The sequence below is a fragment of the Marinobacter sp. NP-4(2019) genome (assembly GCF_003994855.1).
Lineage (GTDB): Bacteria > Pseudomonadota > Gammaproteobacteria > Pseudomonadales > Oleiphilaceae > Marinobacter.
Genome location: NZ_CP034142.1, coordinates 1844805 through 1902475, shown reverse-complemented (window position 1 = coordinate 1902475; position 57671 = coordinate 1844805). Strand labels below are relative to the sequence as shown.

Sequence of the window (57671 nt, the reverse complement as noted above, 5' to 3'; positions counted from 1 at the left end):
GGATTCTCGCCGGCTGGATTGCACATGCTGAAGGAGAACCTGAGCGCGCCGTCGAACTGATGCGTTCCGCCGGTAAACTGGAAGCCACTGTCGAAAAGCATCCGGTCACCCCGGGCGCCCTGCAGCCGCCCTACGAAGCCCTTGGCGACTTGCTGCTTGCCCTGGATCGCCCGGCCGAGGCTCTGGCCGCTTACCAGCAGTCCAATCGCATCTGGCCGCAACGACACAATACTCTGGAAGGGGCAGCCCGTGCGACCAAAGCATCCGGAGACACCGAGTCCGCTGCGGGAACCGAGCGTGACTCGATCAATCTAACAGAAGTACTGGCAGGAAGGTCTTAGATCCCTGGGAATGAGAGGAGACATCCCATGAGTCATTTAAGCGATCGGGAACTTGAAAAAGTGGCGGAGGCTTACGAGCAATTGCTGGGCCCCGCATTGTTTGAACCCTGGGCGGACCGGTTGGCGGATGCCGCTGAGATTCAGCCCGGCCACCGTGTGCTGGACGTTGCCTGTGGCACGGGCATTCTGACCCGAGCGGTTGCCTCACGGGTTGCCGACACTGGCGCCGTCTCGGGTGTCGACATCAACCCCGGCATGCTGGCTGTCGCCAGGCGTCACTCGCCGGGAATCGAGCTGCACCAAGGCCCTGCTGAGGCGTTACCCTTCGACAATGACCAGTTCGATGCCGTGGTCAGTCAGTTCGGGCTGACGTTCTTCTCAGAACCGGACACCGCACTCCGCGAGATGAAGCGTGTGCTAAAACCCGGCGGTCACCTGGCGTTGGCGGTTTTTGATTCTCTCGACAAACTGCCGGCCTACGCGACCCTGGCAAGCATCTATGAGCGCCTTATCGACCCGGGGGTGGGCAAGGCACTTCAGCGCCCCTTCTCGATGGGCGATACCGACCGACTTGCCTTGCTGCTGCACGAGGCGGATATCCCTGCCCCGGTGATCCTGACCCATGAAGGCACGGCACATTTTGATAGCATCAGGAACATGGTGCTTGCGGATGTCAGGGGCTGGTTCCCCTTCGCAGGCATTGAACTGGGCGAGAGCGCAATTGAAGCCGTGGTGCATGAAGCAAGCAAGGAATTGGCGGCATTTCAGACCTCGCACGGAGGTGTGGAATTTAAGGTGCCCGTTCATTTTATCACTGCAACGAAAGCCTGAGCCGCCGGGTGGAACATAGGACCTGCCGGTGCCGGTGGGTCTTATGTTCCCGGAAGTCCTGTGATCGTCTTTTAAGGGAGTAAAAGCAATGTACGATCGAGCGAAGAAGCTTGTGCGTAGCTTCGAGAAAATTCCTGCCGTCAATAATGCACTGAACCGACGTTATGCTAAAGAGTTCGCTACTGCCACGAATGTAAACTGGTTTAAGGGCGTTTACCCCGATTTTGCAACTGCGAGTGCGGATGCACCCGCCAGTAAGCCGCTTGGTTACGACAACGAAGCCCCCGCCTCTGCTGAAATGTATCGGTTTCGTATGCAGGCGATTTCCCCCTGTGATTATCCGGTCGCGTTCTGGCTTAACAGGTTGATGCAACCCAATCAGAAGCTGATTGACTTCGGCGGCCACGTTGGGGTGTTGTATTACGCCCTCACCAGGTATCTCACCTTCCCGGAGCCATTCGAATGGGAGATATACGATGTTCCGGCCGTCATCAGGGAAGCCCGGAAATTTGCCGCTACCAACGGCAATTCCGCCCAGTTGAGGTTTTCTGAAGATTTAACCCTGTCAGCTCCAAGTGACTGGGTGTTGTTCTCCGGCTCACTGCAATACGTAGAAGATTCGTTAAGTTCGATTATCGGTCAGTTACGGGCCAGGCCAACCTACGTATTGATTAACATGCTGCCCGTCCATCCGGAAAAAAGCTACGTTACACTGCAAAACATCAGCACTGCGATATGCCCCTACAAAATCCACAGCGCAAGTGAACTGTTAGAGGAGATCGAGAAGCTCGACGGTGAAGTGATTGACCAGTGGAAGAATGCGGACAAGGCATGCCAGATTCCATACCACCCAGACCATTCTCTGGATTATTACTACGGTATGTTGGTACGACTAAACCGGGCACAATAATGTAAGGGCTCACAACTCAGGGGCCGCTCAAGTCACAACTAACCAGGCCCCAACGGCAATGAGCACCATGCCAAGACCATAGTCCAGCCAGTTGCCGGCGGGGATGGTTTTCTCGATCAGGACATAGACCGCCAGCCCAGCGATCCAGTAAAGGTTCATTACTCCGCCAAAGAACAACAGCAGCATCAGCACCCAGCAGCAACCCAGGCAAAAAATGCCGTGTTGCAGGCCCATGATGAACGCCCCAAGGGTGCCCGGTCGCCAGTGAGTAGCTATGTACATGGCCGGCATTCGGCAATGCCGAAGGCAGGCCTGTTTAAGGGGAGTGAGTTGATAAATCCCGGCAGCCATCAATATCCCGGCGCCCAGAAGCTGGCTGGTTAACGCCATGTCCGCCAGCAAGCCGGCCTGTTTTATTCCCCAGTGCAATATCGTCGCCAGCAAACTGAATCCGGCCCAGGCCAGCAGGTAGCTTGCCGTGAACAATGTCGTCGGCACGTAAGGGTTGCCACTTTTGCGCTGCTTACGGTTAACAGCGGCGAACAGAAGGATCATCGGGGTCGCGCCCGGCAGCATCATCGCGATCATCATAATCCACCACATGAGGAACATGATCACAGCGTAGCCGGGTGACCAGTCGGTTGACGCCATGGCAGACATATCCATACCTGCGCCGGCTAGCAGATAGCTCCAACTGGCCACAATTACAGCAGTGAGTAACGCCAGCACGACCCAGCGGTCTTTGTGAAGCAGGCGCTCTATGCCTGGATCAGATTTAACATGAATTTCCATTACAGGCTTGTAACTCCGATCTGGAACACTATTCTTAAGTATAGGTAGTAACCGAGGTATACAACGTTTTGCCTTTCGATTCGTCAAACACTTGCGAGGAATTCACTCCGTACTCCCCCAATCCCTACAAGCAAGGAGGAGCAATCATGCGAACGCTAAAATCAGCCGCATTGCTTTGCGCACTATCCGTCCCCGCATTCGCCCAGGCGGACTGTGGGGAAGTATCCATCACTGAGATGAACTGGGCTTCCAATACAGTGGTGACCAGCGTTGCCAAGTTCATTATGGAACAGGGTTATGGCTGCGATGTGACGGTCGTCCCCTCTGACACCATACCTGCAGTGACGTCGGTAGCCGAAAACGGCGAGCCAGACATCGTCACCGAGCTCTGGCTGAACTCTGCCGGTGAGGCCTACCTGAAGCTCGAAGAACAGGGCAAGGTAGAGCGTCTCGGTAAAGTGCTGGACCCGGGTGGCGTCGAGGGTTGGTGGATTCCCACCTACCTGGCGGAAAAATACCCGGAACTGACCACCATCGAAGGCGTCATGGCAAACCCTGAACTGGTAGGCAACCGCTTTAATAACTGCCCGAGCGGCTGGGGCTGCCGTGTGGTCAGTGACAACCTGATCCGCGCACTTGACCTGGAAGCCTCCGGTATTGAGGTGTTCAATCACGGTTCCGGCGAGACCCTGGCCTCTTCCATGGCATCTGCCGTGCAGGACGAGGAACCCTGGTTCGGCTACTACTGGGGCCCCACCGTTCCGCTCGGTAAGTTCGACATGACCCGAGTCAAGCTGGGTGACTACGATCCGGAAATCCACACCCGCAATCAGACTCCGGATGTCGATAATCCCGGTGTATCCGAGTTTCCGGCGGCGCCGGTGCTGACGTCCGTCACCACCAGCTTCAAGGAGCGTGAACCGGAAGTGGCCGAGATGCTCAGTAAGCTGACATTCAAGACCGACACCATGAGTGCGCTGCTGGCGTGGATGGATAAAAGCAACGCCTCCGCGGAAGAAGCGGCGGTTTACTTCCTGAACAACAACAGTGACGAATGGTCCGGTTGGCTGAATGAATCCGCGAGGGAACGCCTTGCTGCTGTACTGGAATAATAACCGGACCTGGCGGACAGAGCCGGAACGCCGGCTTTGTCCGTTCCGGCAGCCCGGTGCAGCACCACAATCCTGACTACTCAGGGGAAACTGAACCCAGATGGCTACCTACGATTTTCTGTTTTCATCGCTGGGACTTGAAGAGTGGTGCGCAGAAGATACAAGCGATACCCCCTTATCCATGGCGGATTTGCTGAGAAAAACCCAAGGTACGGAGGCTGAACCTGACTCCCTCTGGGAGCTGCCCTTCCCTTCAATGGACGCGTTCCATGAGTCCTGCGCTTCCTTTCCACAATCAAGGGACCTGACCAAGGGGCTAGAGCAAGGCTTTCTGGACATCAAGGACAACCTGAGCGTCGTGCTGGACCCGCTGACGCAACCCCTGAGCTGGTTCCTCGACGGCGCCCTTTACGCCATACTCAACACCCCCTGGTGGATAGTCATACCGCTACTGCTGGCGGTGGTGTTTGTGGTTTCCAAGTCCTGGAAGCTGGTGGTCTTTGTCGGTATCAGTCTGGCTCTGCTGGCGTTTATCGACTATTACGAATACGCGATGCAGACACTGGCCATTATTTTTGTCTGCGCCTTCCTGTGCGTACTGTTCGGTGTGCCCATCGGCATCGCCATGTCCCGCAGTGACATGATGCAGCGGCTGACCATTCCCGTGCTGGACATGCTGCAGACGCTGCCACCCTTTGTGTACCTGATTCCGCTGATCTTCCTGTTCAGCGTGACCGAATCCAAACTGTACGGAATTGCCATCATTCTTTACGCCATAGTGCCGGTGATTCGTCTCACTAATCTCGGCATCCGCCTGGTGGACAAAGATGTGATTGAGGCCGCTGATGCCTTTGGCATGACGAGCCGGCAGAAACTCTACAAGGTCCAGATCCCGCTGGCATTACCCAATATTATGGCAGGCGTGAACCAGACCATCATGATGAGCCTGGCGATGGTGGTCATCGCCTCCCTGGTATCGGCTCCCGGCCTCGGCGTACTGGTACTGCAGGGCATCCGCAACCTCGAGCTTGGTGTCGGGCTTGTGGCAGGCCTCGGTATCGTGATACTGGCAGTGATCCTTGATCGGGTGACCAAGGCATCGCTGGCACGCATTAACGCTGCACAGAAACAGTAAGGGAGCGAATTGTGGATCGGGATATCAAAATTTCCATCCGGAACCTGTACAAAATTTTCGGTCCCACGCCCGATATCGCTCTGGCCCATGTTCGCCGAGGCATGGGAAAGGCCGAACTGCTGGAAAAGCACAATCATGTGCTTGGCCTCCAGGATATCAATGTCGATATCCACGAGGGTGAGATTACCGTCATTATGGGCTTGTCCGGTTCCGGAAAATCCACCCTGATTCGCCATCTCAACCGGCTGATCGAACCAACCGCTGGAGAAATCGAGATCGACGGCGAAGACGTGCTGCAGTTCGATGAAAACAAGCTGCGTAAGCTCCGACGGGAACGGATGTCGATGGTGTTCCAGAAGTTTGCCCTGCTTCCCCACAAGACTGTGCTGGAGAATGCCGGCATGGCCCTTCTGGTTCGCGGCTACTCCGTGCAGGATTTTGAGGCGGAGGCCAAAAAGTGGCTCACCCGTGTGGGCCTGGAAGGCAACGAGAACCAGTACCCGCACCAGTTGTCCGGGGGCATGCAGCAACGTGTGGGCATCGCCCGTGCCCTGGCGTCGAATTCACCAATCATGCTGATGGACGAAGCGTTCTCCGCCCTGGACCCGTTGATCCGCTCCGACATGCAGGACCTGCTACTGGAGTTGCAGGGTGAACTGGAAAAGACGATTGTTTTTATCACCCACGATCTGGATGAAGCCCTTAAACTCGCAGACCATCTGGTGATTCTCAAGGACGGCTACGTCGTCCAGCAGGGCGAGCCCCAGGATATTCTGATGCACCCTAACGATCCTTATATTATCGACTTTATCAGCGACATTAATCGTGCCCGGGTGCTCAGGGTTCGTTCGGTCATGGAGAAAACAACCGAAGCCCCGAGAGACTGCGCCGGCGACATTTCCGAACGGGATAACCTGGAATCAGTGATTGCCAGGTCCGAAGGCGACACCGCGCGGATCTATCGGGTAATGCGTGACGAGAAGCAAGTGGGCATTCTCGATATGAAAGAGTTGGTAAAGGCATTGGTGCCCACTGCTGCCTCGGAGAGCAATGACCGGGCCCGCTACTGACCAACGGGCAGGCCAGTGAAGTCTCATCTCCGCCTCAAAATCGAATCAAAATATTCAACCTAATGGTTGACTTTCATAAACAGCACCCCTATATTCAACCATATGGTTGAATTAAATGCGCAACAACTAAATGCTATTTTCCACGCCCTTGGTGACACCACCCGTCGACGGATTTTATATGAGCTGTCTGGCGGAGAGCGCTCGGTCAGCCAGCTTGCGGAGCCCTTCGAGATGTCGCTGGCGGCTGCCTCGAAGCACATCAAGGTGCTGGAAAACGCTGGGCTGATCCGCCGGGAAGTGCGTGGCCGCACCCACGTCTGCCACTTGGAACCCGGGCCGTTGGCCAGCGCACACCAATGGCTGAATTTCTACCAGGGCTTCTGGAACGATCGCCTGGATGTACTGGAACAACTGCTTCACCAGGAGGAGGCAGCTGACACCACACCCGACAAGGAGAGGACTCATGACGGATTATCAAAACCCCGGTGATTATGGCGTACTGACCGAACCAACCACGCTAAAAATTCAGCGCCTGCTTCCCGGCCCTATTGAGCGTGTCTGGTCGTATCTCACCGACAGCGAGCTTCGCAGCCAGTGGCTGGCGGCAGGCAAAATGGAAATGAAAGTCGACACCGCTTTCGAGTTTGTCTGGCGTAATGATGAGCTGACCAACCCGCCCGGCCAACGACCACCCGAGTATTCCGAGGAGCACAGGCTGGAAAGCCGGATCATTGAACTGGACCCGCCCCGTAAGCTGGCCATTGCCTGGGGCAGCACCGGTGGTGTTTCCTTCGATCTGGAACCCATGGGGAACCAGGTCATGCTGACGGTGACCCACCACCGCATACCGGACCAGTCCACCCTGCTCTCCGTCAGTTCCGGCTGGCACGCTCACCTGGATATTCTGGTGGCCCGGCTTGAAGGCAGCGATCCTGAACCGTTCTGGGATAGCATTGCCAGGCTGAAAGAGGAATATGGTCGTCGGCTGTCTGCCTGATGAAACCAACGGGGTTGCGCTCCGCCTGAGGTAAACGGGCGGAACGCAACTCATTTCAGCAGCGGCAACAACACGCCCTGCCACAACGACTCACGATAACGTTCGCGGAACCAGCCCAAATGGCCAATCTGTCTTTCCCCTACATCAGCGGGGGCAATCCTCTGCATGGTCACCGGGGCATTGCAGTAAAAGCTGTGAATGGATTCGGTGTTCCGTTCGGACATCATTTCGTCGTCGGTAAAGGAAACGGCGGTAATCGGCACCCGGACATTGGCAAACTGTTCACGCAGACTCTCCCCTTCCACGCCCACAGCGTAATCCCTGTGGAGGCACCAGCGCCGCCACTGGCGCATAACATTGGGAGGCAGATCACCAACCAGCCGGAGACGGCTCCCGGGGTAATAGCCAACCAGACGAAGGCTCACCGGTGCCACGAAGTACCACAGTATCCATGCGATGCGTTTAGTGGGCGGTGAGTTCTCCCGCCAGTAGCCACTACCGACGGCCACGGTGATGGCGTTATCCAACCGGTTGACGTTGGGGGTCATGCCCAGGAGCTGCCCACCGACACTGTGCCCAACCCACTGCAAACGCTGGCCCGGATACTGTCGGCGGGCAAACTCAATCACGGCATGGCAGTCCTCATTCCCCCAGTCTGTCACGCTGGTGGGGCAATCCCGCAGATGGGTTTGCAGCGATGCACCGGTTCCGAAGTAGTCAAACGTAAGAACGGTATGGCCCTCGGTGCACAGGAAGCGTGCAAACTTCTCATAGCAGTTCTGACTGACTCCCATCGCGCCAGCAATAATCACCACCGACCGGGACGGCTCCGCCGAAAAAATGCGAAGGCTGATCCGGTGGCCGCCGTCCGTGGTCAGAGGCATTTCCCGCGGGCTAACAACGTCCAGTACGGATTCGTGGGCACTCATATCCGGGCTCCCTCTTTTATCAGTATCAGAAATCGTTCACGAGGCGGTTCAGAAACCGCAGGATGACGTTCACTTCGTCCTCAGTGAACCCTTCGGTCATGCGCTCATTCAGTTCGGTGATCAGGGGCTTGGCGCTGTCAATCTTGCGGCGCCCCAGATCAGTGAGGTAAAGGCGGGAGGCGCGCCCATCCTGTTCGCAGGGACGCCGTTCAATTAATCCTTTTTGTTCCATGCGGCCAGCCAGACCGGTGAGTGCGGAGTTGTTCAGGTTCAGGGTCCGGGCCAGGTCTTTCAGCAGGCAGCCTTCGTCGCCGGCTACCAGTAACAATGCGCCGACCTGGGTGACTGAAATGCCAAGGGCTTCTTCACTGAGCTGGTCAGCGTGTTTGAATACCCGATGACGGGCGATGTTGAGCAGGTAGAAAAGCCGTTTATCCATGGTCTCGCCAGTTACTTCACATGTAAACCAAATATACTACGCATGTGTAATAAATGACAAGCACCCACCTGTCGGTTAATTGAGGTATCTCAGGTATTCTCAGAGTTTATCTATTTATTGTCTGCCACCAACTCTCTGACTCGCTCGAAGTCGTCTTCACCAAATACCCCATTAACCCCCGAGATAGCTGCCAATTTCATTCCGTGTTTGAGACCAAGTTTGTAAATTTCCCTGACTTTTTCCCATTCAATGTTACGGCCCAGGGTGAAGTTCTCGAATCGCGCTTCCAGCGCCAACACAATGGTCTCCGCCAGGCAGGCATAAACCACCCCATCGGACAGACCGATGTCCTTCATTCGCACTTCTCCAGGCAACTGTATTTGACCGGATTCGATCACTAGCACATCTGGACGTTTGGCGACATCTTCCGCTGGAATATCCAGTGGTCGGGCAACGTCGGTAATAACACAGCCGGGTTTGACCTTCATGATGTCCAGAATGCGTTTGCCTGCTCCTGATGTGGCCGTAACAATCATGTCCATGTCCGCCAGGTCTCGTTCAGCAGAGCCAGCCACATGCACAATGGCCCCTGGCGTTTCTTGTTCAACACTTTCCTTCAGAGCCAACAGCTTCGCCGGTTCCGGGGCAGCGAGATACACTTCGTCAACCGCTTTGGCCAGCAATCGCGCACAGACCGAGCCGATCGCGCCAGTGGCACCCACCACCATCGCTTTACCGGCAGCCTTGCCACTGGGTCCAATACTCACCCGCCCGATTTTCTTCATGGCGTCATGGGCCGCCCAAAGTGCGCCAGAAGCGCTGTAGCTGTTACCAGTCGTAATCGGCAATGGCGCCCGTTTGGCCACTGTAATGCCCGCATCCCCCACCACTTTGGTAAAGGCGCCAAGACCCATGATCTGAGCCCCCAGTTTTTTGGCGAGTTTCGCCGCCTGCAGCAGCCTCCCGTATGTAAACTCCGGTCCGTGGGCCATGATTTCGCGGGGGTACCACCCACAGTAATCAACCAGCCTTCTGCCTCATCGCCGGTAGGCGATCGAATGCCCGAAACCTTCGAGTAGACAAACGGCGGTGTATAGGCCACAGCCTTCTCAACCAGGTTCATGACGACCGGAGGCGATACGCTGGCGATCCAGTCCAGTGGCGGCGTCTTGGTGAGGTACTGCTGCGACAGTGGGTGGATCACAAAAGCAAAACGGTTCACACGCCGATACCCGTTCGGGTACAGAATTCTGGGCTCTATGCCCAGTCTCTGGATCACATCCAGATAATCATCCGGCCCCAATTGCTTCGGAGTCCGTGAAAGAGCGGTACTGATCATGGCATCCAGAACGTTGACGCCTACTGGCCGTCCTTCCAGCCAGGGGCTGTAATCCACCACCATGGCTACGCGACGGGATCGCATCCAGTCCAGGACAGCATCTGTCACGCGTGAGGTGATCACGGTTTTACCGTCCAACTCATTCCGGCTGAAAAGTTCCAGGTCGCCGATAGAGGCGACAATGACATGGACATCGGACGCAGCCTGCCGCAGCGACCCCTGAACCAGGCCCTCACCGAGCCGAAGAAGTGGCCTGAGCAGGATGCTTTCGACGGCTTTTACCGCCGCCGGCCGAAACACAATGGATGTCGTCAGTGAAGTATAGGTTTCCAGTTGTTTCAGGGACGTAAGTATCCGGGGCACGCAAAAATCGGTGTAAGGGTCTGCAAATAACAGGTTTTCAGTATGCTCGGACAACGCTTTGGCGATACGGTAGCCAGCCTGACCATTCAAAAACAGCACACGAGCATTATCGAAGAAATGCCCAAGCTCTGACTGTGTGTGTCGAACAGCCCACTCCTGCAAGATACCCCGCAGACCTGCACCGGTGGTTACCGGCTTGTCAGTAACCCACGCCTCCAGACGCGCCGTATCCGGATGTTCAATCCGCTCAGGACCGACCTCATAGTGGTCATGAACCATGCTCAGACCGATGGCGTCCGCCTGATCATGGACCGACTCCAATACTGCTTCGGCCTTCGAAAGATCACCGTCCGTTCCAATGCGGATAATACGGAAAGACTGTCCCAGAAATTCAGTTTCCAGGTGGTAGTCATACTCGGAAGCTCCCAGGCTGACACTGATGACGGTTTTCATTCAGGCCTACCCCTATTGCAGTCCCTGTTGTTTAGAGATTAATTCACTGCATTGCTTTTGGCCTTAGCCCAGATCAAGTTCGGATGCACTATTGACCGTCTACAATAAGAGAACAGCCCCAAACCACACTCTGACCGTTAATGGATTACCCAGGAGCTCGTCATGACTATTCAGGAAGAACTAAGTGCAACAGTTCGGGAACTGGTACAAGCCGGCAAGGGCATTCTCGCCGCAGATGAAAGCCACCCCACCATCGCCAAGCGCTTCAACGCGGTTGGCGTTGAGTCCAGTGAAGAGAAACGTCGTGAGTACCGTAGCCTCATCTTCTCAGCCTCCGGTCTGGGCGAGTACATCAGTGGAGTGATACTGTTTGAGGAGACTCTGGGCCAGACCAGTCTCGACAACCAGCCAATACCAGAGCTTCTTGCAAAGCAGGGAATGGTTCCTGGCATCAAGGTGGACAAAGGCAAAAAACCACTGATAAATGCCCCCGGTGACGAGATAACAGTGGGTTTGGATGGCCTCGAAGACCGGCTGGAACTCTACCGGAATCAGGGAGCCCGGTTCGCCAAGTGGCGCGATGTGTTTCATATCTCCGACACCCTTCCCTCGCGACAGGCCATGGAGGCTAATGCGGAAGTGCTGGCGCGCTATGCGGCGATATGCCAATCCATGGGAATTGTGCCCATCGTGGAGCCAGAAGTGTTGATTGATGGCAACCACACCATAGAGCGCTGCGCGGAAGTGAGCGAAGCCGTGCTCAGAGAGGTGTTCCATGCCCTTTACAGACACAAAGTGGCACTGGAGCAAATGATTCTGAAACCAAGCATGGTGACACCAGGGAAGGAGAACCCGAAGGCTTCACCTGAAGAGGTGGCAAAGGCAACAATCGATGTGTTTCGCCGGGCAGTACCCGCGGCCGTTCCGGGCATCTGCTTCTTGTCCGGGGGGCAGACACCCGAAGAGGCAACAGCCAATCTGAATGCCATGAACGCCATGGATCCCCAACCCTGGGAACTCAGCTTTTCTTATGGACGGGCGCTTCAGGAGCCGGCCCAGAAAGCATGGGCCGGCAATCGGGATAATGGCCCGGCTGCACAGGCAGCACTCCTGAAACGGGCCCGGCTGAATGGTGCAGCGCGGTCAGGCAATTACCGGCCCGACATGGAAGATTAAAGAGGACTCACGCTGCGCGGGAATCTGTCACCGGTACTGGTCGTTCAAGACAGGCCAGCATCGGTTCAACCAGGCGGATCTTGCGGGCTTCCGGCCAGAGGATGTCGGCTTCGCGGAAGCCTTGGCGGAGGTAATTGAGCCATTGCTTGATGCGGCCGGTGACAAACCGGTCTTCCAGACGCTGCTGCAAGGCAAAGGCGTATTCACGAACCAGGACTACGGCTTCCGGCCAGGTCATGTCCGTCACGGATTCGCCTTTCTGACTGGCGCGGATCTTACGGGCCAAATCCGGGCGGGCGATCAGCCCCCGCCCGATCATGACGTCTTCACAACCTGAAACTTCACGGCAACGCCAGTAGTCGTCCACGGTCCAGATTTCGCCATTGGCAATTACATGGGTGTTGACGGATTCCCGGACCCTGGCGATTTCTTCCCAGTAAGCGGGCGGCCTGTAGCCGTCCACCTTGCTGCGGGCATGAATAACGATCTCTTCAGCGCCTGCCGCTTCCAGCGCCTGGGCGCAGGCCACGCCCATGGAACGGTCATCATAGCCCAGGCGCATCTTGGCGGTGACCGGAATTCCGGCCGGTACCGCGTTACGGACAGCGGCGGTGATCTCATGCATCAGTTCCGGCTCACGCATCAGCACACAACCGCCCTTGTGTTTGTTGACAGTCTTGGCCGGGCAACCAAAATTGATGTCCACCTGCCCCGCACCCAGCTCGACCGCTTTCGCGCCGTGACGGCCCATCATTCCGGGGTTTGACCCCAGCAATTGGACGGCGACCGGTGTGCCGGCTTCGGTAAGAGCCCGGTTATGCAGCTCCGGGGCGTACTTGTAGAAAATTCTGGGCGGCAGCATGCCGTGGGTCACGCGAATGAACTCGGTGACGCACCGGTCAATACCGCCGACTTTCGTCAGGGTTTCACGAATGGGTGCGTCTACCAGCCCTTCCATCGGGGCAAGAATAATTCGCATGAAGGCTCCGGAAGATGAATGGAAAATCAGTCAGCAGCTGATCAAAAATCGGACGGAGCGGATTGTAAGGAATCTGGCGGGAAGTTGGTAGCCGGGCATCCCGAAATCAGGATGCCCGGCCTGTTGCTATCGACTTATTTCTTCACGTCGAAACGGTCGTTGTTCATGACCTTGGCCCAGGCGGCAACGAAGTCGTTCACAAACTTCTCGTCGTTGTCGTCTTGAGCATATACCTCCGAGTAGGCCCGGAGGATGGAGTTAGAGCCGAACACCAGGTCTACCCGGGTGGCGGTCCACTTCACCTGGTCAGTCTTGCGGTCACGAATCTCGTAGAGATTCTTGCCCGCCGGCTTCCAGCTGTAGGTCATGTCGGTCAGGTTGACGAAGAAGTCGTTCGTCAGCTGGCCCTCACGGTCCGTGAGCACACCGTGTTTGGTGCCACCAAAGTTGGTGCCGAGCACACGCATGCCACCGAGCAGGACGGTCATTTCCGGAGCCGTCAGGCCCAGCAGTTGGGCGCGGTCGAGCAGCAGCTCTTCCGGCTTGACCACATATTCCTTCTTCTGCCAGTTCCGGAAGCCATCGGCAACCGGCTCCAGCGGTTCGAAGGATTCTGCATCGGTCATCTCGTCGGTGGCGTCGCCACGGCCCTTCAGGAAGGGAACGTGTACGTCATAGCCGGCAGCTTTCGCGGCCTTTTCAACGCCCAGGTTGCCACCCAGCACGATAACATCTGCGATGCTCGCGCCGGTTTCAGCGGAGATCTTCTCATAGACTCCCAGCACCTTGGCCAGACGCTCCGGCTCGTTACCTTCCCAGTTTTTCTGTGGGGCCAGGCGGATACGGGCGCCGTTGGCGCCACCGCGCATGTCGGAGCCACGGAAGGTACGGGCGCTGTCCCAGGCGGTGCTGACCAGCTCGCTGATGCTCAGGCCGGCGTCGTCGATTTTCTCCTTGACCACTTCTTCGATGTAGTTGGTCTCGCCCTGTGGCACCGGGTCCTGCCAGATCAGATCTTCATCGGGCACTTCCGGGCCGATATAACGGCTCTTTGGCCCCATATCCCGATGGGTCAGCTTGAACCAGGCCCGGGCGAAGCAGTCCCGGAAGTATTCGGGATCTGCCATGAACTTCTCGCAGATGGCGCGGTACTTCGGATCCATCTTCATCGCCATATCCGCATCGGTCATCATCGGATTGTGGCGAATGGACGGGTCGCTCGCATCAACCGGTTTGTCTTCTTCCTTGATGTTGATGGGCTCCCACTGGTTGGCACCGGCCGGGCTCTTCTTGAGCTCCCACTCATAACCGAACAGCAAGTCGAAATAGCCCATGTCGAACTTGGTCGGGTTGGTTGTCCAGGCGCCTTCGAGACCAGAGGAAACGGCATTAGCGGCTTTCCCCTGCATGTTGGGGTTGAACCACCCCAGCCCCTGTTCATGAACGTCGGCGCCTTCCGGCTCGGGACCAAGAGCTTCGGCATCGCCATTACCGTGGGTCTTACCGACGGTATGGCCGCCGGCGGTCAGCGCTGCGGTTTCCTCATCATTCATGGCCATGCGGGCGAAGGTTTCCCGCACCTGCTCTGCGGTCTTGAGCGGATCAGGCTGACCGTTGACGCCTTCCGGGTTCACATAGATAAGACCCATCTGCACAGCGGCCAGTGGGTTCTCCATGGTGTCCGGCTTGTCCAGGTCCTCGAATCGGGTGTCGGGCGGGGCCAGCCATTCTTTCTCCGCGCCCCAATAGATGTCTTTTTCCGGGTGCCAGATGTCTTTACGACCGAAGGAAAAACCGAAGGTCTTCAGGCCCATCGATTCATAGGCCGCGTTGCCGGCCAGAATCATCAGATCCGCCCAGCTCAGCTTGTTGCCGTACTTCTTCTTGATCGGCCACAACAGACGGCGGGCCTTGTCGAGGCTAACGTTATCCGGCCAGGAACCGATCGGCGCAAAACGCTGGTTACCGGTACCACCGCCGCCACGACCATCGGCAAGACGATACGTACCTGCAGCGTGCCAGGCCATACGAATCATCAGACCACCATAATGGCCCCAATCCGCCGGCCACCAGTCCTGGCTGTCGTTCATCAATGCATACAGGTCTTGCTTCAGGGCGTCATAGTCCAGCTTTTTGACTTCCTCACGGTAATCAAAGGCCTCCCCCATCGGGTCGGATTTACGATCATGCTGGTGAAGAATGTCCAGGTTCAGGGCTTCGGGCCACCAGCTGGTGTTATTCTGGCCGGCCGCAGTGCTGCTACCGTGCATGACCGGACACTTACCACCAGTACCATTATTCTCACTCATCGTTCTCTCCTGCTTCTGCGTCATTGGCAAAAAACGTATTTGTGACAAGGGCATCATTCAATATAGATCAACCACAGTTGGCTGCTTGAATGTTTTCTAATATCCGGATAGTGAATGGCTATGAATCGTTCCCGCTCATTCCAGCGGGCAAAATCACTGTGCTTCAGCGTAGTTACGACAGTAGTCCACCAGAATGTCGAGCGTATTTCTCCATGCTACGGGAGAAAGATTACGGGGTACTGACATGGGACAACTCCTGCGTCAACGGGAACAGTTAAACCTTACGATCCACAGGTAGTTAAAGAACAATTAATTAAACAAAGATTTTTTAAAGCTTTTGTTAATCGTATAGACTGACGGGTGAACGCTAAACCTATCGACAGTCAAAGTCGCTCGATGGAAGCGAATTTACCGTCTTGGTCGAAGAGAATCCGGAAGCTGCCGCGAACGCCGTCGCGGAGGTAAAAACGGGAGAGAATACGGGCCGGGAAACGGACGGAGCGTCCGTCCCGGGCCCTGGTGTGAACATCGGTGGCCACGCCTTGGTAGAGCTTGATCCACTCATCAGGGCTGATGTTGATATCCACAATAATCTGTTGCATGTATTTTTGACCTTGCTGTCGGATTACGGCTGCGCCTAATCCGACCTACGTGAATCTGGTCTCAGCCTCGTAGGTCGGATTAGCCAGAGGCGTAATCCGACATAGGATTTCCAGTCCTCAGTTGGCCAGTTCCAGCAACAGACGGTTGAGGCGGGTCACATAAGCACCCGGATCCGCCAGCTGCTCGCCGCTGGCCAGGGTGGCCTGATCCAGCAGTACCGCGGACAGCTCGCTGAAGCGCTCCTCGCCTTTCTCGTTTTCCAGCCGCTGGACCAGCGGGTGGTCCACATTGATCTCGAAGATTGGCTTGCTGTCCGGCACTTTCTGGCCTGCAGCTTCCATGATCTTCTTCATCTGGGCGCCCATGTCGAAGTCGCCCACCACCAGACAGGCCGGAGAGTCGGTCAGACGGTTAGTCACCCGCACCTCCTGAACCCGGTCGTCCAGAGCCTTCTTGATGCGCTCCAGCAGGTCCTTGTGCTCCTCGGCGGCCTCTTCCTTGTGCTTCTTGTCTTCCTCGGTTTCCACTTCGCCAAGATCCAGATCACCCCGGGCGACATCCTGGAACTGCTTGCCGTCGTATTCGTTGAGGTAGCCCATCATCCACTCGTCGATACGGTCGGACAGGATCAGCACCTCAATGCCCTTCTTGCGGAAAACTTCCAGGTGCGGGCTGCTCTTGGCGGCCATGAAGTTATCGGCGGTGATGTAGTAGATCTTGTTCTGGCCTTCTTTCATGCGGCCAATGTAGTCATCCAGGGACACGTTCTGGGTCTGCTCACCGGTATGGGTGGAGGCAAAACGCAGCAGGCCGGCAATCTTTTCGCGGTTGCTGAAGTCTTCCGCCGGACCTTCCTTGATGACCGTGCCGAACTCACCCCAGAACTTCTGGTACTGCTCGGGATCCTTCTTCGCCAGCTTGGACAGCATGTCCAGTACACGCTTGGTCAGCGCGGTGCGAATGCTTTCCACGGTGCTGTCGTTCTGCAGGATCTCCCGGGAAACGTTCAACGACAGGTCGTTGGAGTCGATCACACCCTTGGCGAAGCGCAGGTACAGCGGCAGGAACTGCTCGGCGTCGTCCATGATAAACACGCGCTGCACGTACAGTTTCAGACCACGGGGCGCTTCCCGGTTGTACAGATCAAACGGCGCACGGGCCGGGATGTACAGCAGGCTGGTGTAGTCCAGCTTGCCTTCCACCTTGTTGTGGGACCAGGTCAGCGGGTCTTCGAAATCATGGGCGATGTGCTTGTAGAATTCCTTGTACTCCTCGTCCTTGATTTCGGTACGCGGCAGGGTCCACAGCGCGGTGGCGTCGTTGACGGTTTCGTCCTTGCCCTTTTCTTCCTCTTCCTCGGACTCGGATTTCATCACCACCGGGAAGGAAATGTGATCGGAGTACTTCTTCACCAGACCACGCAGGCGGAAGCCATCGGCGAATTCCTTGGCATCGGATTTCAGGTGCAGGACAATCTCGGTGCCACGGTTCGCACGGTTTACCTGCTCAATGGTGAACTCGCCATCGCCGTTGGACTCCCAGTGCACACCCTCTTCAGGTGCAGCGCCAGCGCGGCGGGTAAACACTTCCACCTTGTCGGACACGATAAACGCAGAATAGAAACCCACACCGAACTGACCAATCAGCTTGCTGTCCTTCTTCTCGTCACCCGACAGTTGCTGCAGGAATTCGGCGGTGCCGGAACGGGCGATGGTACCCAGGTTCTGAACCACATCATCACGGGTCATGCCGATGCCATTGTCGGTCAGGGTGATGGTGTTCTTTTCCTTGTCGTAGTCCAGGCGGATTTTCAGCTCGGAGTCACCTTCGTACAGGCTGTCATCCTTCAATGCCGCGAAACGCAGTTTGTCTTCCGCATCCGAGGCGTTCGAGATCAGCTCACGAAGGAAGATTTCCTTGTTGGAATACAGGGAATGAATCATCAGGTGAAGCAGTTGCTTCACTTCGGTCTGAAAACCCAGGGTTTCTTTTTGCGCTTCAACCGTCATGGCTTTTGTTTCTCCTGCTGTTTACGTTCGGAGGAGCGGTGTGGTCGGGTCGTCCTTTCCAAAACACGCTGTGAATACGTCCTTGTACGCTCCGCTCCGCCATCCATGGCTCCGCAGGGTTTTGGAAAGGACGACCCGACCACACCACCCAACTGTTGAGTAATATCAATTTTTGCACGGAGCCTGGGCGAGCAGTTGAGGATGGGTATACGAAACCGTGCGGAGCCATGGATGGCGGAGCCCGAGCCACACATGGACGTTTCGAGGCGTGTTTCGTATACCCATCCTCAACTGCTTGCCTGCACCAATGCTTAATATGCTGAGTCCTGAAATGGGGTTCGACCGAGGTATTTCAACCCCGGTCAGATCGAATTCAGTCTTCCAGCAGGAAGTGGGCGCGTGCGGTGGCAATCGGCTGGGAACGGGATTTCTGCCAGGCGGTGATCATCACGTTGGCCACGCGGTTGCCCTGGCGGGTCAGGCGGCACTCGGCGAAGGTTTCACGGTTCAGCCCGGCACGCAGGTAGTCCAGGGAAAAGTCCACGATGCGGGGCATGCGTTGGCTGTCCTGGGACATCATCAAGTAAATGGCGGCGGACATTTCCATGAACCCACCGATCACACCGCCATGGATAGCCGGCAGAATCGGGTTTCCCAGGTTTTCTTCCTTTTTCGGCAAGCGGAAGATCAGGTCATCGCCGAAACGGTCGCACTCCAGGCCGATAAAGCGGGCGTAGGGAATGCTTTCCAGCAGGCGGGTGAAGTCGCCGCTTTCGCGGGTAAAACGGAGGATTTCAGGGTCGGTCATTCGTCACCTCCGATGATCAGATCGCGGTAACCTTTGGGGGTGGCTTCCTTGCCGATACGCATAAAGGTACCGACGCAGTTGGCAATGGTCTCGCCACCTTCCTGGTAGGCCTCACAGCGGGTAAAAATGATGTTGCGGGTGATCTTGTAGGTTTCCGCGCGGGCGAACACCGGTTTGTGAGGCTCCGCCGGTCGCATGTAGTCGACCCGCAGATCCAGGGTCGGGCACAGTTCGAAGTCGGGCAACGCGCAGATGATGACCGAGCCGGAAGTGGTGTCCATCAGTGTGGTAATGGCGCCACCGTGGATCACGCCGGTGTCGGGGTTACCGATAATGCGGTCGCTGTACGGCAGCCGCATGGTCAGTACACCATCACCGGCTTCTTCAACGGTCAGGCCCAGCTCCCGGGCCTGGTTCAGGGTTTCAATAAACCGGCGAACCCGGTTCAGTCGGATGTCATCAGTCATTCAGTCTGGCCAGTTCGGTTAACTGTTGGATTTCGGGACGGTAGCAGATTTAGCCGCAGGTTCTTCAAACACTTTTCCAGCGCGCAGGGCCTCCAAAGCATCGGACCGGAATTCCCGGCGGTAGAGAATCACCACAACCAGGGTGGACGCGGCAATAAACGCCACCGGGTGTATAAACCAGGCCACCACCGCCAGGGCATAGTAGTAGGATCTCAAACCAAGGTTGAAGGCATCCCCCGCCAGGTTGCATACCCGGGCCGCGCTTCGGGCAAACGCCTCACGCGCCGCTGGGCTGACCTTGGTATCCTCCGGCAACGGGGCACTCCCGATGAACACCGCCACGAAATTGTACATGCGCATAGACCAGGTAAATTTGAAGAACGCATAGACAAACACCACCAGCATCACCACCAGGCGCAGCTCCCAGATCGCCCGGCTCGGCAGGTTGCCAAACGGCAGGGTGCTGAACACTTCCATCACTTCCTGGGTGTACCCCAGCGCGGTAATGAGACCGGCGAGAATCAGCAGACAGCTCGAGGCAAAGAAAGCCCCGTTGCGCTCCAGATTGCCCACAACCGAAGCGTCCGGGATACGGTTGTCCCGCCGCAGCATGCCTCGCATCCAGTCCTCCCGGTACAGGTCGAGGGTATTGGAAAGACAGGGTCGGTCATTGGCTTTACGGCGGGAGTACTCGGTGTAGCCAATCCAGCACACCAGAAACCAGGCCAGCGCAGTCAGTTCCAGAATATTACCCATGCAGGTTCCATTGGCGGAATCGAAAAAAGGAGGGTTAACAAGAAACTTATCATACACTTTGCCGGGCATTCTCTCCAGAGAACACGGGCATGGGTAGCTATAACCGCTGACCACCGGATGTGGTATAAACTGAACCTGACCACTCGGGGTGACGTACACCCCGGATCAAGGACCGATAACAGGAGTTTACCGTGACGAATCGGCTGTTCTTACGCTGCCTGCCTTTGATCGCCCTGCTCTTTGCCATGGCGGGATGTTCCGTGAACCCGGTCACCGGGGAAAAGCAGCTGTCACTGATTCCGGAAAGCCAGGAGCTTTCCATCGGTGCGGAGCAATACACCCCGACCCAGCAGACTCAGGGCGGTCAGTTCTATCTTGACCCGGACCTGACGGTCTATGTACGGGAAGTTGGCCAGAAGCTGGCCAGGGTCAGCGATCGCCCTGACCTGCCCTATGAATTCGTGGTGTTGAACAGCAGCGTCCCCAATGCCTGGGCGCTGCCGGGCGGCAAGATTGCCATCAACCGGGGCCTGTTGACCGAACTGGAAGATGAAGCCCAGCTCGCATCCGTGCTTGGCCATGAAATTGTCCACGCCGCGGCACGCCACAGTGTGCAGCGCATGCAACAGGGTATGCTGATCAGTGCCGGTGTAGCAGGGCTGGGTTTCGCTCTGTCGGATAACGAATGGGCCGGCGTGCTGATGGGCGGCGCTGCTCTTGGCGCGCAGATTATCCAGGCCCAGTACAGCCAGGGGGACGAACTGGAGTCCGACCGCTATGGTATCGAGTACATGGTCGAGGCCGGCTACGACCCCCAGGCCGCAGTGGAGCTCCAGGAATTGTTTGTAAAACTGTCGGAAGGGCGCCAGTCGAGCTTTATTGATGGCCTCTTCGCGAGTCACCCCCCTTCACGGAAGCGGGTTGAAGAGAACCGCAAGCTGGTTCAGAAGTATGGCGCCGGTGGATACCGCGGCAAGGATGTTTACGACAGAAAACTGGCCAAAGCCAGGCAACTTGAGCCTGCTTACGATGCCCATGACGAGGCCTTGAAGCTCGCTCGTGAGGGTGACATGGAGGCCGCGCTTGCCAAGATCAACGAAGCTATCCGTATAGAACCGGACGAAGCCCTGTTTTATGCACTCAGAGGGCGCATTTACGAAGCGCAGGAGAACACCGCCAGGGCCGAGGCGGACTTCGAAAAAGCGGTGTCACTCTACCCTGAAATGTTCAGTTACCGCCTGCGCAATGGCCTGAATGCGCTGGCCCTCAACAAGCTCGACAAGGCCCGGGACAACCTCACCAAAGCCAACGAGGTGGTTCCGACCTCCATCGCTTATTTACGCCTGGGTGATGTGGCGGTAAAACAGAACCGCCGTGATGATGCCATCAGGTATTACAGTACGGCGGCGGAAGCCGGAGGCGACGTAGCCGAAGAGGCCAAAAGGAAGCTCGCCAACCTGACCCGGTAACCGCTTAACAGTTCCTCACAAAGGCCCGGTCCCCTCCGGGCCTTTGTGTATGCGGATCCCCGCCCCGGACCACAGTGCCTTCCCTGGTTTTTGCCGTGTTGACAGCCCTCTTCTGTCACTGACCGCATTGACTTTTAGAGCAATAACTCTAAAAATCAGATTACACCAACAACATTCGGACGATTGCCATGTTAGCGAAACGTATCCAACCGATGGCTTTTCAGGCGAGACGACTGTACGTGGAGCTGATGTTCCAGGTTATGGGCCGCGCCCTTCAGGCCGTTAGTGAAGTGGATGAGACAGTCCAACAGGAAGCCGCAGCCCTTCCGGAGGGTTTCCTGTTCGAGATGATGGTGATGCCGAACGGCTCCAGCCTTATCGTCGAGCATACCGGTAGTGGCCGCTTCCACTACCACGGCAGCACCGCCCCCCGGCCGGTGGACCTGTCGATACAGTTCAAGCACATTGCCCACGCCTTCATGGTGTTGTCGTTCCAGGAAAAGACCTCCGTGGCCTTTGCCAATGACAGGATGCTGGTGGATGGCGATATCAGCTACGCCATCCGTATGACACGGGTACTGAACCGGCTGGAAGCCTTTATTCTTCCGAAACTTGTTGCCAAGCGGGCCGTCAAGGAATACCCCGCCAACCTGCACCTGCCGGAAAAACTGATCAGTGCAGTACGCATTTATCTCAAGGTCGCAACCAATTTTGTCGAAACGGTGAGAGCATAATGACGAACAAATACTATGAGTTCTTTTGCCCGGTTAAGGTCATCGCCGGAAAGGCTGCCCTGGAGCACATCCCTTACGAATTGACCGGCATGTCAGCCAAACGCCCCATGATTGTGACTGACAAGGGCGTGCGCGCCGCTGGCCTGCTCGACCCGGTGATCTCCGCATGCGAGGAAAGCGGGCTGGAAATCGTCAGTATCTATGATGACGTACCCCCGGACTCATCCACCGGTGTGGTCCGTGACATTGCCGGCATCTACCGCTCAGAGAAGTGTGACTCCATCATTGCAGTCGGTGGCGGATCCGCTATTGATACCGCCAAGGCCGTCAACATTCTGGTGTCCGAAGGGGGCGACGATATCGCTGCCTATGCCGGTGCCGGGGTGCTCAAACGCCCACTCAAGCCGTTCTTCGTTGTGCCGACTACCGCGGGCACCGGCTCCGAAGTGACCGCCGTGGCGGTGATCGCCGACACTGAAAAGCATGTGAAGCTTCCGTTCACATCGTCGTTCCTGTTGCCGAACGCCGCGATCATCGACCCCCGGATGACGCTGACGCTGCCGCCCCACATTACGGCTGCAACCGCCATGGATGCGATGACCCACGCCACCGAAGCCTTCACCTGCATGGCGAAGAACCCGCTCAGCGACGCCTACGCCACGGCAGCGGTCAAGAAAATCAGCACCTCTCTGCTGTCGGTGATGGAAAACCCGAAAGACGCCGACGGCCGTCTGGAACTGGCCCAGGCTTCCACTATGGCCGGCATTGCCTTCTCCAACTCCATGGTCGGTCTGGTGCACGCGCTTGGTCACGCGACCGGCGCTATCTGTCAGCTGCCCCACGGTCTGTGCATGAGCCTGTATCTGCCGTACGTGCTGGAGTACAACATTGACTCCATCCGCGAGCCATTGGGCGAACTGCTGTTGTATCTGGACGGCCCGGATGTGTACGCGGCCACACCGTCGGCCCGTCGTGCTGAAGCCAGCATTTCCACCATCCGCCGCCTGCGGGACGCGCTGTACAAGCACTGCCAGTTGCCGCGCACCCTGAAGGAGACCGGCAAGGTGGTTGAGGAACAGCTGGACCAGATTGCCTCACTGGCGCTGGACGATGGCGCGATTATGTTCAATCCGAAAGAAGTCACCCTGGAGGACGCCCGCGAAGTGCTTCGCCGCGCCTGGGCGTAACCCGGAACCTGACTCGATATCGGTGCAGGCCACCCGGATAACCGGGGTGACACCTGCACCGATAAAGACCAGAACAGGAGTTTCAAAACATATACATCAAATTATTGAAAAGGCCTTACAAAAAAGTAACAATTACCCGAAAGCTGGCAAGGATGTGCCGGGTTAGATCCAGTTTCCGACATCAGAGCCATCCTTTATGCCGAACCGAACATCCCGCCATACTGTGCCATCCCCTGTCTTCTCACTCCTGCTGCTTCTTTCCACGTTTGTTTTGACAGGCCTGGCATCCGCAGACAGCGCTGCCCCCAGCAATACCAGAACCCTGCACTTTAATGTTTCTCCCAATGGCTACCCGCCCTACCTGATTGTGGATGGGCAGGAACCTTCGGGCATCATGTGGGAAGTTGTTACGCTGATTGCGGAACGTATTGGTTATAAGATCGTCCCGGAGCAGATTCCCCGCAAGCGCGTGGATGAGATGCTATTGAAAGGCTACATTGATGGCACCTCACGGGCCATCGAATGGACCGACGACCCGGACCAGTTCCTGTTTACCGATCCCATCGTTGCGGTCGAGGAAGTTATATTTATACCCACAGGTTCCGACCTGACATACGAAACGCCGGAAGATCTGTTCTCACAAACCCTGGTGACGCATCTGGGCTACTCCTACCCTGCACTGGAACCCTATTTCCAGTCAGGCGAGATCAAGCGTTTTGACGTATCCCGCGATCGGGACATGTTCAGTTTTGCGCTCCATGGAAAGCACTTTGATGCAGCCATTGCTGATCGGCTGGTTGGTCAGTGGATCCTCCGTAACGAGGGATGGCGGAAGAACTTTCGCATCTCACAGGAAAGCATCAGCAATTATGGCTTCCGCCTCATGCTCCGCAAAGACTGGGCAGAGTTTGCCAGGTTATTTAACGCCGAACTCGCCAACATCCGCGCAAACGGCGAACTGGATGCCATACTCTCCCGCTACCGTTGAGCGCCGGATTACTCCAGGCGCCTCAGCAACAACATCGGCGACACATTCAACACCGGCCTGAGTTGCCAGCGCCCGAACAGAGCCAGAACAACTGCACTGAACAGAGGGATCGGCAACACAATGGCCCAGTGCCACTGGAAATCGCCCTCAAACATCCGGAACTGGAGAGCCCAGACAGCAGCCTCTGCCGCTGCCACCCCCAGGACACCCGCGAACACGCCCAGCAATGCAAACTCCAGCATGGTGCTGCGGACCAGCAGGGACTGACGGCCACCGAGCGTACGCAACAACGCCCCTTCCCGCTGACGGTCCCGGAGCGTGGCACTGACCACGGCAGCCATCACCACCAGAGCTGCAGCCAGGATCAGCGCCAGTATAGCCTCAATGGCCTGGGTTACCTGCCTCACGATGTCCTGTATGCGCTCAATGATGTGATCAATTTCCAGTACGGAAATTGTCGGGTACTGACGGGAAAACTCATTAAGGGCATTTTTGTTGCCAGATGGCAGATAGAAGCTGGTAATCCAGGTGGCCGGCATACCCTCCAGACCGCCCCCAGGTGGAAAGGCCATGTAGAAATTGGGCTTCATGCTGTCCCACTGCACCGTACGGATGCTGGTAACCGGCTCCGTGACTTTCTCCGAGCCTATGGTAAAGGTCAGTTCATCACCCACTTTCAGGCCCAGTTTTTCCGCCAGTTCCGCCTCCACAGAAACACCGTGGGTCTGGCCCTGGCTGAACCATTTACCGGTCACGATCTCGTTATCCGCCGGCAGGGATTCCATCCAGGTCAGGTTCAATTCGCGGTTCAGGGCACCGACCCTCTCGTCCTTGGTAACCGCTTCCTTGACCGGCGCCCCATTCAGCTCGGTAAACCGGCCACGCACCATGGGATACAGCTGATCCAGCGGTTGACCCCGCTCCTGCCAAAAGGCGTCAATGTCCTCGACTACCTCCGGGGCAATATTGATCAGAAAGTGATTGGGGGTATTTTCCGGCAGTTGGGCCTGCCAGTCCGCCAATAGTGAGGTTCGCACCAGGATCAACGTGGCCGCCAGCATCAACGTCATGGCAAACACGGCAATTTGCGACAGGCTGGCACGCCGATGCCGATACAGCCCCACCAAAGCCAGGCGCCAGGCATTGCCACCGCCACTGATTTTGCGCAGCCCCAGCACCATCAGCCAACCGAGTAATGCCAGGGTGCCCAGTAACAGAACCAACCCACCCAGCAAGGCAAGAACCAGGGACACTTCGCCGGCATACATCCACACCAGTCCGAAAATTGCCACCAGGGCAACCGCAAGATCGGGCAGCGCCTCCCGTCCGGATTCTCCTGGCTGGGAACGCAGTACCCGCATGGCCGGTACGTTACGTAAGCGGCGGATGGGCGGATACGCAAACGCAAACAGGGACACCAACGCCGTCAGCAGGGACGGCGCCAGTGCGGCGGGATCAAGCTGGTAATCCACCGGTCGCTCCAACACATCACTGAGCAGACTGGACAGCAACCAATACAGCGGCAAAGCAATCACCAGTCCCCCGATTGCACCGGCCAGCCCCCAGAGGCCCAGCCGTTGCAAGTAAAGTTTGCCGATCCCCTGACTGCTCACACCCAGGGTTTTCAACAGCGCCACGGTATCCCGCTGCGACAGGGCGTATTGACGGCTGGCAACGGCTACCGCGACGGCAGCCAGCATAACCGCCAGGCTGCCGCCCAACAGCAGGAAGCGTTCGGCACGTTCCAGGGAGCGGGAGAAGGTTTCACCGTCCCGCACGCCCTCCCATTCATGACTGGGTTCCAGTTGCGGTTCCAGCCAGCGATAATAGCCTTCCAGTGCTGCTTCCTCCCCGGCGAACAGGTAAACGTATTCCACCCGGCTGCCTTCCTGGATCACGCCAGTGTCCGGGACGTCGTCAGCATGCATCATCACCCGCGGAGCCAGGGCCGACAGGCGGAAGCCTCCGTCGGGCTCGCGCACCAGCAGACCTGAAATTTCCAGTTCCAGATTGCCGACTTCCAGAGTGTCACCCACGCTGGTATCCAACAGCCGAAGCAGTCGTGGGTTGATCCAGACTTCGCCGGGGCCCGGTCCGTTAGACACCAGTTGCCGGGGTTCATCCGGACCCGGCTGATATTCGACCTGACCGCGCAACGGATACTCGTTGCTGACCGCTTTGATCGATACCAGTTGGAAATTGTCCGCCCCGAACACCATGGTGGAGAACTCAACCATCTGTCCGGTTTCCAGTTCACGGCTCTGCGCTTCCGCCAGCCAATCGTCGGGAACGGGGCGACCGTTTTCTGCTTCCAGTTGCCGGTCCGCTGCCAGAAACGAACTGGCCGAGGAAACCAGGGTGCGTTGCAGCTGGCTGGCGAACAGTGCAATGGTGGCCACCGTGGCAACGGCAATCATCAGGGCTGCCAGCACAACGCGAACATCCCGTTCGCGCCAGTCGCGGCGTATGGACATCAGTTTACGGGAAGCCACCATCAGATGACGGGCTCCTCTTCGGTGCGGGTACCGAGCTCGGTGATAACGCCCGCCTCGATACTGAACTGACGGCCACAGCGTGCGGCCAGGTGTTCATCGTGGGTCACCATCACCAGCGTCGTGCCCTGCTCCCGGTTCAGAGCCATCAACAGGTCCGACACCGCATGCCCGGTACGGTTGTCCAGATTGCCCGTGGGTTCATCCGCAAACAGCACCATCGGATCCGACGCAAACGCCCGGGCAATGGCAACGCGCTGCTGTTCACCGCCGGACAACTGACGCGGGGTATGACCAAGGCGCTCGCCCAGCCCCACCCGCTCCAGCAATTCCCGGGCCTTCTTATCCGGCGACTCCTGCCCGCCCAATTCCAGTGGCAGCATCACGTTCTCCAGCGCCGTCAGCGCCGGTAGCAGCTGGAACGACTGGAACACGAAACCAACCCTTTGCGCCCGTAATCTGGCACGCTCATCCTCGGACAGTTTGCTGATCACCGCGCCGTCCAGTTCAACGGTGCCTTCTGTGGGGGTATCAAGCCCGGCCAGCAACCCCAGCAGCGTGGTCTTGCCCGATCCGGACCGCCCCACGATAGCTACGGACTCACCACGATTGATTTCCAGACTGACCCCCTGCAAGATCGTCAACGTATCAGTCTCCAGACTGACACGGTGGGTCAGGTCGCTGACTTTCAGCATGGGTTCGTTCACGGCGTCTCCAACGATTTCGGATCTTAAGGTTGTCTATGGATACGGTATTTTTACGTCTGAGATCAATAGTTTTCATCGTTTTTATTTGTGCCTTTACACAGGTTCAGGCTGATCAGAATCACACATCAAACACCGTATTGATCGTCGGGGACAGCCTGAGTGCGGCCTATGGCGTACAAACGGACGAGGCCTGGGTTGCTCTGCTGCGCGCTCGCCTGGATGAAGAAGGCCTGGAGAACTGGCAGGTCGTCAATGCCAGCATCAGCGGCGAAACCACCGACGGCGGCTTGCGTCGTCTGCCTGACTTGCTCGAAAAACATGAGCCGGAGGTTGTGGTCATCGAATTGGGTGGCAACGATGGCCTGCGGGGGTTCCCGCCAACTGTGATCGAGAAAAACCTGGCCAGAATGATCGAGCACGTACGCGATGCCGACGCCCATCCCCTGCTTGTGGGTATGCAAATTCCGCCCAATTACGGCGAACGCTACACCCGGATCTTCGCCGGGATTTTTCCCAAACTGGCGAAACGCTATGACACCGGCCTGGTTGAGTTTTTTCTGGAAGGCATCTATGACCAGGACGGCATGATGCAGTCTGACGGCATACACCCCACCGCGAATGCCCAAAGCCAGCTACTGGCCAATATCTGGCCGGAACTGGAGCCGCTGCTGAAATAAGCCGGGCTTATCCCACCACCGACTGGAGTTGGGCGATGGCGCGGCGCTCGGACCAGTAATAACCGTCCCTGGCATGCTCAACAAAGCCCACGTGACCACCCCAACGTGGCGCTTCCATATGGACGTACTGGCCCAACAGTTCCCTTGATTCGGGGAAACACCGGGGGGACAGAAAGGGATCGTCAGCGGCATTTATCATCAGCGACGGCACCCGGATATCCCTCAGTTTGCCAAGGGCTGAACAGCTGGCCCAGTAGTCCCGGGCATCGCGAAAGCCGTGTAATGGCGCTGTATAGCGGTTATCGAATTCGTGAAAACTACGAATGTTTTCAAAACCGGTAGCATCGATCAGATCCGGAAAACGCTGGGCTTTCTCCTTCATCTTGACATGCAGATCCCTCAGGAACCGCTGCATATAGATTTTCCGGCTGGGTTTGGCCAACTCATCCGCACTGCCCGCCAAATCACAGGGCACGGAATAGGTAACCGCGCCACAAATGCGGCTGTCCACTCTCTCCGACTGCTGACCAAGGTACAGTAGGGTCAGGTTACCGCCCATACTGAAACCGGACAGGAACAGTGTTCGATAATCCCGGGACAGACCGTGGCGCACCACACGGTCCAGGTCTTCCGTTGCACCACTGTGGTAAAACCGGGGTTGAAGGTTCATTATTCCGCCGCAGGAGCGGAAGTTCCAGGCAAGCACATCCCAACCCGCCGTCAGCAATGCCCGGGTCAGCCCCAGGATGTACGGCCTGCGGCTGTGACCTTCAAGCCCGTGGGACAGTATGGCCAGGCGATCACTGCCCTGGCGGTACCAGTCCAGGTGCAACTCGTCGTTGTCACAGGTGGTGAGCACTTCCCTCTCCGGCTCCGCCAGGGCTACCTTGCGAAACAGCGTTGGCCACACCGATTGCAGGTGACCATTACGCAGCCACGGTGGTGGCTGATAACGGAATACCCGCTTACCAATATCCGGCGGCACAGGATGGGGAGCAGACTGGTAGTACAATTTTTAACCTTCTAATTCAGAGGGTTGACCCCAGCGAATAAAGTCCTTATTATTCGCGCCTCTTGAAGCTGTTCCCCGATAGCTCAGTTGGTAGAGCAACGGACTGTTAATCCGTTTGTCGCTGGTTCGAGCCCAGCTCGGGGAGCCACTTATTCCGAAATGCCGCTGTTTCTTGCGAAACCAGCGGCATTTTTCGTTCCGGGCCTCAGAAAATCTGAGGCCGCTGCATAAATGCCTGCATCACACGATACAGTGTATAACCGTCTTCCGTTCCGGTCATCTCACGAATTGAGTGCATGCCCAGTTGAGGCACACCGATATCCAGCGTCGTCACCCCCAGATTCCCCGCCGTCAGCGGTCCGATGGTACTGCCACAGCCCATGTCACTGCGCACCACAAATGTCTGGTGGGGTAACCCCAACTCGTCACTGATATGGCGGTACACCCCGGCGGAACGACTGTTGGTGGCATAACGCTGATTGTGATTGACCTTGATCACCGGCCCCTGGTTGATCAGTGGGCCGTGGTTCTCGTCGTGGCGATCCATGTAGTTGGGATGGATACCATGGGCGTTGTCCGCCGAAATCATCATCGAGCGCGCAATCACACGGGACTTTTCCGCCCCGCACCAGCGATCCAGAAGGGCTGACAGGAATGGGCCCTGGGCGCCTTCCGCGGACACACTGCCCACTTCTTCATGATCATTGCAGACCAGCAGCGCGGGTTCATCAGCGGAGGAGCCCAGCAACGCCTGGAGACCAATGTAACAGCTCAGCAGGTTGTCCAGCCGTGCCGAGGCAATGAACTCGTCTCGCAAACCCACAAACGAAGCGCCCCGGGCATCGTAGAAGCTCAGTTCATAGCCCAGCACCTTGCGAACCCCGAGACCGGATTCAGTCGCTATCTGACGCTCCAGCAAGGAGGCGAACGTGGTGGTATCAGAGTCCGGCACCTGCATCAGCACCGGTGGCAGGTCGGTCTGGGCATTGACGGAGCGATTGCTATTGGCTTCACGGTCCAGATGGATCGCCAGGCTGGGGATAAAACCAACCGGCTTTCGAAAGTTGACCAGCACATCTTTCACCGCTCCAGCATCATCCAGAACCGTGACACGGCCGGCCAGCGACAGGTCACGGTCAAACCAGGGGTTCAGCAAAACACCGCCGTAGACTTCCACCCCGACCTGGAAAAAACCTTTACGACGTAGTTCCGGGTTCGGCTTGACCTTCAGGCAGGGACTATCGGTGTGGGCGCCAACCATGCGGATGCCGCTTTCAACAACGTCTCCCTTGCCGGTTCGGAAAGCCACAATCGAAGAACCATTGCGAATCACGTAGTAGCCCTGGCCCTTGTCCAGCGACCACTCGTCTTTCTCATCCAGCTCGGTAAAGCCGGCCTCGTCGAGGCGGGCCTTCATCGTGGCCACTGCGTGCCAGGGGGTTGGGGAGGAATCGAGAAAATTCAGCAAACCGTGATTAAACTGCGCGTGTTCCATGATGCTCCTGATTAACTGATAATACCGGCAACAGTATGGCATGAAGCCAATAACCGTCATACTGGTGTCCCTGAATTGAATGGCACCAGACGACACCGGGAGTTTACCTTGCCGCTACCACGATTTCTCGACATCGAATACTGCCAGACCGACGACACCCTGTTTCCCACCGCCATGTCCTGGTCACTGGAGGACGGGCGCCTGAAAACCGTGGTCATCGCCCCGGAAGACAGCTGGATTCCCGAGGACGGCGACCTGGGCGACATCGACTTGCTTTACCTGGAAGAACAGGGCGTGCCCCTGATTGAACTGGCACGTGAACTCCACCAGGACTTGCCGGACCAGACAGTATTCACCGACGGCATGGACCCGGATGAAATCCTGGTGGACCTGATTTTTACCGCCGTCAGCATGGAAGCCCCTTTCGAACTTGCCCCCATCACCGAACTGATCACCACCTTCGATACCAATACCCTCGAAGATCGTCGCCGCCAGTTGCTGTTCGACGAGGGGCTGGAGCCCACACGCGCCGAAAACTGTGTCTATGCCCTACTCCTGCTGGCTCGGGAAGAAGGCTTGCTGGAAGACTAAGGCACCAATCCGGGCTTCCCTGAGGGAAGTGTGACGCGGGTCGACGTAACACACCGTTACAGAAGGCAGAATCTGCCCGTACCCGCAAACGTCAGGAAAGCCCATAACAATGAACAAGGTGTTGCGACATACCCTGCCGGCAGTCCTGCTGCCCATCGCCCTGGTCAGCGCCGACCTCGCCACGGCCAGCGACAAAGCCCGCGAAGACAGGCACTACGTCGGCCTGTACGCCACCGTCCTGAACCATCGCAGCGTCGGCGACATCACTAACGAAGCCGCCTGGGGCCAGACAGGCACCCTCGTCGTTGGCAGCCACATCACCGACCGGTTCCATGCCGAAGTTCGTGCCGGCGGCGGTTACAAAGACGCCAAAACCGGCGACCTGACGCTCTCTATCGACTACTTCGCGAGCTGGTACATCGGGCTGCATTACCCTGTCACCAGCTACGCCAACGTCTACGCCCAGGCCGGTTTTTCCCATATCAGCGGCGATGCAGAACTGGTTAATCCCGACGCAGACGAGAACCGTCAGTTTCGCGACATTGAGGGAGACTTCCCCGACAGCAGCTTCAGCGTCAGCTGGCTGGCCGGGGTGGATTTCGAAGTGATCGACAATGGCTATCTGGTGTTTGAGGGTGGCCGGCTGTTCAAGGATACTGGATCGGGTGCCAACACCTTCCAATTCTCCGGCGGTGTTCGCTACGAATTCTGATGACTTCAGATCCGGTGGCGAATATGCCAGCACCGGTGAATCCGCGCATTGCGCTGGAAGTCCTTGTCGATGGTATCCCGTGACACTTCCTCGACGGCGAACTCCTGCTCCAGCGTCTCATCCAGCTTGAAGCGCCGGAAATTGTTGGAGAAAATCAGCAGCCCCTCCGACGTCAGCCGCTGCATCGCCTGACGCACCAGCTTGCCGTGATCCTTCTGGATATCCAGCACGCCGGCCATACGGGCGGAATTGGAAAACGTCGGCGGGTCCATGAAAATCAGATCGAACCGCTGATCCGGCGTCGGCTTCGCTGCCAGCCAGGCCAGACAATCCGCCTGCTCCACCTTGTGATGGCGGGCATCCACCCGATTCAGCGCCAGATTGTCCTGGGCCCAGTTCGCATAGGTCTTCGACATATCCAGGCTCAGGGACCGACTGGCGCCCCCCACGGCGGCGTGCACCGTCGCCGCCCCGGTGTAACAAAACAGGTTCAGAAACCGCTTGCCCGAGGCATGCTGCTGAATCCAGTACCGCACCGGACGGTGATCAAGGAACAGACCGGTATCCAGATAATCCTTGAGGTTTACCTTCAGCGCACAGCCATGTTCGTGAACATTGAAAAATTCACCACTTGCCGCCTGTTTTTCATATTGCGACGTACCGGTTTGCCGTTGGCGTTGCTTGCAGACCATATCCTCCCGTTCGATACCGAGAGCTTCAGGAATGACCGCCAGCGCTTCCGCCAGCCGCTCACGTGCGGCACGCTCATCCACCGATTTGGGCGCGGCGTACTCCTGTACATGAACCAGCCCATCGTAGATATCGATTGCCAGCGAAAACTCGGGCATATCGGCATCATACAGCCGGTAGCATTCAATGCCCTGCTTGCGGGCCCACTGGCCAATGGTCTTCATGTTCTTCTTCAGCCGGTTGCGCAACATCGCCGCACGCTCTTCATTGGCAATACGGGGCTGAACCTCTCCGGGTATACCCGGCTCCCGGGGCGTCATGGCGCTGACGTCATCCACCGAGAACAACAGTAGCTGGGCCGGTAGCTTGCCGTTGAACAGTTTGTACTGCTTGTAGCTGCGCAGCCCAATGGATTTCCCGAATTCCGGGGCACCGGTAAACACCCCCAGACGCCAGCCCGGAACCGCCGCCTTCACGGCCTCTCCCAGGGAACGATACAGCCCGCCCAGCTCCTTGCGCTCACTCAAACGCTCACCGTAAGGAGGATTGGTCAGTACCAGCCCCTGCTCAGCCCATTCGCCGTCAAGGGCAAAGGCTTCGACCGCGCGGCATTCCACATGAACCAGGCCTTCCAGGCCCGCACGCTGGATATTTTTCCAGGCGGTGGCAATCACTCTGCTGTCCTGATCGTAGCCGGCAATACGCGGCAACTCGCCCTGCTTGCCTTCGTAGGCTCGGCGTTCGGCTTCCTGGCGCAACTGCAACCACAACTCCGGCTGGTGCCCGGGCCACGTTTCAAAACCAAAGCGGTCGGTGTTTCGGCCGGGCGCAATATCAAGCGCCATCAAGGCAGCCTCGATCGCCAGCGTGCCGGAGCCACACATAGGATCGATAAAATCGCCACCGGACCTGGCCAACTCCGGCCAGCCTGCACGCAACAGTAGTGCCGCCGCCAGGTTTTCCTTGAGCGGGGCAACGCCCTTCTCGGTACGGTAGCCACGCATATGGAGGCTGTGGCCACTGAGATCCAGCCCCAGAGACAGGCGACCACGATTCAGGCGTGCGGAAATAGTGACATCCGGTGTTTTTGCATCTACCGAGGGACGCTGTCCGCTGCTCGAACGCATGCGATCAACGATGCCGTCCTTAACCCGTTGAGCACCATACTGGGTGTTTCGAATGGCCTCGTTCTGGCCCAGAAACATTACACGGAAACTGCCATTGGCTGGAATGTGCTGCTGCCAGTCAAGGTGCACCACGCCATCATAGAGCTCATCGCCGCTGGTGGCGCTGACTTCGTCGATGTGCAGGATCACCCGGTTCGCTAGCCGTGACCAGAGACACGCCCGGTAACCGCTTTCCAAGGGCCCTTCTCCCCATACGCCCGCAGGCGCATTCCGCACCGGTTCCATACCGAAGGTGCGAAGTTCATCCGCCAGAAGGTATTCGACGCCTTTTGGGCAGGTTACAAAAAAGACAGAATCAGACAAGTTCTACTCCCGGGGGTTTCGGTATTCGGCTAACTGCATGGAAATGGCGCATTTTCTCTGGACCAACACACTTTCGTTATGTCACACAACTATAAGAGAAGCTTCATATAGATGAAATAAATAGTGTACATCGGCGCGATGTTCGACTTACCTTGTATGAGACGCGTCGTTCGGGAGAGCTTACGAGCTTCTCCGTTAACAGGATCCTGACTGCTCTGGCCGGAACTGGCAATAGTGAGTTACCCCGTCTGGTTTATTTCCGGGGGCAACCGTTTGTCAGGGCTACAGCAGAAGTGTACACGCTTGTTCTGTTAATCCATCAGTGAGGAACGGCATGAAAAGACAGAAAAGAGATATGTACGCTCGTGCATTTAAACGGGGTTATCTGGCCGGTGTGTCCGGTAAATCCAAAGACAGTTGCCCGATAGAGCAGGCGGAAGTTCGCCAGGAATGGTTAAACGGGTGGCGAGAAGGCCGCACAGATCAATGGGAGGGCATGACCGGTGTATCCGGCATCCATAAGCTCGCAAATGTCACCACCGCGTGACACAGTCCATAAACCCCGATCTTTAATCTGATCTTTCAACACTTACAATTTGACGCAACACCTTAAATAACCCAAACGGGTCCTCCCGACCCGTATCATGCGAAGAAGCGCCACGGGGTTTATTCCCCGCAAGGGCCCGCTCAGCGGGCCCACCTTCATTCTGGGCCCGTAAAAAGCCTGCGCCTTTATCCCCTCCCAGGAATCACCGACTTACTGCAGTTTGCGAATCGCCTCGACCGCCTCTTTGATTAATGCCGGCCCCCGGTAGATAAACCCGGTATATATCTGCACCAGTTTTGCTCCGGCCCGTATCTTCTCCGCCGCACTCTCGCCATCTGTAATGCCGCCTACGCCAATAATAGGCAGTTCCTCACCCAGTTCCGCGTATAACCCCTTTATCACCCTTAGGGAAGGTGCACGCACGGGTGCCCCACTCAGCCCACCAGCCTCGCCTGCATAGGGGTGCCCCTGGACCGCATCACGGCTAATGGTGGTATTGGTGGCGATAACACCATCCAGCCCGGAGTTTCGCAACGCGGCTGCTACAAAGCGGATGCCCTCGTCGTCCATATCCGGTGCAATCTTGACCGCGATGGGGACGTAGCGTTCGGTGCTGGCAACGCATTTGCCCTGTTCGTCCTTGATCGCGTCCAGCAGGCGCTTCAGGGAGTCTCCGAATTGAAGGTCACGCAGGCCCGGCGTGTTCGGCGATGACACATTCACGGTGATGTAATCGGCCCGGGAATAGACAGCGGAAATGCCCTTGCGGTAGTCGGATTCGGACTCGTCGTTGGGCGTGTCCTTGTTCTTGCCCACATTGATTCCGAGAATGCCCCGATACCGACGCTTGTCTATTCTGGCCAGCATGTGCTCAAGGCCTTCGTTGTTGAAGCCCATGCGATTGATAATGGCCTGGTGTTCTGGCAACCGGAACATGCGCGGCTTCGGGTTGCCCGGTTGAGCCAGCGGCGTCACTGTTCCTACTTCGATAAATCCAAAGCCCAGGGCGCCAAGGGCATCCATATGGTCGGCATTCTTGTCGAGACCGGCAGCCAACCCCACCGGATTGGGAAACTCCAGCCCCATAACATTCACCGGGCATGCATCAAGCTTCGGCACCAATAGCTTCAGCAATCCAAAACGGTCAGCCAGGTCCAATCCGGAAAGTGCAAAGTTGTGGGCCTGTTCCGGAGGCAACCGGAATAACAGATTGCGAATAGCACCGTACATCAAAAAAACTCCTTGCGTTTGGGTGAGGCGGAGTATACCGGAAGTTTTCCACAGCATCTTCCAACTTACTTATTTCCCCCGTAAATGCCTGTAACGTGGACGTCTGGTAAGCTTTTCCACGGTTTCTGTGGATAAACCTGTTGAAAATCGATGGGCAACGGTTCCCACCCCTTGATAACTGCGCCAGCCTACAGATTGATCACTTTTTGATCAGTTATTTTAACCTTTACTATCAACAAGTTGCGGCGATTTTGCATTACAGGCCAGCACGCGAGTACAAAAACGTTACAGGTTCACCGTTTTGTCATCATGTGCATAAATCGTACAGAGGTACCGTTTTCACCCTTCTTCACGGAAAGTGCCCCAAGACCGCTATAATGACTCCATAACTTTCCGGAGATTGCACCGAATGTCCCAATTTCAGAAAGCGTCTGTTCATTACAGCCCCGATCTTGACGCTGAACGACATGCCGCTTCGCGCGTCACAGTCATCGGTATGATTCTGGATGCGGTGCTCGGTTTCATTAAAGTCATTGCCGGCGCTCTTTTTCATTCCCAGGCCCTGATTGTCGATGGCATTCACTCATTCAGTGATGTCGCTTCGGATTTAGTCGTCCTCGGAGTCATGCGGGTATCCCGCCAGGCGCCGGATCAGAACCATCCATATGGCCACCAGCGCATTGAAACCATTGGCACCCTGGCCCTGGGCAGCATTCTGATCGCCGTCGGCGCCATTCTCGCCTGGGACAACATTCTGCGGCTGATTACCGGTGGAGCCGACCAAGTGCCTGAATGGCCGGTACTGGTTGCAGCAGCATTCTCGGTCGCTGGCAAGGAGTGGATTTATCACTACACCCGGCGTGTGGGCCAGGCGATCCGGTCGGACCTGATCATCGCCAACGCCTGGCACAGTCGCACAGACGCGCTTTCCTCGGTTATCGTCCTGTTTTCCACCATTGGGGCAATGATCGGCTTTATCTGGCTGGACATTCTGGCCGCTGTGGTCATTGCCGGCATCGTTATTCACATCGGCTGGAAATTCACCTGGGACAGCGTCAAGGAACTGGTCGATACCGGACTGTCAGTGGAGGACACCAGGATGCTGAGGACCATTGCCCGAGACACCGATGGTGTGCGCAACGTGCACGAACTCCGCAGCCGCCGCATGGGGCATGACATTCTGCTGGATGTCCATTTGGTGGTGCGTCCGGAGATCAGTGTGTCCGAAGGGCATCAGATTGGCATGCAGGTGGTGTCCAATATGCGAGACGCGCTCGGGAACATTCGGGATATCAATTTCCACATTGATGCCGAGAACGACGAGGACCACTTGCCCACCTCGGAACGACTCCCTTCCAGAGAAGAGATCCTGGACGTTCTCACCAGACACATGGGGGAACTGCCGTCCCACACCCGGCTTCGCCTGCATTATCTGAAGAATAAGGTGCACATGGAACTGTTTTTCGACACCCCGGAGCATGCCCCAATGCTTAAAATCAGTGAGATCAGCAGGCAGCTGTCCGACTACCCCTGGTTTGGCAGTCTGCGCATCTGGTACGGCGCCCATTAACGGTTAACGGCGCCGGTTATCCTCCATTCGGGACAGGAACTCCTGCATGATCAGTGTGTAGAGCTCGCCCCCCAGAAAGCGGTCCTCTACCCCCGCATCGATGCTGGGATTGTCGTTGACTTCGATAACCGCGACCCGGTTCCCGGACTGCTTGATATCGACGCCATAGAGGCCGTTGCCGATCAACCGCGTGGCGTTCAGGGCAGCCTGAATGACATTTCGTGGTACCTCATAGGTCGGCATGGTCTCGAATCCGCCGCTGTCCACTTCGGCACCGCCGTGTTGATAAATCTGCCAGTGGCCTTTCACCATGTAGTACTTGCAGGCGTAAATGGCACGACCGCCCAGCACGCCGATACGCCAGTCGTAATCGGTGTACAGATACTCTTGAGCCAAGACCAGGGCCGACTGCTTGAAGAGTTCCTTCAGCCCCGCCTTCAGGGATTTTTCGTCTTCTGCCTTGGTCACCCCTCGGGAGAAAGCTCCGTCGGGGATCTTGATCACGGCCGGAAATCCGAGCTCGCGGATCACCTGCTCCACACCGTCTTTCTGGTCCTTCGACAGAATCAGGGTCTTGGGGGTCGGCACCTTATTGTTCTTCAGCAGATCCGCCAGGAACACCTTGTTGGTACAACGCAGGATCGACACCGGGTCATCAATCACCACCATGCCCTCGGCTTCCGCCTTGCGGGCGAAGCGGTAGGTATGGTGGTCGATGGCCGTGGTTTCCCGGATGAACAGACCATCGTATTCCGGCAGGCGCATGTACTCGCGGCGGGTGATCTGTTCCACATTGATGCCGAGCTTGCGACCGGCCTTCTCGAAACGGCTGAGTGCCACCTTGTCGCTGGGGGGCATTTCCTCTTCCGGGTTAACCAGTACCGCCAGGTCAAAACGATAGCGCCGGCGTGTCCTGGGCTTACGCCAGACCATGCTGCTGAAGCGGTCGAACGCCGCCGCGAAAACGTCCTGCTCTTTTTCATTCAGGTCCGCCGGTGCCGCCGGCTTCATGGATTCGATCTGCCATGCTTTACGACGCTTGAAGACGATCTCCAGGATCGGGCACGGAAAACGCTCGAACAGGGCACGTGCCACCGGTTTCAGGTCCGCGTGTTCGGCCTGGCCAAAGTAGGTGCGGATACGCACTTCATGCGTGGCGTGGCGTTCGTCGCTGGCCGGATCAATCTCGGAACCGGCCGCCTCCAACCAGGTAATGACACTCGCGTCCAGTTCCTCCAGTTCCAGGGAAAACAGCCCCTTGCGGCTCAGGTCGTTCAGGGTCATCACCGACGGTACGACGTGGTGACCACGGGCTTCCGCCAGTAACGAACAGTAATAGCCCCGGCTCAGATATTTTGCGCTTTGACACAAATTGATCACCCGCACACGGCTGGAGGCCGGTGCCGAGAACTGCAGGTACTGGTCAAAGGTGAGAACGTCCTCACTGGGGTAATACGGAGCCCAGTCTTTGGCGCGATCCACAACGATGAGCAAACGGGACATGGCATTCCTCCCTGAAGGTAAGGCCAGACAGAATTTCGGCAACAATACGCCTGCCCCCACACCCGCACAATCCTTTCAGGATGCGTGCTTTTACGCATGGCTACAGTATTTGCGGTTACCGGACTCTCTACCATAATAGCCTGATACGGGAAGCACACGAGCACACCCGGCCACGATGTACCAGAGCACCACGCTTATGTCCGATCCGATCCTACGCCAGGCCACCAGCGATGACCTGGATGCCTTGATACAGCTGGAACACCGATGTTTCCGCGATGACCGCCTCTCCCGGCGGAGTTTCCGGCGTTTCCTGGAGATGCCCCGGGACCGGCTGATTGTTGCCGAGCTTGATGGTGGACTGGTTGGCTACTGCCTGGTGCTGATGAACGCGGCCACCCGGCTTGCACGCATCTATTCCATTGCCGTCTCCCCGGTGGCCCGGGGGCGGGGCCTTGGTGAAAAGCTGGTGCGGGAAGCTGAGAGAGAGGCGGTTGAGGCGGATCGCATCGTGATGCGCCTGGAAGTGCGCGAGGACAACGACGCCGCCATCAACCTCTACAAACGTCTGGGGTATCGTCAGTTCGGGACTTACCGGGACTACTATGAAGACCACGGCGATGCCCTGCGTTTCGAGCGGCGCATCCTGTTCTATGAACCGTCCCGCAAGTTTCCGAAAGTCCCCTATTACCCGCAGACCACTGAGTTTTCCTGTGGTCCGGCGGCATTGATCATGGCCATGGCAACCCTGGACGATCACCAGCCGGTGACCACCCTGGAAGAACTGAAACTGTGGCGCGAAGCCACCACTATTTTCATGCTGGCCGGCCACGGCGGCTGTGGCCCCCACGGCCTGGCGCTGTCAGCCTGGAACCGGGGATTTCACGCCAGTGCCTGGATCAGCAAGGAAGGAGCGTTGTTCAAGGACACGGTGAGGAACGACGACAAGAAACGGGTACTGGAATTGGTGCACGAGGGCTTTTTGCATGACATCGGCCAGACCGGCATCCAGCTTCACCATGACCCGCTGACACTGGCGGGCATGGAAACAGCCCTGCAGGAGGGGCGCGTCCCGGTCATCCTGATCAGCACCTGGCAATTGAACCGCAGCCGTGTTCCCCACTGGGTCACGGTCTGCGCCATCGATGACCAGTTCGTGTACATCCACGATCCGGAAATCGATGTCGAAGCCGGTGAAACTGTGGCGGACAAACAGTACCTGCCCATCGATCGCCGGGTCTTTGACAAGATGTCCCGCTACGGTAGCCAGCAGCCGTTGCAGGCGGCCGTCATTGTCGGTCCGAAACGACAGGACGCTACCCGGTCCGCAGCGCGGCCTCTTTCAGCTCGGTAATATCGTCCCGCAGTCGGGCGGCGGTCTCGAAATCCAGCTCCGAAGCCGCCTTGTACATTTCGTCCTCCAGACGCGCCACTTCCTTGAGCACTTCCTGAGGCGACTTGTTACCGGTCCTGGCGCGGTACTTCTCGGCTTCTTCCGCCGCTTTCTCACCGGGCCGTTCGGCCCTGCGGCGACCGCGACCGCCACCACCAGCGCCCTCCATGATATCGGCAATCTTCTTGTTCAGACCCTGGGGCGTAATGCCCTGTTCCAGGTTGTGGGCTTCCTGTTTGGCGCGCCGGCGCTCGGTCTCGTCAATGGCCCGCTGCATGGAACCGGTAATGCGGTCGCCGTAAAGAATCGCCTTGCCATGCACGTTCCGCGCAGCACGGCCAATGGTCTGGATCAGTGAGCGTTCGGACCGCAGGAAACCTTCCTTGTCGGCGTCCAGGATCGCCACCAGGGATACCTCTGGCATGTCCAGACCTTCCCTCAGCAGGTTGATGCCCACCAGCACGTCAAACTCACCCCGGCGCAGGTCGCGAATGATTTCCACCCGCTCAACCGTATCGATGTCCGAGTGCAGGTAACGAACACGGATATCGTGCTCCATCAGGAAGTCCGTTAGATCCTCCGCCATGCGTTTGGTCAGGGTGGTGACCAGCACTCGCTCATTCACAGCTGTACGGGCGCGGATTTCCGACAACAGATCGTCCACCTGGGTGGACGCAGGACGAACTTCAATCTCCGGGTCCAACAGTCCGGTCGGCCGCACCACCTGCTCAACCACCTGGCCCGCGTGTTCGGCCTCATAGTTGCCTGGAGTAGCGGAAACGAAGATCATCTGGGGCGCAATCCGCTCCCATTCATCGAACCGCATGGGCCGGTTGTCCAAGGCTGACGGCAAGCGGAAACCGTACTCCACCAGGGTTTCCTTGCGGGACCGGTCGCCCTTGTACATGGCGCCGATCTGGGGAATGGTAACGTGAGACTCGTCCACCACCAGCAAGGCGTTGGGCGGCAGGTAATCGAACAGCGTGGGCGGCGCCTCACCGGGACGGCGGCCAGAGAGATAGCGGGAGTAGTTCTCGATGCCGTTGCAGTAGCCCAGCTCCATCATCATCTCGATGTCGTAGCGGGTGCGCTCTTCCAGACGTTGGGCTTCCACCAACCGGTTATTGTCCCGCAACTGCTGCAGCCGTTCGTCCAGCTCCACCTTGATACGCTCGACCGCATCCAGCACAGTCTGCCTCGGGGTGACATAGTGGGACTTGGGATAGATCGTGACCCGGGGCACCCGCCGCAGCACCTCACCGGTGAGCGGATCGAAATAGCTCAGGTTTTCCACCTCGTCATCGAACAACTCGATCCGAATGGCCTCTTTCTCCGATTCCGCCGGGAACACATCGATGACATCGCCCCTGACCCGGTAATTGGCCCGGTGGAACTCGACATCATTCCGGGTGTACTGCAGCTCGGCCAGCCGGCGTAGAATATCGCGCTGATCGATCTGGTCGCCGCGGTCCAGGTGCAACATCATTTTCAGGTAGGACTGCGGATCGCCCAGGCCGTAAATCGAGGAGACCGTGGCCACAATGATCGCGTCCGGCCGCTCCAGCAAGGCCTTGGTCGCCGACAGCCTCATCTGCTCGATGTGCTCGTTGATGGACGCATCCTTTTCGATAAAGGTGTCCGAGGAAGGCACATAGGCTTCCGGCTGATAGTAGTCGTAATAGGAAACGAAGTACTCAACGGCATTGTCCGGAAAGAACTCCCGGAACTCCCCATACAGCTGCGCCGCCAGAGTCTTGTTGTGAGCCATGATGATGGTCGGTCGTTGAACCTGCTGGATCACATTGGCAATGCTGAACGTCTTGCCCGAGCCGGTCACCCCCAGCAGCGTCTGGTGCGCCAGACCCGATTGAATACCATCCACCAGCCCTTCAATAGCCTTGGGCTGGTCCCCGGCGGGCTGGAATGGTGAATCGACCTTGAACGCCCCGTCTTTCATGAGGGCGCCGGTTTCTGAAGTGGCCATAATTGGCAGACAACCTCCGCTGAATGGTTCGAATATTCTATAGCTGCATACTACAGAGAAATTTATCGTCACGCTGGCTTCATGGTACCATCACTCCGATCTACGACCGCCCGTGAATTAACCGGAACAATGGGATGCCGGCGAGTCGCAGCCCTATCGAACGCAGCTTTAAGGAGCGCAAGTTTGGACCTTCAACTTTCCAGCCGAGTACAGGCAATCAAGCCCTCTCCCACCCTCGCTGTCACCAACAAAGCAGCCGAATTACGCGCTGCTGGCCAGGACATCATCGGCCTCGGTGCCGGCGAGCCGGACTTCGACACCCCTGAACACATCAAACAGGCAGCCATGGAGGCCATTAAAAACGGCCAGACCAAGTACACTGCCGTGGATGGTACGCCCGCGCTGAAAAAGGCGATCATTGCGAAGTTCAAACGGGACAACGGCCTGGAATACGAAGCCAACCAGATCTTGGTAAGCAGTGGTGGCAAACAGAGCTTTTTCAACCTCGCCCTGGCCACCTTGAACCCTGGCGATGAAGCCATCATCCCGGCGCCTTACTGGGTGTCCTATCCGGATATGGTACTGGTCGCCGAAGGCCAACCGGTCATCATTGATACCACCGCGGACACTCGCTTCAAGATCACCCCGGAACAGCTGGAAAACGCCATCACCGAGCGTACCCGCCTGTTTGTGATCAACAGCCCGTCCAACCCCAGCGGCATGGCCTACACCCTGGAAGAGCTGCAGGCTATTGGCGAAGTGCTGAAAAAGCACCCACAGATCATGATCGCCACTGACGACATGTACGAGCCGATCCTGTGGACAGGCAAGCCGTTCTGCAACATCCTGAACGCCACACCGGAGCTGTACGACCGCACGTTTGTACTGAACGGCGTGTCCAAGGCCTACTCCATGACTGGCTGGCGTATCGGCTACGCCGCTGGCCCGGCAAAAATCATCGGCGCCATGAAGAAGATCCAGTCCCAGAGCACCTCCAACCCGGCGTCCATCTCCCAGGCCGCCGCCCAGGCTGCCCTGGATGGTCCGCAGGATTGTGTGAGCGAGATGGTCACGGCGTTCAAGGAACGCCACGACTGGCTGGTAGAGGCCCTGAACAAGCTGCCGGGCGTAGAATGCCTGAACGGCGACGGAACCTTCTATGTGTTCCCGAGCTTCCAGGGTGCGATTGATGCCGACAGCAGCGTCAGCAACGACGTGGAGTTTGCCGAGAAGCTGCTGACCGAAGCGGGCGTGGCCCTGGTTCCAGGCTCGGCGTTTGGCTCTCCAGGCCACATGCGTCTGAGCTTTGCAACCAGCATGGATAACCTGAAAAAGGCCATCGAGCGGCTGCAGAAAGCCCTCGGCTAAAAAGTTTTGGCCAGGGGTTGACGGGGCGGTATAGCCACCTTAATATACGCGCCTCGTCACATGACGACGTTCCCCGATAGCTCAGTTGGTAGAGCAACGGACTGTTAATCCGTTTGTCGCTGGTTCGAGCCCAGCTCGGGGAGCCACTATTCCGAAAGCCCGCTAATTCTCTGAGTTAGCGGGTTTTTTCGTTTTTGGCTTTGCGTTTTCCTGCTAACTTTGGCAATTGCCGGTTTGCTCCTGCCCTAGCCTGCTTGCTTTCGGTGTAAGGGGCGGTGGGAGCCTTCTCCCAAAAACCGCTACGAGCACATCCATGTGCGCTTCTCTCCGGCCATCCATGGCCTCCGAAATTTTTGGGAGAAGGCTCCCACCGCCCCTATCAGAACCTTTCAGATATATCTCACAAACGCCAAAGCGTAGGTCGAATTAGGCGCAGCCGTAATCCGACAATTTTGGTCGCATATTCGGCGTTAAACATTTTGTCCAATTAGCGAAGCGTCAGCACTCGTAGGTTGGATTAGCGAAGCGTAATCCAACAATCAAGCCCGCGTGCTTTGTGCAAAATACCTTGTCGGATTACGCTTCGCTAATCCGGCCTACATCCGTTATCCGCCATGAATCACTCGAAATTGCTTAACAATGACTATCGCAACACGGTCGAAATGGCGTGGAGAGGTCTCCCTCCCAAAAATTTCGGAGGCCATGGATGGCCGGAGAGAAGCGCACACGGACGTGCTTGTAGCGGTTTTTGGGAGGGAGACCTCTCCACGCCACTCCCGCCAAACCAGAAGGCTGGGAGCGGAGCAAACGTCGAGAACCAGGCTAGAGCCCAATCACCTCAGAGTGAATAGCCTCCAACGCCGCCAGAGGATCAGCCGCCTGGGTAATCGGACGCCCAATAACCAGGTAATCGGACCCGGCCATGAGGGCATCCGTGGGGGTCATGATGCGTTGCTGGTCGCCTTTAGCGGCGGACAGGGGGCGAATACCCGGGGTGATCAGTTTGAAGTCGGCGCCCTGCTCGACTTTCAGCTTCGGGGCCTCCTGGGCGGAGCAGACGACGCCGTCGAGGCCGCAGTTTCTGGTGAGAGTGGCCAGGCGGGAGACGTGGGCCTCCGGGCTTTCGGTGATGCCGATGCCCGCCAGATCGTTGGCGGACATGCTGGTGAGCACGGTGACGGCGATCAGCAGTGGACGATCCGCACCGAAGGCTTCCAGGCGTTCGCGGCAGGCGACCATCATGTTTTCGCCGCCGGAGGCGTGAACGTTCACCATCCATACGCCGAGGTCAGCCGCAGCCGCGACTGCTGCGGAGGTGGTGTTGGGGATGTCATGGAATTTGAGGTCCAGGAACACATCGAAACCGCGGTCCTGAAGACTGCGAACCAGCGCCGGGCCGGAGCGGGTGAAGAGCTCCTTGCCGACTTTCAGGCGACACTTGGCGGGGTCCAGTTGATCAACCAGCGCCAGCGCCGGGTTTTCTGAAGGGAAATCGAGGGCGACGATGATCTTCGGGTCGTTGTTGGTTTTCACGGTCAGGTCCTGCGGGTGATCGGGTTAAATAAGGTAAAGAGAGCTATTCCGCTTCCACGCCCTGAATCGGGCGTACGGTTTCCCATTGTTTGCAGCTGGGACACAGCCAGTGCAGCTGACGGCCTGAGAAACCGCAGTTGACACATCGGTAAACCGGTCGGTTAGCCAGAATCAGATGGCCAATACGACTGACGAGGCGGCCTTCGTCGGTGGTCATGCCTTTCTCGTAGCCGGCCAGCTCCACCAGCCGCAACAAGCCCCGGACACTGGGCCGAACTTCCAGCTCCAGGCGTAACAAATCGATGGCGGCGGGTCGGCCAGACGCGCGCTCCACCGATTCCACCAGCGCCAGCAGAAGGCTAGTGCTTGGCCAGGTCTCATAGAGCTTGCGGAGTTTTTTCACCAGACGCCCGATATCACCGTGCTCATGCTCCAGCTTCATCAAACGATCGACTGCCTCGGAACCAAACTCCGGATTCTGATCAAATACTTTGAGGCTCTGGTTGGCAGCATCCTTGAAACTGCCCTGTCGCACCTGCAATTTCATGAGGATAAACGTGGCACGGACGCAGGACCGATCGTAATCCAGCGCTTCCTTTGCCAGCTTCTGGGCTCCCCAGCGATCATCGTTCTTGAGAGCTTCGTCCGCAAGCTCACAGGTGATGTACGCCAGAGTTTTCAGGACCGCAGGATCAGTCTGGCCACTTGTCAGGGTCCTGGCAACCTGGGCCGCCTTCTCCCATTCTTTTTCCTGCTGATACAGTTCAATCAGCTGTAAAGCCGATTTTCGACCATACTCCCGATCTCCCATTAACTCATGGAGCAAGGCTTCTGCCCTGTCCAGAAGACCGGCGTTCAGGTAATCCAGAGCAAGCTCCAAGGTCACTTGCGGGGAAAAACGGGTGGGGAGCTCGGGGCGGGCCAGCAGGTTCTGGTGAATCAGAATCGCCCTGTCGGTTTCACCTTTATGGCGGAAATGGGCACCGATGGAGAGGTGCAGACTGACCGTGTCGCGGTTTACGGCCAGGGACTGGACAAAATTTTCCACCGCCTGGTCAGAATAGTTGGTAAACAGAAACTGAAGGCGGTCACGTACCGACTCTTCATCGGATATGGCTTTCTTTGAACGCCGCCTGGAGCTACCAAGGCGCCCGGCAAACCAACCAGCCGCGACAGCAATTGTCAGAAGCAGCCATTGAAGCACTATGTCCATTAAAGAGTCCGGTCGTTCTCGGCCCTGGATTTCTCCAATGCCTGCTCGGTACGAGCAAGTCGTTTCTCAAGGTTTCGGCGGGAAACGGACGTTCGGAAAGTCGCCAGCATGGTAATCAGAACACCAATCAGTGCACCAACAACAAAAGACATGATAATCCAGACAGCAACACCGTGAGGCTGGGTCTCAAAAACCAGAAAATTCAGGGAAACCGCCATCTGATTGTTCAGAGAAAAGACCAGTGCCACCAGAATCAGGAACAAAACCAACAGAACAATGAGAATTTTCTGCAATCCTGCCATCGATGTATCGCTCCCCAAGGGTGGTGTATGCCCCGGCCAGTATCGTTCTCTGCAAAAGGCGATCAGAAGCCTTTCTTCAGACTGTCGTTAACCTGCTCGCGCAATTCCTTGCCCGGCTTGAAATGTGGCACAAACTTGGCGGGCAACTGCACGGCCTCGCCGGTTTTCGGGTTCCGGCCGGTTCTGGCCGCACGATGATGCAGGGAGAAACTGCCAAATCCGCGAATCTCGATCCTCTGACCGTTGGACAGCGACTGAGACATGTGTTCGATGATCGTTTTTACAGCCAGTTCCACATCTTTCACAGAAAGCTGTGTTTGCTTGGACGCAATCAGCTCAACCAGTTCGGACTTCGTCATGAGGCTCTTCCCTCTTCTTTATTATTGGATAGCCGGTTACCAGCTCCATGCCCCTAGTTTAGCCAAACCAGAAAAAAACACAAAAAAAACGGGCTCTTAGAGCCCGTTTTTTTATACCAACCGGAAAAACTTATTCCTTGTTGGCGTTTTGCTGCTGCATCTGCTCCTTGATGAGATCACCGATGGTGGTCGCACCAGAAGTTTCAGCGGTCTTGCTGCGCACATTCTCAAGCGCCTGCTTGTCGTCCTCAACGTCTTTGGACTTCACAGACAGGTTGATAATGCGGTTCTTTCGATCGATGCTGATGATCTTCGCTTCAACTTCTTCGCCTTCCTTCAGCGCATTGCGTGCATCTTCAACACGGTCACGGCTGATTTCGGAAGCCTTCAGAACAGCTTCAACTTCGTCGTTCAGGGAGATAGTGGCAGCCTTGGCGTCAACGGCGGATACGGTGCCCTTAACGATGGAGCCCTTGTCGTTCAGCTGAACAAACTCGGCGAACGGATCGCTTTCCAGCTGCTTGATGCCCAGGGAGATGCGCTCACGCTCAGGGTCAACAGACAGGATAACGGTTTCAACTTCGTCGCCTTTCTTGTATTCACGAACGGCTTCTTCACCAGTCTCGTTCCAGCTGATGTCAGACAGGTGAACCAGACCGTCGATGCCACCGTCCAGACCGATGAAGATACCAAAGTCAGTAATTGACTTGATCTTGCCGGAGATACGGTCGCCCTTGTTGAACTTGCTGGAGAAGTCTTCCCACGGGTTGGACACGCACTGCTTGATACCCAGGGAGATACGACGACGCTCTTCGTCGATATCCAGAATCATCACGTCTACTTCGTCGCCAACCTGGACAACTTTGGACGGATGGATGTTCTTGTTGGTCCAATCCATTTCGGATACGTGAACCAGACCTTCAACACCTTCTTCCAGCTCGGCAAAACAGCCGTAGTCGGTCAGGTTGGTAACACGAGCCTTGACCTTGCTGTTTTCCGGATAGCGACCCTTGATATCAACCCAGGGATCTTCACCCAGTTGCTTCAGACCCAGGGATACACGGTTACGCTCACGGTCAAACTTCAGTACCTTGACGTTGATCTCGTCGCCCACATTCACGATTTCGCTCGGATGCTTGATGCGCTTCCAGGCCATATCGGTGATGTGCAGCAGGCCGTCAACACCGCCCAGATCCACGAACGCGCCGTAGTCGGTCAGGTTCTTGACGATACCCTTGATTTCCAGACCTTCGGTCAGGGTTTCCAGCAGAGCTTCGCGCTCGGCGCTGTTTTCAGCTTCCAGAACGGCGCGGCGGGAAACAACCACGTTGTTACGCTTCTGGTCCAGCTTGATAACCTTGAATTCCAGTTCCTTGTTCTCCAGGTGCGCAGTGTCGCGAACCGGACGAACGTCTACCAGAGAGCCTGGCAGGAAGGCACGGATGCCGGCCAGATCGACGGTGAAACCACCCTTGACCTTGCCATTGATAACACCCTTGACCACTTCTTCAGCTTCGAAGGACTTCTCGAGAACCTTCCAGGCTTCAGCGCGCTTGGCCTTCTCGCGGGACAGACGGGTTTCACCGAAACCGTCTTCAACCGCGTCGAGAGCTACATCGACAACGTCGCCAATAGCAACTTCCAACTCGCCTTTTTCATTCAGAAACTGGGAGGCGGGGATAACGCCTTCGGACTTCAGTCCGGCGTTAACGGTGACCCAGTCGTTGTCGACGTCAACTACGGTTCCCTGGACGATGGAACCCGGTTGCATGTCAATTTCTTTCAGGCTTTCTTCAAAAAGATCCGCAAAGCTCTCGCTCATTATGTGTCCTATACGATCAACGCAAGTGTGCTCCGTGTTACCAGCAACACGGTCTGTTAATAAGTTCCGGAGCAGCCTGGGGCTGGCAGATAACACTACTTCCGGCATTTCAACGACAAAAAGGTGTAGTCAGGCCTGACCTGCTGCGGCCATACACCTGCCCAACACCTCTTCTATACTCAACCCCGTAGAATCAATGACTTGCGCATCATCCGCGGGTTTGAGAGGGGCTGCGGAACGGTTCATATCCCGTTCATCACGAACCCGTATCTCCTCTAAAAGGGCGTCAATGTTAACATCGACACCTGCGTCCTTCAACTGGCTGTAGCGCCGTCTCGCTCGTTCTTCGGCGCTGGCCGTCAGGAAAATCTTGACCGGGGCATCCGGAAATACCACCGTGCCCATGTCCCGGCCATCGGCCACCAGACCAGGAGCCCGGCGGAAGTCCCGCTGCCGCTGTAGCAGGGCATCACGAACCGGTTGCATCACCGCAACCTTCGAGGCGTTGTCGCCGGCTGCCTCCGTACGTATATCTGCGGTCACATCTTCTCCGGCCAGGATAACCTTGACTGGCTCCCCCGCCTCCGTGGGCTCAAAGGCCACATCCAGACTGGCAGCCACCTTCACCAGACCCGCTTCATCATTCAGATCAACGCCCTGGCGTACGGCGGCCAGAGCCGTCAGGCGATACAGCGCTCCGCTATCCAGCAGGTGCCACCCCAGCTTGCGAGCGAGCATCTGGGTAACCGTGCCCTTGCCGGAACCTCCCGGACCGTCGATGGTGATGACCGGAGCCTTGGTGCTGGACATCACTCCCCTCCTTCAGCGGTGATCCGGATACCGGTGCGGCGGGCAAGCTCCACAAATCCGGGGAAGGAAGTCGCCACATTGGCGCAATCAGTCACCTCAATGTCTCCGGTTGCCCGCAGCGATGCTACAGCAAAAGACATGGCAATACGGTGATCTCCGTGACTGTCGACCTTGCCCCCACCGATCGGCTGACCACCGTCGATGACGATGCCATCGGGTGTTACCGTGGTTTTAACCCCCAGTGCAGCCAGGCCATCCGCCATCACCTGAATCCGGTCGCTCTCCTTCACCCGGAGCTCTTCCGCTCCACGCAGGACCGTGCGACCTTCCGCACAGACGGCGGCAATAAACAGCACCGGGAACTCATCAATGGCCAGCGGCACCTGATCTTCCGGGATATCAATACCCTTGAGCCGGGCAGAGCGCACTTTCAGGTCAGCCACTGGCTCACCACCGATCTCGCGCTCTTCCAATACTTCAATATCGGCGCCCATCTTGCGCAGGATGTTGATCACCCCGACCCGCGTCGGGTTCATACCAACGTGCCGTAAGATCAGTTCGGAATCCGGGGCGATACTGGCTGCCACCAGGAAAAAAGCGGCCGAGGAAATATCAGCCGGCACATCAATGGCGGCAGCTGTCAGCGTGCCGCCACCAGTAACACTGGCAGTAGCGCCGTCCCGGTGCACGTGATAGCCAAATCCGGCCAGCATGCGCTCGGTGTGATCCCGGGTCGGCGCCGGCTCGGTGACCGAAGTAACGCCTTCGGCATACAGCCCCGCCAGCAACAGGCAGGATTTGACCTGGGCGGACGCCACCGGCATTTCGTAATGAATACCGGTTAGTGGCTGACCACCACGAATCCTTAACGGTGGACGACCACCATCGGCGGTATCGATCACCGCCCCCATGGCGCGGAGCGGATCGGCAACACGCCCCATCGGTCGCTTGGAAAGGCTACTGTCGCCGGTCAGTTCGGAATCAAACGGCTGCGCCGCCAGCAATCCTGAAAACAAACGCATGGCAGTACCGGAATTGCCCAGATACAGCGGACCACGGGGTGCCTGCAGACCATTCACACCCACTCCGTGAATACGCACGAACCCTTCATCCGGCCCTTCGATGGTTACTCCCATGTCGCGGAAGGCCTGGAGGGTCGCAAGGCTGTCCTCTCCCTCAAGGAAGCCCTTCACTTCGGTAATCCCATCTGCCAGGGCGCCCAGCATGATGGAACGATGGGAAATGGATTTGTCCCCCGGCACCCGGATATCACCGGCAATACTGCCACCGGGCTGAAGACGGAACGTTACTTGTTTCTGACTGTTGTTTGTCACGTAAGCCTGTCCTGAAAGCATTTTCGAAAAATGTTCCCGCGCCGCCTTGGCGCGACTGAAAACCCTGAGCATGGTCGCACCGTCTCCGTTGGCAATGGCGGTGCGGAGCTGGTCGAGATCGTGCGTAAAATGGTCAATGACCCGCAACACGGCATCCTTGTTGGAGAGAAAGATGTCGTGCCACATCACCGGATCACTGGCGGCAATGCGGGTAAAATCACGGAAACCACCCGCCGCGTAACGAAAAATATCCAGATTCTCATCTTCGCCGGCCAGGGTGTCCACCAGCGAAAATGCGATCAGGTGCGGCAGATGACTGGTGGCTGCCAGCACTTCATCGTGATAAGCCACCGACATGGTCAGGACGGTCGCCCCACACCCTTCCCACAATGATTTCAAACGCGCCAGATCACCGGCATTGACGTTATCCGGCGGGGTAAGAATAACCTTGTGATTGGCGAACATCCCGGAATTGGCCGCCCGTATGCCGCTTTTTTCGGACCCTGCGATTGGATGACCGGGAATCACTCTGGGAGAGAGGTCACCAAACACCGCCCGCACATCCTCGACAAAACTGGTCTTGGTGCTGCCTACGTCGGTAAGAATGGCGTCAGCGGGCAAATGGGATTTCAATTCTTCCAGAACCGCACGGGTTGCGCGAACCGGAACGGCAATGACCACCAACTCACAACCGGCAACCGCTTCGGCAATGGTTCCCGCAGCCTGATCAATGACACCCAGTTCCACCCCCAGTGACAGTTCATCCTCCCGCTTATCGGTACCGACAACAGTGGCCGCCAGCCCGTTTTCACGCATGGCTTTCGCCAGTGAACCGCCAATCAACCCCAGACCGATAACGGCAACCCGGTTGAACAGTGGCTTGGTCGTCGCCACGTTATGCCCCCTGCCCCGGTTGGCCGAGAGCATTGGCCAGGGTCTTCAACAGTTTTGCATTTTCCCGCTCGAGGCCGATGGACACCCGCAAGTGCCGGGGCATGCCATAACCGGCAACCGGGCGCACGATAACCCCCTGCTCCAGTAACGACTGGTAAACCCCCATGGCATCATCCCCAACATCCACCGCAATGAAGTTTCCCGCAGAAGGAATAAACGACAGGCCAAGCTCGCGGAAGCCGGCTTCCAGCTGCGCCATGCCACTGGCATTGACCTCGCGGGAACGCTGGACGTAGGCCTCGTCCTCAAGAACCGCTGTCGCGGCAGCCAGCGCAATGGTGTCAACATTGAACGGCTGGCGTACCCGGTTAAGGATATCCGCGATTTCAGGGGAACTGATACTGTAACCAACCCGCAATGCCGCCAACCCCCAGGCCTTGGAGAAAGTGCGGCAAACAATCAGATTCGGGAACCGGGACAGCAATTCGACACCGTCAGCGTAGCCCTCGCCCTGCAGGTATTCGCAGTAGGCCTCGTCCAACACCACTACAACCTGCTCAGGGATCTTTTCCAGGAACGCCAGGATCGCCTCGGCGCCGTGTACCGTGCCCGTCGGGTTGTTGGGGTTGGCCACAAACACCAGCTTTGTGCGGTCCGTTACTGCCGCCGCCATGGCGTCCAGATCGTGCCCCCAATCCTTCGCAGGAACAGACACACCCTTGGCACCAATCGCCTGGGTTACCAGCGGATAAACCGCAAATGCGTACTGGGAGAAAACCACCTCCGATTCGGCATCCGCAAAGCAGCGGGCAATCACCTCCAGCACATCATTGGAGCCATTGCCCAGGGTAATCTGCGACAGGTCGACGTCGAAACGGGCTGCCAACGCCTGCTTGAGGTCATAGCCGTTACCATCAGGATACAGGCACATCTCGCTGAGAGCTTCTCTGGCTGCAGCCAGCGCTTTTTCGCTGGGGCCAAGCGGGTTCTCGTTACTGGCCAGCTTGATGATATCAGCGGGATCCAGGCCAAGCTCACGAGCCAGTTCATCGATGGGTTTGCCGGGCTGATAGGGGGAAAGCGCCTGCACTCCCCTGACCGCCAGACTCTGGTAATCAATCGACATCACACCTTCCTCAACGCTTGGCCGAATCGTTTCGCTGTCAAAACTGTTATTAGAGTACACCGATGGGGTAAGAGCCCAGACGCTTGAGCTCCACCGCTTCGTCATCAACGTCTGCGAGCACCTTGCGCACCTGTTCGTCTTCCACGTGACCCTCAAAATCGATGTAGAAGACATACGCCCAGGTACCACTGGGGGACGGCCGGGTTTCGATACGCGTCAGGCTGAGACCGTGACGATGGAATGGCTCCAGCAACTGATACAACGCCCCGGGCTTGTTCCGCATGGACACCAGGATGGAGGACTTGTCGTGACCACTGGCGGGCACCTCTTCCCGGCCTATAATCAGGAACCGGGTGGTGTTATCCGGACGATCCTCAATGCTGTTGGCCACAACCTCAAGCCCGTACAACTCCGCCGCCATATCACCTGCGATGGCGGCCGTTCCCGGCTCTTCCGCTGCCCGCCGTGCGGCCTCGGCGTTACTGCTCACCGTCACACGCTCAATTCCATAGCGATGGGTGTCAAGCCACTGACGACACTGGGCAAACGACTGCTGATGAGAGTAAATACGTGTGATCTCCTGATCCTTGTTGGCAGGCGATACCAACAAGTGATGGTGGATTCGCAGCTGAACCTCACCACAGATCTTCAGGGGCGATGACATGAACATGTCGAGGGTATGGTTGATCATGCCTTCGGTGGAATTTTCCACCGGCACCACACCGTAATGGGCCGCACCGGATTCCACTTCCCGGAACACGGCATCAATCGCAGGCAGTGGAACACTGACCACGGAATGGCCGAAATGCTTCAGGGCCGCCGCCTGGGTAAAGGTGCCTATCGGCCCCAGAAAGGCAATATGCATGGGCTTTTCCAGCGCCAGGCAGGCGGACATGATTTCACGGAACAACCGCGCCATTTCCTCGTCGGACAAGGGGCCTGGATTCTGCTCCTTGATGCGCCGAAGCACCTGGGCTTCCCGTTCCGGACGGTAGAAGAACACGTCCTGCCCGGAGTTGGCCTTCATCTTGACGTTTGCCACTTCCTGGGCGCACTTGGCACGTGCGCTGATCAGCTCCATGATTTTCTGATCAAGCTGGTCGATTTCGTCCCTCAGTTCGCCCAGACGGGTTTGCTCGTCGGTCATCAGCCCCGCTCCTTCGCAAATTCCGCCATATAGGCGATCAGGGCGTCCACGCCGGCCTCCGGCATGGCGTTATAGATGCTGGCGCGCATCCCTCCCACCGAGCGATGACCTTTCAGGTTCAGCAGCCCACGGGCATCCGCGCCTTTCAGGAAGTCATCGTTCAGGGCTTCATCCCCCAGAGTGAACGGCACGTTCATCCAGGAGCGGAAACGGGGATCAATGGGGTTGGCGTAGAAATCGTTATCATCAATGAAACCGTACAGCTTTCTCGCCTTGCGCAGGTTGGTTTCTCCCATGGCCTGCACACCACCCTGGGCCTTCAGCCACTTGAACACCAGACCGGCCAGGTACCAGGAATAGGTGGCCGGGGTGTTGTACATGGAGTTGTTATCAGCAATGACCTGATAGTTCATCATCGTCGGGGTTTCCTTGCGGGCCTTGCCCAGCAGGTCCTTGCGGATGATGACAACCACCAGCCCTGACGGCCCGATGTTCTTCTGGGCGCCGGCGTAGATCAGGCCGAACTTCGACACGTCCAGCGGGCGCGACAACATGGTGGATGACAGATCCGCCACCAGGGGCACATTGCCGCTTTCCGGAATGAAATCAAATTCCAGGCCGCCAATGGTCTCGTTTGGCGTGTAGTGCAGGTAGGCCGCGTCAGTATTGGTATCCCAGGAACCTTGGTCGGGAATGGTGGTAAATCCATCCGCCTCACTACTGGCCACCACGTTCACCGAGCCATACCGACTGGCTTCGGCGATGGCCTTCTTCGACCAGATGCCAGTGTTCACGTAATCCGCAGAGGTCTTGTCACCCAACAGGTTCAGAGGGATGGTCGAGAACTGACTGGAAGCCCCACCCTGCATGAAGAGTACGGCGTAATCATCTGAAATTCCGGCCAATTCACGGAGATCCTTTTCAGCTGTCTCGGCAATCTCCACGAACTCGTCACTGCGATGGCTCATTTCCATCACCGACATGCCGGTACCGCGCCAGTCGAGCATTTCATCCCGTGCCTGTTGCAGCACGCTTTCCGGCAAGGTTGCCGGGCCTGCACAAAAATTATACGCCCTGCTCATGATCCTGTGATCTCTCAAGTCTTACCAATCGTTCGTTCTGCAAAGCACCGGCTTATTCCTCGCCGGCGCCCTCATCCGCTGTCTCGCCTTCTGCGGCAGGACTTTCCTCGCCGTCGACGTCTTCGTCATCGCTTTCGGCGATACGTTCGACACCCACCAGACGCTCATCTTCCTGGCTCAGCTTGATCAGGCGAACACCCTGGGTGTTGCGGCTCAGCACCGACACTTCGTCGGTGCGGGTACGAACCAGCGTGCCCTTGTCCGAGATCAGCATCATTTCGTCGCCATCAAACAACTGCAGCGCCGTCACCAGGTTACCGTTACGCTCGGAACACTGCATCGCGATGACGCCCTGACTGCCCCGGCCATAGGTGGGGAATTCGTCGATGGCGGTACGCTTACCATAACCGTTCTCGCTGGCGGTCAGAATCACGCCACCTTCCTGCGGGATGATCAGGGACACCACGTGATGACCTTCCGGCATCCTGATACCACGAACCCCACGGGCCGTGCGGCTCATCGGACGAACTGCCTCTTCGTTGAAACGAACGGCCTTGCCAGCGGAGGAGAACAGCATAACCTCGGCGTCGCCCTTGGTGATGGCTGCGCCAATCAGGGTATCGCCTTCGTCCAGCGACAGCGCAATCAGACCGCTGCTGCGCGGACGGGAGAAGTTCGGCAGCGGAGTCTTCTTGACCACCCCGGCAGAGGTAGCCATCAAAACATACTGGTCTTCCGGATAGTCACGAACCGGGAGGAAGGTGGTGATACGCTCACCTTCCTCCAGCGGCAGGATATTGACCATGGGGCGGCCGCGGGAAGCGCGGCTGGCCCGGGGAATCTCGAACACACGCAGCCAGTAGACCTTGCCACGGTTGGAGAAACACAGAATGGTGTCGTGGGAGTTGGCAACCAGCAGTTTCTCCACGAAATCCTCGTCCTTCATGGACGTGGCCGCCTTACCACGGCCACCACGGCGCTGGGCCTGATAGTCTTCAACGGCCTGGGTCTTGGCATAACCACCATGGGAAATGGTGACCACCAGGTCTTCTTCATCAATCAGGTCGGCAATGGTCAGATCGCGCTGTGAACTGGTGATTTCGGTACGGCGCTCGTCACCGAACTCGGACACCACGGCTTCCAGTTCTTCACGGATCACCTGCATGAGACGGTCCGGGTCCGCCAGGATTTCCAGCAGGCCGGCAATTTTCTCAAGGATGTCCTTGTACTCGTTCTGGAGCTTTTCGGTTTCCAGACCGGTCAGGCGATGCAGACGCATGTCCAGGATCGCCTGGGTCTGCTCCGGCGACATATGGTACAGCCCATCGCGTAGGCCGTAGATTTCCGGCAGATCATCGGGGCGACAGGCGTCTTCACCGGCACGCTCCAGCATCGCCAGTACATCGCCTGGCGCCCAGCCCTTGGCCATTAGCTTCTCTTTCGCTTCTACCGATGTGGGAGAAGACTTGATCAGCTCGATCATTTCATCGATGTTGGCCAGGGCAACGGTCAGACCTTCCAGGATATGGCCGCGCTCACGGGCCTTGCGCAGCTCGTAGATGGTCCGGCGGGTCACCACTTCACGGCGGTGGCGCACGAACGCGTCGAGCATTTCCTTCAGGTTGAGGATCTTGGGCTCGCCGTTGATCAGAGCCACCATGTTGATACCAAACACGGTCTGCAACTGGGTGTGGGCGAACAGGTTGTTGACGACCACTTCCGGGTTTTCACCCCGACGCAGCTCGATCACAACCCGGATACCTTCCTTGTTGGACTCGTCCCGCAGTTCGGTAATGCCTTCCAGGCGCTTTTCCTTGACCAGCTCGGCAATCTTCTCGATCAGACGCGCCTTGTTTAGCTGGTACGGCAGCTCGGTAATGATAATCGCATCGCGATTGGTCTTCTTGTCGTGCTCGATTTCGTGGCGGGCACGAATGTAGATGCGACCCCGGCCGGTGCGGTAGGCCTCAACAATACCGGCACGGCCGTTGATAATCCCCTGGGTCGGGAAATCGGGGCCGGGGATGAACTCCATGAGCTCATCCGTGGTCAGATCCGGATTATCAATCAGCGCCAGACAACCGCTGACCACCTCGGTCAGGTTGTGGGGCGGAATGTTGGTGGCCATGCCAACTGCGATACCGGAAGAGCCGTTGACCAGCAGGTTCGGGACCCGGGTCGGCAGTACATCGGGAATCCGCTCGGTGCCGTCATAGTTGTCGACGAAATCCACGGTTTCCTTGTCCAGATCCGCCAGCAGGGAGTGAGCAACCTTCTCCATGCGAATCTCGGTGTAACGCATGGCAGCAGCGTTGTCGCCATCGATGGAACCGAAGTTGCCCTGACCGTCGACCAGCGGATAGCGCAGGGAGAATGGCTGAGCCATGCGAACAAT

At 57.3% G+C, this 57671-nt stretch carries 51 protein-coding genes and 2 tRNA genes (2 of these 53 cut by a window edge); 22 read left to right on the top strand and 31 right to left on the bottom strand.

The window, feature by feature from the left end; genetic code table 11:
- The 3 genes from EHN06_RS08670 to EHN06_RS08660 form a co-directional block, all read left to right on the top strand.
- On the top strand, positions 1-341 hold the end of the coding sequence (locus EHN06_RS08670; protein ID WP_127332005.1) for a tetratricopeptide repeat protein. Its footprint begins 1255 nt before the window's first position; only the last 341 of its 1596 coding nucleotides appear in the window; its start codon lies off the left edge, out of view; it ends in the stop codon at positions 339-341.
- 27 nt (positions 342-368) lie between these two features.
- Positions 369-1172: a methyltransferase domain-containing protein gene (locus EHN06_RS08665; RefSeq protein WP_127332003.1), complete on the top strand. Its 804-nt coding sequence runs from the start codon at positions 369-371 to the stop codon at positions 1170-1172.
- Between the two features lie 88 nt (positions 1173-1260).
- Entirely contained in the window at positions 1261-2082 is an 822-nt protein-coding gene (locus tag EHN06_RS08660) for a methyltransferase, TIGR04325 family (RefSeq protein WP_127332001.1), read from the top strand.
- Between the two features lie 27 nt (positions 2083-2109).
- Here EHN06_RS08660 and EHN06_RS08655 read toward each other — a convergent pair whose 3' ends face one another.
- Entirely contained in the window at positions 2110-2874 is a 765-nt protein-coding gene (locus EHN06_RS08655; protein ID WP_127331999.1) for a DUF2182 domain-containing protein, read from the bottom strand.
- Between the two features lie 146 nt (positions 2875-3020).
- Here EHN06_RS08655 and EHN06_RS08650 point away from each other — a divergent pair, with 146 nt between their 5' ends.
- The 5 genes from EHN06_RS08650 to EHN06_RS08630 all read left to right on the top strand — a co-directional run bounded on the left by EHN06_RS08650 (position 3021) and on the right by EHN06_RS08630 (position 7188).
- Entirely contained in the window at positions 3021-3986 is a 966-nt protein-coding gene (locus EHN06_RS08650; RefSeq protein ID WP_127331997.1) for an ABC transporter substrate-binding protein, read from the top strand.
- Between the two features lie 100 nt (positions 3987-4086).
- Positions 4087-5121, top strand: coding sequence for an ABC transporter permease (locus EHN06_RS08645; RefSeq protein WP_127331995.1), 1035 nt, complete (start codon positions 4087-4089; stop codon positions 5119-5121).
- Positions 5122-5132: 11 nt separating this feature from the next.
- Positions 5133-6191 carry a quaternary amine ABC transporter ATP-binding protein gene (locus EHN06_RS08640; RefSeq protein WP_127331993.1) on the top strand — a complete coding sequence of 353 codons (1059 nt, stop codon included), beginning with the start codon at positions 5133-5135 and terminating at the stop codon, positions 6189-6191.
- A gap of 102 nt (positions 6192-6293) precedes the next feature.
- A complete protein-coding gene (locus tag EHN06_RS08635; protein WP_127331991.1) occupies positions 6294-6680 on the top strand; it encodes an ArsR/SmtB family transcription factor in 387 nt (128 codons plus the stop codon).
- On the top strand, positions 6655-7188 hold the full coding sequence (locus EHN06_RS08630) for an SRPBCC family protein (RefSeq protein WP_127331989.1): 534 nt from the start codon (positions 6655-6657) through the stop codon (positions 7186-7188). The genes EHN06_RS08635 and EHN06_RS08630 overlap by 26 nt, the downstream gene beginning before the upstream one ends.
- A gap of 50 nt (positions 7189-7238) precedes the next feature.
- Here EHN06_RS08630 and EHN06_RS08625 read toward each other — a convergent pair whose 3' ends face one another.
- The 4 genes from EHN06_RS08625 to EHN06_RS08615 form a co-directional block, all read right to left on the bottom strand.
- Positions 7239-8117, bottom strand: coding sequence for an alpha/beta fold hydrolase (locus EHN06_RS08625; RefSeq protein WP_127331987.1), 879 nt, complete (start codon positions 8115-8117; stop codon positions 7239-7241).
- A gap of 25 nt (positions 8118-8142) precedes the next feature.
- Positions 8143-8556 (bottom strand): MarR family winged helix-turn-helix transcriptional regulator, encoded by a 414-nt coding sequence (locus EHN06_RS08620; RefSeq protein ID WP_127331985.1) that lies wholly within the window; start codon positions 8554-8556, stop codon positions 8143-8145.
- A gap of 110 nt (positions 8557-8666) precedes the next feature.
- Positions 8667-9323, bottom strand: coding sequence for a hypothetical protein (locus EHN06_RS21440; RefSeq protein ID WP_228257444.1), 657 nt, complete (start codon positions 9321-9323; stop codon positions 8667-8669).
- Positions 9324-9337: 14 nt separating this feature from the next.
- Positions 9338-10711 carry a hypothetical protein gene (locus EHN06_RS08615; protein WP_228257443.1) on the bottom strand — a complete coding sequence of 458 codons (1374 nt, stop codon included), beginning with the start codon at positions 10709-10711 and terminating at the stop codon, positions 9338-9340.
- Between the two features lie 162 nt (positions 10712-10873).
- On the opposite strand from EHN06_RS08615, the gene EHN06_RS08610 reads away from it, so the two are divergent.
- Entirely contained in the window at positions 10874-11887 is a 1014-nt protein-coding gene (locus EHN06_RS08610) for a class I fructose-bisphosphate aldolase (protein WP_127331983.1), read from the top strand.
- Between the two features lie 7 nt (positions 11888-11894).
- Here the strand turns inward: EHN06_RS08610 and EHN06_RS08605 are convergent, their stop codons facing one another.
- The 7 genes from EHN06_RS08605 to EHN06_RS08575 all read right to left on the bottom strand — a co-directional run bounded on the left by EHN06_RS08605 (position 11895) and on the right by EHN06_RS08575 (position 19818).
- Positions 11895-12866: a tRNA dihydrouridine synthase gene (locus EHN06_RS08605; RefSeq protein WP_127331981.1), complete on the bottom strand. Its 972-nt coding sequence runs from the start codon at positions 12864-12866 to the stop codon at positions 11895-11897.
- Between the two features lie 134 nt (positions 12867-13000).
- On the bottom strand, positions 13001-15175 hold the full coding sequence (gene katG / locus EHN06_RS08600; protein ID WP_127331979.1) for a catalase/peroxidase HPI: 2175 nt from the start codon (positions 15173-15175) through the stop codon (positions 13001-13003).
- Positions 15176-15558: 383 nt separating this feature from the next.
- Positions 15559-15777, bottom strand: a complete 219-nt coding sequence (locus EHN06_RS08595; protein WP_127331977.1) for a DUF2835 domain-containing protein — start codon at positions 15775-15777, stop codon at positions 15559-15561.
- A gap of 117 nt (positions 15778-15894) precedes the next feature.
- Positions 15895-17787 carry a molecular chaperone HtpG gene (gene htpG, locus EHN06_RS08590; RefSeq protein WP_127331975.1) on the bottom strand — a complete coding sequence of 631 codons (1893 nt, stop codon included), beginning with the start codon at positions 17785-17787 and terminating at the stop codon, positions 15895-15897.
- Between the two features lie 373 nt (positions 17788-18160).
- Positions 18161-18595: a PaaI family thioesterase gene (locus EHN06_RS08585; RefSeq protein ID WP_127331973.1), complete on the bottom strand. Its 435-nt coding sequence runs from the start codon at positions 18593-18595 to the stop codon at positions 18161-18163.
- Complete coding sequence (locus tag EHN06_RS08580) at positions 18592-19062, bottom strand: PaaI family thioesterase (protein WP_127331971.1); 471 nt, start codon at positions 19060-19062, stop codon at positions 18592-18594. Before EHN06_RS08580 ends, EHN06_RS08585 begins: the two co-directional genes overlap by 4 nt.
- An 18-nt stretch (positions 19063-19080) precedes the next feature.
- Complete coding sequence (locus EHN06_RS08575; protein WP_127331969.1) at positions 19081-19818, bottom strand: DUF599 domain-containing protein; 738 nt, start codon at positions 19816-19818, stop codon at positions 19081-19083.
- Positions 19819-20063: 245 nt separating this feature from the next.
- On the opposite strand from EHN06_RS08575, the gene EHN06_RS08570 reads away from it, so the two are divergent.
- The 4 genes from EHN06_RS08570 to EHN06_RS08555 all read left to right on the top strand — a co-directional run bounded on the left by EHN06_RS08570 (position 20064) and on the right by EHN06_RS08555 (position 24196).
- Positions 20064-21287: a M48 family metalloprotease gene (locus EHN06_RS08570; protein WP_127334395.1), complete on the top strand. Its 1224-nt coding sequence runs from the start codon at positions 20064-20066 to the stop codon at positions 21285-21287.
- Positions 21288-21475: 188 nt separating this feature from the next.
- Positions 21476-22021, top strand: a complete 546-nt coding sequence (locus tag EHN06_RS08565) for a hypothetical protein (protein WP_127331967.1) — start codon at positions 21476-21478, stop codon at positions 22019-22021.
- Entirely contained in the window at positions 22021-23208 is a 1188-nt protein-coding gene (locus tag EHN06_RS08560) for an iron-containing alcohol dehydrogenase (protein ID WP_127331965.1), read from the top strand. The genes EHN06_RS08565 and EHN06_RS08560 overlap by 1 nt, the downstream gene beginning before the upstream one ends.
- Positions 23209-23404: 196 nt before the next feature.
- The gene (locus EHN06_RS08555; RefSeq protein ID WP_127331963.1) at positions 23405-24196 is read left to right on the top strand and encodes a substrate-binding periplasmic protein; all 792 of its coding nucleotides are present in this window, start codon (positions 23405-23407) and stop codon (positions 24194-24196) included.
- Between the two features lie 8 nt (positions 24197-24204).
- On the opposite strand, the gene EHN06_RS08550 is transcribed toward EHN06_RS08555, so the two are convergent.
- Together EHN06_RS08550 and EHN06_RS08545 are read right to left on the bottom strand one after the other, a co-directional pair.
- A complete protein-coding gene (locus EHN06_RS08550; protein ID WP_127331961.1) occupies positions 24205-26691 on the bottom strand; it encodes an ABC transporter permease in 2487 nt (828 codons plus the stop codon).
- Complete coding sequence (locus EHN06_RS08545; RefSeq protein ID WP_127334394.1) at positions 26691-27383, bottom strand: ABC transporter ATP-binding protein; 693 nt, start codon at positions 27381-27383, stop codon at positions 26691-26693. The genes EHN06_RS08550 and EHN06_RS08545 overlap by 1 nt, the downstream gene beginning before the upstream one ends.
- Before the next feature lie 47 nt (positions 27384-27430).
- On the opposite strand from EHN06_RS08545, the gene EHN06_RS08540 reads away from it, so the two are divergent.
- Positions 27431-28072 carry an arylesterase gene (locus EHN06_RS08540; protein WP_127331959.1) on the top strand — a complete coding sequence of 214 codons (642 nt, stop codon included), beginning with the start codon at positions 27431-27433 and terminating at the stop codon, positions 28070-28072.
- A 7-nt stretch (positions 28073-28079) separates the two neighbouring features.
- Here EHN06_RS08540 and EHN06_RS08535 read toward each other — a convergent pair whose 3' ends face one another.
- On the bottom strand, positions 28080-29084 hold the full coding sequence (locus tag EHN06_RS08535; RefSeq protein ID WP_323053023.1) for a YheT family hydrolase: 1005 nt from the start codon (positions 29082-29084) through the stop codon (positions 28080-28082).
- 72 nt (positions 29085-29156) lie between these two features.
- On the opposite strand from EHN06_RS08535, the gene EHN06_RS08530 reads away from it, so the two are divergent.
- A tRNA-Asn gene (locus EHN06_RS08530) sits at positions 29157-29232 on the top strand.
- A 57-nt stretch (positions 29233-29289) separates the two neighbouring features.
- Here EHN06_RS08530 and EHN06_RS08525 read toward each other — a convergent pair.
- Positions 29290-30579 carry a M18 family aminopeptidase gene (locus EHN06_RS08525; protein WP_127331957.1) on the bottom strand — a complete coding sequence of 430 codons (1290 nt, stop codon included), beginning with the start codon at positions 30577-30579 and terminating at the stop codon, positions 29290-29292.
- Positions 30580-30687: 108 nt separating this feature from the next.
- Here EHN06_RS08525 and EHN06_RS08520 point away from each other — a divergent pair, with 108 nt between their 5' ends.
- Both EHN06_RS08520 and EHN06_RS08515 read left to right on the top strand, forming a co-directional pair.
- Positions 30688-31170 carry a hypothetical protein gene (locus EHN06_RS08520; RefSeq protein ID WP_127331955.1) on the top strand — a complete coding sequence of 161 codons (483 nt, stop codon included), beginning with the start codon at positions 30688-30690 and terminating at the stop codon, positions 31168-31170.
- A 109-nt stretch (positions 31171-31279) separates the two neighbouring features.
- A complete protein-coding gene (locus tag EHN06_RS08515) occupies positions 31280-31882 on the top strand; it encodes an outer membrane beta-barrel protein (protein ID WP_127331953.1) in 603 nt (200 codons plus the stop codon).
- A gap of 5 nt (positions 31883-31887) precedes the next feature.
- Here the strand turns inward: EHN06_RS08515 and rlmKL are convergent, their stop codons facing one another.
- Positions 31888-34062, bottom strand: a complete 2175-nt coding sequence (gene rlmKL / locus EHN06_RS08510; protein ID WP_127331951.1) for a bifunctional 23S rRNA (guanine(2069)-N(7))-methyltransferase RlmK/23S rRNA (guanine(2445)-N(2))-methyltransferase RlmL — start codon at positions 34060-34062, stop codon at positions 31888-31890.
- A 334-nt stretch (positions 34063-34396) separates the two neighbouring features.
- On the opposite strand from rlmKL, the gene rmf reads away from it, so the two are divergent.
- Positions 34397-34609 carry a ribosome modulation factor gene (rmf, locus tag EHN06_RS08505; RefSeq protein ID WP_008172042.1) on the top strand — a complete coding sequence of 71 codons (213 nt, stop codon included), beginning with the start codon at positions 34397-34399 and terminating at the stop codon, positions 34607-34609.
- Positions 34610-34819: 210 nt separating this feature from the next.
- Here the strand turns inward: rmf and EHN06_RS08500 are convergent, their stop codons facing one another.
- Entirely contained in the window at positions 34820-35839 is a 1020-nt protein-coding gene (locus EHN06_RS08500) for a quinone-dependent dihydroorotate dehydrogenase (RefSeq protein WP_127331949.1), read from the bottom strand.
- 409 nt (positions 35840-36248) lie between these two features.
- Here EHN06_RS08500 and EHN06_RS08495 point away from each other — a divergent pair, with 409 nt between their 5' ends.
- The gene (locus EHN06_RS08495) at positions 36249-37409 is read left to right on the top strand and encodes a cation diffusion facilitator family transporter (protein ID WP_127331947.1); all 1161 of its coding nucleotides are present in this window, start codon (positions 36249-36251) and stop codon (positions 37407-37409) included.
- A 3-nt stretch (positions 37410-37412) separates the two neighbouring features.
- On the opposite strand, the gene EHN06_RS08490 is transcribed toward EHN06_RS08495, so the two are convergent.
- A complete protein-coding gene (locus tag EHN06_RS08490) occupies positions 37413-38912 on the bottom strand; it encodes a RimK family protein (RefSeq protein ID WP_127331945.1) in 1500 nt (499 codons plus the stop codon).
- A 196-nt stretch (positions 38913-39108) separates the two neighbouring features.
- Here EHN06_RS08490 and rimI point away from each other — a divergent pair, with 196 nt between their 5' ends.
- Positions 39109-40263, top strand: coding sequence for a ribosomal protein S18-alanine N-acetyltransferase (rimI, locus tag EHN06_RS08485; protein WP_127331943.1), 1155 nt, complete (start codon positions 39109-39111; stop codon positions 40261-40263).
- On the opposite strand, the gene uvrB is transcribed toward rimI, so the two are convergent.
- Entirely contained in the window at positions 40226-42259 is a 2034-nt protein-coding gene (uvrB, locus tag EHN06_RS08480) for an excinuclease ABC subunit UvrB (protein ID WP_228257474.1), read from the bottom strand. The two genes, rimI and uvrB, sit on opposite strands and share 38 nt — an antisense overlap.
- Before the next feature lie 210 nt (positions 42260-42469).
- Here uvrB and EHN06_RS08475 point away from each other — a divergent pair, with 210 nt between their 5' ends.
- Complete coding sequence (locus EHN06_RS08475) at positions 42470-43654, top strand: pyridoxal phosphate-dependent aminotransferase (RefSeq protein WP_127331939.1); 1185 nt, start codon at positions 42470-42472, stop codon at positions 43652-43654.
- 70 nt (positions 43655-43724) lie between these two features.
- Positions 43725-43800 (top strand) — tRNA-Asn (locus EHN06_RS08470).
- A gap of 676 nt (positions 43801-44476) precedes the next feature.
- Here EHN06_RS08470 and pyrF read toward each other — a convergent pair.
- The 11 genes from pyrF to gyrA all read right to left on the bottom strand — a co-directional run.
- The gene (pyrF, locus tag EHN06_RS08465; protein WP_127331937.1) at positions 44477-45187 is read right to left on the bottom strand and encodes an orotidine-5'-phosphate decarboxylase; all 711 of its coding nucleotides are present in this window, start codon (positions 45185-45187) and stop codon (positions 44477-44479) included.
- Between the two features lie 43 nt (positions 45188-45230).
- Positions 45231-46400, bottom strand: a complete 1170-nt coding sequence (gene lapB, locus EHN06_RS08460) for a lipopolysaccharide assembly protein LapB (protein ID WP_127331935.1) — start codon at positions 46398-46400, stop codon at positions 45231-45233.
- Positions 46400-46702 (bottom strand): LapA family protein, encoded by a 303-nt coding sequence (locus EHN06_RS08455; protein WP_127331933.1) that lies wholly within the window; start codon positions 46700-46702, stop codon positions 46400-46402. Before EHN06_RS08455 ends, lapB begins: the two co-directional genes overlap by 1 nt.
- Before the next feature lie 62 nt (positions 46703-46764).
- A complete protein-coding gene (locus EHN06_RS08450; RefSeq protein ID WP_012139425.1) occupies positions 46765-47061 on the bottom strand; it encodes an integration host factor subunit beta in 297 nt (98 codons plus the stop codon).
- 130 nt (positions 47062-47191) lie between these two features.
- Positions 47192-48883, bottom strand: coding sequence for a 30S ribosomal protein S1 (rpsA, locus tag EHN06_RS08445; protein ID WP_127331931.1), 1692 nt, complete (start codon positions 48881-48883; stop codon positions 47192-47194).
- Between the two features lie 129 nt (positions 48884-49012).
- Positions 49013-49693: a (d)CMP kinase gene (gene cmk, locus EHN06_RS08440; protein ID WP_127331929.1), complete on the bottom strand. Its 681-nt coding sequence runs from the start codon at positions 49691-49693 to the stop codon at positions 49013-49015.
- Positions 49693-51954, bottom strand: coding sequence for a bifunctional prephenate dehydrogenase/3-phosphoshikimate 1-carboxyvinyltransferase (locus tag EHN06_RS08435; RefSeq protein WP_228257442.1), 2262 nt, complete (start codon positions 51952-51954; stop codon positions 49693-49695). Before EHN06_RS08435 ends, cmk begins: the two co-directional genes overlap by 1 nt.
- Positions 51923-53047: a histidinol-phosphate transaminase gene (gene hisC / locus EHN06_RS08430; RefSeq protein WP_127331925.1), complete on the bottom strand. Its 1125-nt coding sequence runs from the start codon at positions 53045-53047 to the stop codon at positions 51923-51925. Before hisC ends, EHN06_RS08435 begins: the two co-directional genes overlap by 32 nt.
- A gap of 49 nt (positions 53048-53096) precedes the next feature.
- A complete protein-coding gene (gene pheA, locus EHN06_RS08425) occupies positions 53097-54194 on the bottom strand; it encodes a prephenate dehydratase (RefSeq protein ID WP_127331923.1) in 1098 nt (365 codons plus the stop codon).
- On the bottom strand, positions 54194-55276 hold the full coding sequence (gene serC / locus EHN06_RS08420; RefSeq protein WP_127331921.1) for a 3-phosphoserine/phosphohydroxythreonine transaminase: 1083 nt from the start codon (positions 55274-55276) through the stop codon (positions 54194-54196). The genes pheA and serC overlap by 1 nt, the downstream gene beginning before the upstream one ends.
- Before the next feature lie 52 nt (positions 55277-55328).
- Positions 55329-57671: the 3' portion of a DNA gyrase subunit A gene (gyrA, locus tag EHN06_RS08415; protein ID WP_127331919.1), read on the bottom strand. Its footprint extends 264 nt past the window's final position; only the last 2343 of its 2607 coding nucleotides appear in the window; its start codon lies off the right edge, out of view — the gene reads right to left on this strand; its stop codon occupies positions 55329-55331.

Bases quoted from the DNA above. Each gene is read 5' to 3' on its own strand.
- EHN06_RS08665 (WP_127332003.1), top strand. From the start codon at position 369: ATGAGTCATTTAAGCGATCGGGAACTTGAAAAAGTGGCGGAGGCTTAC.
- EHN06_RS08660 (WP_127332001.1), top strand. From the start codon at position 1,261: ATGTACGATCGAGCGAAGAAGCTTGTGCGTAGCTTCGAGAAAATTCCT.
- EHN06_RS08655 (WP_127331999.1), bottom strand. From the start codon at position 2,874: ATGGAAATTCATGTTAAATCTGATCCAGGCATAGAGCGCCTGCTTCAC.
- EHN06_RS08650 (WP_127331997.1), top strand. From the start codon at position 3,021: ATGCGAACGCTAAAATCAGCCGCATTGCTTTGCGCACTATCCGTCCCC.
- EHN06_RS08645 (WP_127331995.1), top strand. From the start codon at position 4,087: ATGGCTACCTACGATTTTCTGTTTTCATCGCTGGGACTTGAAGAGTGG.
- EHN06_RS08635 (WP_127331991.1), top strand. From the start codon at position 6,294: ATGGTTGAATTAAATGCGCAACAACTAAATGCTATTTTCCACGCCCTT.
- EHN06_RS08630 (WP_127331989.1), top strand. From the start codon at position 6,655: ATGACGGATTATCAAAACCCCGGTGATTATGGCGTACTGACCGAACCA.
- EHN06_RS08625 (WP_127331987.1), bottom strand. From the start codon at position 8,117: ATGAGTGCCCACGAATCCGTACTGGACGTTGTTAGCCCGCGGGAAATG.
- EHN06_RS08620 (WP_127331985.1), bottom strand. From the start codon at position 8,556: ATGGATAAACGGCTTTTCTACCTGCTCAACATCGCCCGTCATCGGGTA.
- EHN06_RS08615 (WP_228257443.1), bottom strand. From the start codon at position 10,711: ATGAAAACCGTCATCAGTGTCAGCCTGGGAGCTTCCGAGTATGACTAC.
- EHN06_RS08610 (WP_127331983.1), top strand. From the start codon at position 10,874: ATGACTATTCAGGAAGAACTAAGTGCAACAGTTCGGGAACTGGTACAA.
- EHN06_RS08605 (WP_127331981.1), bottom strand. From the start codon at position 12,866: ATGCGAATTATTCTTGCCCCGATGGAAGGGCTGGTAGACGCACCCATT.
- katG (WP_127331979.1), bottom strand. From the start codon at position 15,175: ATGAGTGAGAATAATGGTACTGGTGGTAAGTGTCCGGTCATGCACGGT.
- EHN06_RS08595 (WP_127331977.1), bottom strand. From the start codon at position 15,777: ATGCAACAGATTATTGTGGATATCAACATCAGCCCTGATGAGTGGATC.
- htpG (WP_127331975.1), bottom strand. From the start codon at position 17,787: ATGACGGTTGAAGCGCAAAAAGAAACCCTGGGTTTTCAGACCGAAGTG.
- EHN06_RS08585 (WP_127331973.1), bottom strand. From the start codon at position 18,595: ATGACCGACCCTGAAATCCTCCGTTTTACCCGCGAAAGCGGCGACTTC.
- EHN06_RS08580 (WP_127331971.1), bottom strand. From the start codon at position 19,062: ATGACTGATGACATCCGACTGAACCGGGTTCGCCGGTTTATTGAAACC.
- EHN06_RS08575 (WP_127331969.1), bottom strand. From the start codon at position 19,818: ATGGGTAATATTCTGGAACTGACTGCGCTGGCCTGGTTTCTGGTGTGC.
- EHN06_RS08570 (WP_127334395.1), top strand. From the start codon at position 20,064: ATGGCGGGATGTTCCGTGAACCCGGTCACCGGGGAAAAGCAGCTGTCA.
- EHN06_RS08565 (WP_127331967.1), top strand. From the start codon at position 21,476: ATGTTAGCGAAACGTATCCAACCGATGGCTTTTCAGGCGAGACGACTG.
- EHN06_RS08560 (WP_127331965.1), top strand. From the start codon at position 22,021: ATGACGAACAAATACTATGAGTTCTTTTGCCCGGTTAAGGTCATCGCC.
- EHN06_RS08555 (WP_127331963.1), top strand. From the start codon at position 23,405: ATGCCGAACCGAACATCCCGCCATACTGTGCCATCCCCTGTCTTCTCA.
- EHN06_RS08550 (WP_127331961.1), bottom strand. From the start codon at position 26,691: ATGGTGGCTTCCCGTAAACTGATGTCCATACGCCGCGACTGGCGCGAA.
- EHN06_RS08545 (WP_127334394.1), bottom strand. From the start codon at position 27,383: ATGCTGAAAGTCAGCGACCTGACCCACCGTGTCAGTCTGGAGACTGAT.
- EHN06_RS08540 (WP_127331959.1), top strand. From the start codon at position 27,431: ATGGATACGGTATTTTTACGTCTGAGATCAATAGTTTTCATCGTTTTT.
- EHN06_RS08525 (WP_127331957.1), bottom strand. From the start codon at position 30,579: ATGGAACACGCGCAGTTTAATCACGGTTTGCTGAATTTTCTCGATTCC.
- EHN06_RS08515 (WP_127331953.1), top strand. From the start codon at position 31,280: ATGAACAAGGTGTTGCGACATACCCTGCCGGCAGTCCTGCTGCCCATC.
- rmf (WP_008172042.1), top strand. From the start codon at position 34,397: ATGAAAAGACAGAAAAGAGATATGTACGCTCGTGCATTTAAACGGGGT.
- EHN06_RS08500 (WP_127331949.1), bottom strand. From the start codon at position 35,839: ATGTACGGTGCTATTCGCAATCTGTTATTCCGGTTGCCTCCGGAACAG.
- EHN06_RS08495 (WP_127331947.1), top strand. From the start codon at position 36,249: ATGTCCCAATTTCAGAAAGCGTCTGTTCATTACAGCCCCGATCTTGAC.
- EHN06_RS08490 (WP_127331945.1), bottom strand. From the start codon at position 38,912: ATGTCCCGTTTGCTCATCGTTGTGGATCGCGCCAAAGACTGGGCTCCG.
- rimI (WP_127331943.1), top strand. From the start codon at position 39,109: ATGTCCGATCCGATCCTACGCCAGGCCACCAGCGATGACCTGGATGCC.
- uvrB (WP_228257474.1), bottom strand. From the start codon at position 42,259: ATGAAAGACGGGGCGTTCAAGGTCGATTCACCATTCCAGCCCGCCGGG.
- lapB (WP_127331935.1), bottom strand. From the start codon at position 46,400: ATGGACATAGTGCTTCAATGGCTGCTTCTGACAATTGCTGTCGCGGCT.
- EHN06_RS08455 (WP_127331933.1), bottom strand. From the start codon at position 46,702: ATGGCAGGATTGCAGAAAATTCTCATTGTTCTGTTGGTTTTGTTCCTG.
- EHN06_RS08450 (WP_012139425.1), bottom strand. From the start codon at position 47,061: ATGACGAAGTCCGAACTGGTTGAGCTGATTGCGTCCAAGCAAACACAG.
- rpsA (WP_127331931.1), bottom strand. From the start codon at position 48,883: ATGAGCGAGAGCTTTGCGGATCTTTTTGAAGAAAGCCTGAAAGAAATT.
- cmk (WP_127331929.1), bottom strand. From the start codon at position 49,693: ATGTCCAGCACCAAGGCTCCGGTCATCACCATCGACGGTCCGGGAGGT.
- EHN06_RS08435 (WP_228257442.1), bottom strand. From the start codon at position 51,954: ATGCTCTCGGCCAACCGGGGCAGGGGGCATAACGTGGCGACGACCAAG.
- hisC (WP_127331925.1), bottom strand. From the start codon at position 53,047: ATGTCGATTGATTACCAGAGTCTGGCGGTCAGGGGAGTGCAGGCGCTT.
- pheA (WP_127331923.1), bottom strand. From the start codon at position 54,194: ATGACCGACGAGCAAACCCGTCTGGGCGAACTGAGGGACGAAATCGAC.
- serC (WP_127331921.1), bottom strand. From the start codon at position 55,276: ATGAGCAGGGCGTATAATTTTTGTGCAGGCCCGGCAACCTTGCCGGAA.